55 protein-coding genes, 1 pseudogene and 1 riboswitch (2 of these 57 running past the window's edge) are annotated in these 55,698 nt (G+C 59.3%); of the genes and pseudogenes, 34 read left to right on the top strand and 22 right to left on the bottom strand.

The genetic code is table 11. The annotated features are described in order from the left end of the window. The 5 genes and pseudogenes from AC6I6H_RS07975 to AC6I6H_RS07955 form a co-directional block, all read left to right on the top strand. Nucleotides 1-734: the 3' portion of a tail fiber protein gene (locus AC6I6H_RS07975; RefSeq protein WP_497953211.1), read on the top strand. The gene continues 724 nt to the left of window position 1, outside the view; 734 of the gene's 1,458 nt are visible here — the last part of the coding sequence; the start codon falls outside the window, past its left edge; the stop codon is at nt 732-734. Beyond that, nucleotides 734-1,132 carry a hypothetical protein gene (locus AC6I6H_RS07970; protein WP_497953210.1) on the top strand — a complete coding sequence of 133 codons (399 nt, stop codon included), beginning with the start codon at nt 734-736 and terminating at the stop codon, nt 1,130-1,132. Before AC6I6H_RS07975 ends, AC6I6H_RS07970 begins: the two co-directional genes overlap by 1 nt. A 297-nt stretch (nt 1,133-1,429) precedes the next feature. Next, nucleotides 1,430-1,819, top strand: a complete 390-nt coding sequence (locus AC6I6H_RS07965) for a hypothetical protein (protein ID WP_497953209.1) — start codon at nt 1,430-1,432, stop codon at nt 1,817-1,819. Nucleotides 1,820-1,823: 4 nt separating this feature from the next. Continuing rightward, nucleotides 1,824-2,300: pseudogene (locus AC6I6H_RS07960) on the top strand (N-acetylmuramoyl-L-alanine amidase family protein); the annotation flags it as partial. Between the two features lie 392 nt (nt 2,301-2,692). After that, a complete protein-coding gene (locus tag AC6I6H_RS07955) occupies nt 2,693-3,061 on the top strand; it encodes a phage holin (protein ID WP_497953208.1) in 369 nt (122 codons plus the stop codon). Nucleotides 3,062-3,341: 280 nt separating this feature from the next. On the opposite strand, the gene AC6I6H_RS07950 is transcribed toward AC6I6H_RS07955, so the two are convergent. Further along, the gene (locus AC6I6H_RS07950) at nt 3,342-4,802 is read right to left on the bottom strand and encodes an aminotransferase-like domain-containing protein (protein WP_497953207.1); all 1,461 of its coding nucleotides are present in this window, start codon (nt 4,800-4,802) and stop codon (nt 3,342-3,344) included. 419 nt (nt 4,803-5,221) lie between these two features. On the opposite strand from AC6I6H_RS07950, the gene AC6I6H_RS07945 reads away from it, so the two are divergent. Then, nucleotides 5,222-5,848, top strand: a complete 627-nt coding sequence (locus AC6I6H_RS07945) for a LysE/ArgO family amino acid transporter (RefSeq protein WP_497953206.1) — start codon at nt 5,222-5,224, stop codon at nt 5,846-5,848. A gap of 887 nt (nt 5,849-6,735) precedes the next feature. On the opposite strand, the gene AC6I6H_RS07940 is transcribed toward AC6I6H_RS07945, so the two are convergent. Then, nucleotides 6,736-6,825, bottom strand: a complete 90-nt coding sequence (locus tag AC6I6H_RS07940) for a putative holin-like toxin (RefSeq protein WP_497953205.1) — start codon at nt 6,823-6,825, stop codon at nt 6,736-6,738. Between the two features lie 257 nt (nt 6,826-7,082). Between AC6I6H_RS07940 and AC6I6H_RS07935 the strand changes: the two genes are divergently transcribed. The 3 genes from AC6I6H_RS07935 to AC6I6H_RS07925 all read left to right on the top strand — a co-directional run bounded on the left by AC6I6H_RS07935 (nt 7,083) and on the right by AC6I6H_RS07925 (nt 10,625). Then, nucleotides 7,083-8,105: a LacI family DNA-binding transcriptional regulator gene (locus AC6I6H_RS07935; protein WP_497953204.1), complete on the top strand. Its 1,023-nt coding sequence runs from the start codon at nt 7,083-7,085 to the stop codon at nt 8,103-8,105. Nucleotides 8,106-8,356: 251 nt separating this feature from the next. Beyond that, on the top strand, nt 8,357-9,265 hold the full coding sequence (locus AC6I6H_RS07930) for a polysaccharide deacetylase family protein (protein ID WP_497953203.1): 909 nt from the start codon (nt 8,357-8,359) through the stop codon (nt 9,263-9,265). Between the two features lie 31 nt (nt 9,266-9,296). After that, on the top strand, nt 9,297-10,625 hold the full coding sequence (locus tag AC6I6H_RS07925) for an MFS transporter (protein WP_497953202.1): 1,329 nt from the start codon (nt 9,297-9,299) through the stop codon (nt 10,623-10,625). A gap of 259 nt (nt 10,626-10,884) precedes the next feature. On the opposite strand, the gene kduD is transcribed toward AC6I6H_RS07925, so the two are convergent. From kduD to kduI, 3 genes are all read right to left on the bottom strand, one after another. Beyond that, nucleotides 10,885-11,637 (bottom strand): 2-dehydro-3-deoxy-D-gluconate 5-dehydrogenase KduD, encoded by a 753-nt coding sequence (kduD, locus tag AC6I6H_RS07920; protein ID WP_497953201.1) that lies wholly within the window; start codon nt 11,635-11,637, stop codon nt 10,885-10,887. Beyond that, on the bottom strand, nt 11,634-12,407 hold the full coding sequence (locus AC6I6H_RS07915; RefSeq protein ID WP_497953200.1) for a DeoR/GlpR family DNA-binding transcription regulator: 774 nt from the start codon (nt 12,405-12,407) through the stop codon (nt 11,634-11,636). Before AC6I6H_RS07915 ends, kduD begins: the two co-directional genes overlap by 4 nt. A 61-nt stretch (nt 12,408-12,468) precedes the next feature. Next, nucleotides 12,469-13,299, bottom strand: coding sequence for a 5-dehydro-4-deoxy-D-glucuronate isomerase (gene kduI / locus AC6I6H_RS07910; RefSeq protein ID WP_497953199.1), 831 nt, complete (start codon nt 13,297-13,299; stop codon nt 12,469-12,471). A gap of 630 nt (nt 13,300-13,929) precedes the next feature. Between kduI and AC6I6H_RS07905 the strand changes: the two genes are divergently transcribed. From AC6I6H_RS07905 to AC6I6H_RS07895, 3 genes are all read left to right on the top strand, one after another. After that, nucleotides 13,930-15,018, top strand: a complete 1,089-nt coding sequence (locus tag AC6I6H_RS07905; RefSeq protein ID WP_497953198.1) for a GntR family transcriptional regulator — start codon at nt 13,930-13,932, stop codon at nt 15,016-15,018. Nucleotides 15,019-15,087: 69 nt separating this feature from the next. Beyond that, nucleotides 15,088-15,795 carry an L-ribulose-5-phosphate 4-epimerase gene (araD, locus tag AC6I6H_RS07900; protein WP_497953197.1) on the top strand — a complete coding sequence of 236 codons (708 nt, stop codon included), beginning with the start codon at nt 15,088-15,090 and terminating at the stop codon, nt 15,793-15,795. A 25-nt stretch (nt 15,796-15,820) separates the two neighbouring features. Beyond that, nucleotides 15,821-17,494: a ribulokinase gene (locus tag AC6I6H_RS07895; protein ID WP_497953196.1), complete on the top strand. Its 1,674-nt coding sequence runs from the start codon at nt 15,821-15,823 to the stop codon at nt 17,492-17,494. 91 nt (nt 17,495-17,585) lie between these two features. Here the strand turns inward: AC6I6H_RS07895 and AC6I6H_RS07890 are convergent, their stop codons facing one another. The 3 genes from AC6I6H_RS07890 to AC6I6H_RS07880 all read right to left on the bottom strand — a co-directional run bounded on the left by AC6I6H_RS07890 (nt 17,586) and on the right by AC6I6H_RS07880 (nt 20,333). Further along, the gene (locus tag AC6I6H_RS07890; protein WP_497953195.1) at nt 17,586-18,854 is read right to left on the bottom strand and encodes an MFS transporter; all 1,269 of its coding nucleotides are present in this window, start codon (nt 18,852-18,854) and stop codon (nt 17,586-17,588) included. A 401-nt stretch (nt 18,855-19,255) separates the two neighbouring features. Continuing rightward, nucleotides 19,256-19,870, bottom strand: coding sequence for a LysE family translocator (locus AC6I6H_RS07885; RefSeq protein ID WP_497953194.1), 615 nt, complete (start codon nt 19,868-19,870; stop codon nt 19,256-19,258). A 1-nt stretch (nt 19,871) separates the two neighbouring features. Beyond that, nucleotides 19,872-20,333: an Lrp/AsnC family transcriptional regulator gene (locus AC6I6H_RS07880; RefSeq protein ID WP_497953193.1), complete on the bottom strand. Its 462-nt coding sequence runs from the start codon at nt 20,331-20,333 to the stop codon at nt 19,872-19,874. Nucleotides 20,334-20,583: 250 nt separating this feature from the next. Between AC6I6H_RS07880 and AC6I6H_RS07875 the strand changes: the two genes are divergently transcribed. From AC6I6H_RS07875 to AC6I6H_RS07850, 6 genes are all read left to right on the top strand, one after another. Continuing rightward, nucleotides 20,584-20,775: a hypothetical protein gene (locus AC6I6H_RS07875; protein WP_497953192.1), complete on the top strand. Its 192-nt coding sequence runs from the start codon at nt 20,584-20,586 to the stop codon at nt 20,773-20,775. A gap of 96 nt (nt 20,776-20,871) precedes the next feature. Further along, nucleotides 20,872-21,075 (top strand): CsbD family protein, encoded by a 204-nt coding sequence (locus AC6I6H_RS07870; RefSeq protein ID WP_497953191.1) that lies wholly within the window; start codon nt 20,872-20,874, stop codon nt 21,073-21,075. Between the two features lie 120 nt (nt 21,076-21,195). After that, entirely contained in the window at nt 21,196-21,534 is a 339-nt protein-coding gene (locus tag AC6I6H_RS07865; protein ID WP_497953190.1) for a hypothetical protein, read from the top strand. 131 nt (nt 21,535-21,665) lie between these two features. Continuing rightward, nucleotides 21,666-22,331 carry a tetratricopeptide repeat protein gene (locus AC6I6H_RS07860; RefSeq protein WP_497953189.1) on the top strand — a complete coding sequence of 222 codons (666 nt, stop codon included), beginning with the start codon at nt 21,666-21,668 and terminating at the stop codon, nt 22,329-22,331. Between the two features lie 15 nt (nt 22,332-22,346). Beyond that, nucleotides 22,347-22,793: a DUF86 domain-containing protein gene (locus AC6I6H_RS07855; protein ID WP_497953188.1), complete on the top strand. Its 447-nt coding sequence runs from the start codon at nt 22,347-22,349 to the stop codon at nt 22,791-22,793. A 129-nt stretch (nt 22,794-22,922) separates the two neighbouring features. Beyond that, complete coding sequence (locus AC6I6H_RS07850; protein ID WP_497953187.1) at nt 22,923-23,276, top strand: YtxH domain-containing protein; 354 nt, start codon at nt 22,923-22,925, stop codon at nt 23,274-23,276. A 118-nt stretch (nt 23,277-23,394) separates the two neighbouring features. Here AC6I6H_RS07850 and AC6I6H_RS07845 read toward each other — a convergent pair whose 3' ends face one another. Both AC6I6H_RS07845 and AC6I6H_RS07840 read right to left on the bottom strand, forming a co-directional pair. After that, nucleotides 23,395-24,708 carry a putative bifunctional diguanylate cyclase/phosphodiesterase gene (locus AC6I6H_RS07845; RefSeq protein WP_497953186.1) on the bottom strand — a complete coding sequence of 438 codons (1,314 nt, stop codon included), beginning with the start codon at nt 24,706-24,708 and terminating at the stop codon, nt 23,395-23,397. A 205-nt stretch (nt 24,709-24,913) separates the two neighbouring features. Next, nucleotides 24,914-25,948 carry a Gfo/Idh/MocA family protein gene (locus AC6I6H_RS07840; protein WP_497953185.1) on the bottom strand — a complete coding sequence of 345 codons (1,035 nt, stop codon included), beginning with the start codon at nt 25,946-25,948 and terminating at the stop codon, nt 24,914-24,916. A gap of 182 nt (nt 25,949-26,130) precedes the next feature. Here AC6I6H_RS07840 and AC6I6H_RS07835 point away from each other — a divergent pair, with 182 nt between their 5' ends. From AC6I6H_RS07835 to AC6I6H_RS07825, 3 genes are all read left to right on the top strand, one after another. After that, nucleotides 26,131-27,156: a polysaccharide deacetylase family protein gene (locus AC6I6H_RS07835; protein WP_497953184.1), complete on the top strand. Its 1,026-nt coding sequence runs from the start codon at nt 26,131-26,133 to the stop codon at nt 27,154-27,156. Nucleotides 27,157-27,284: 128 nt separating this feature from the next. Next, a complete protein-coding gene (racE, locus tag AC6I6H_RS07830) occupies nt 27,285-28,097 on the top strand; it encodes a glutamate racemase (RefSeq protein WP_497953183.1) in 813 nt (270 codons plus the stop codon). A 321-nt stretch (nt 28,098-28,418) separates the two neighbouring features. Beyond that, nucleotides 28,419-29,657 carry a M14 family metallopeptidase gene (locus AC6I6H_RS07825; protein ID WP_497953182.1) on the top strand — a complete coding sequence of 413 codons (1,239 nt, stop codon included), beginning with the start codon at nt 28,419-28,421 and terminating at the stop codon, nt 29,655-29,657. A 44-nt stretch (nt 29,658-29,701) separates the two neighbouring features. Here the strand turns inward: AC6I6H_RS07825 and AC6I6H_RS07820 are convergent, their stop codons facing one another. Next, nucleotides 29,702-30,805, bottom strand: a complete 1,104-nt coding sequence (locus AC6I6H_RS07820; RefSeq protein WP_497953181.1) for an AI-2E family transporter — start codon at nt 30,803-30,805, stop codon at nt 29,702-29,704. A gap of 148 nt (nt 30,806-30,953) precedes the next feature. On the opposite strand from AC6I6H_RS07820, the gene nfsA reads away from it, so the two are divergent. The 5 genes from nfsA (at nt 30,954) to AC6I6H_RS07795 (ending at nt 34,608) form a co-directional block, all read left to right on the top strand. Continuing rightward, a complete protein-coding gene (nfsA, locus tag AC6I6H_RS07815) occupies nt 30,954-31,697 on the top strand; it encodes an oxygen-insensitive NADPH nitroreductase (protein ID WP_497953180.1) in 744 nt (247 codons plus the stop codon). 146 nt (nt 31,698-31,843) lie between these two features. Beyond that, entirely contained in the window at nt 31,844-32,146 is a 303-nt protein-coding gene (locus tag AC6I6H_RS07810) for a HesB/IscA family protein (RefSeq protein ID WP_497953179.1), read from the top strand. Between the two features lies 1 nt (nt 32,147). Continuing rightward, nucleotides 32,148-32,375, top strand: coding sequence for a YuzB family protein (locus AC6I6H_RS07805; protein ID WP_497953178.1), 228 nt, complete (start codon nt 32,148-32,150; stop codon nt 32,373-32,375). Between the two features lie 97 nt (nt 32,376-32,472). Further along, nucleotides 32,473-33,321 carry a hypothetical protein gene (locus tag AC6I6H_RS07800; protein WP_497953177.1) on the top strand — a complete coding sequence of 283 codons (849 nt, stop codon included), beginning with the start codon at nt 32,473-32,475 and terminating at the stop codon, nt 33,319-33,321. A gap of 18 nt (nt 33,322-33,339) precedes the next feature. Further along, the gene (locus AC6I6H_RS07795; protein ID WP_497953176.1) at nt 33,340-34,608 is read left to right on the top strand and encodes an MDR family MFS transporter; all 1,269 of its coding nucleotides are present in this window, start codon (nt 33,340-33,342) and stop codon (nt 34,606-34,608) included. Between the two features lie 175 nt (nt 34,609-34,783). Here the strand turns inward: AC6I6H_RS07795 and AC6I6H_RS07790 are convergent, their stop codons facing one another. The 3 genes from AC6I6H_RS07790 to AC6I6H_RS07780 all read right to left on the bottom strand — a co-directional run bounded on the left by AC6I6H_RS07790 (nt 34,784) and on the right by AC6I6H_RS07780 (nt 39,687). Further along, nucleotides 34,784-36,943 carry a DNA topoisomerase III gene (locus tag AC6I6H_RS07790; RefSeq protein WP_497953175.1) on the bottom strand — a complete coding sequence of 720 codons (2,160 nt, stop codon included), beginning with the start codon at nt 36,941-36,943 and terminating at the stop codon, nt 34,784-34,786. A 220-nt stretch (nt 36,944-37,163) separates the two neighbouring features. Further along, nucleotides 37,164-38,126: a DMT family transporter gene (locus AC6I6H_RS07785; protein WP_497953230.1), complete on the bottom strand. Its 963-nt coding sequence runs from the start codon at nt 38,124-38,126 to the stop codon at nt 37,164-37,166. 150 nt (nt 38,127-38,276) lie between these two features. Then, nucleotides 38,277-38,427, bottom strand: a riboswitch (FMN riboswitch). A gap of 90 nt (nt 38,428-38,517) precedes the next feature. Then, entirely contained in the window at nt 38,518-39,687 is a 1,170-nt protein-coding gene (locus AC6I6H_RS07780) for a THUMP domain-containing class I SAM-dependent RNA methyltransferase (RefSeq protein ID WP_497953174.1), read from the bottom strand. A gap of 54 nt (nt 39,688-39,741) precedes the next feature. On the opposite strand from AC6I6H_RS07780, the gene AC6I6H_RS07775 reads away from it, so the two are divergent. After that, entirely contained in the window at nt 39,742-40,488 is a 747-nt protein-coding gene (locus AC6I6H_RS07775; protein ID WP_497953229.1) for an O-methyltransferase, read from the top strand. A 184-nt stretch (nt 40,489-40,672) separates the two neighbouring features. On the opposite strand, the gene AC6I6H_RS07770 is transcribed toward AC6I6H_RS07775, so the two are convergent. Together AC6I6H_RS07770 and AC6I6H_RS07765 are read right to left on the bottom strand one after the other, a co-directional pair. Beyond that, complete coding sequence (locus AC6I6H_RS07770) at nt 40,673-41,881, bottom strand: MFS transporter (protein ID WP_497953173.1); 1,209 nt, start codon at nt 41,879-41,881, stop codon at nt 40,673-40,675. Between the two features lie 23 nt (nt 41,882-41,904). Next, nucleotides 41,905-43,089: an MFS transporter gene (locus AC6I6H_RS07765; RefSeq protein WP_497953172.1), complete on the bottom strand. Its 1,185-nt coding sequence runs from the start codon at nt 43,087-43,089 to the stop codon at nt 41,905-41,907. Between the two features lie 182 nt (nt 43,090-43,271). Between AC6I6H_RS07765 and AC6I6H_RS07760 the strand changes: the two genes are divergently transcribed. From AC6I6H_RS07760 to AC6I6H_RS07745, 4 genes are all read left to right on the top strand, one after another. Next, nucleotides 43,272-44,657, top strand: a complete 1,386-nt coding sequence (locus AC6I6H_RS07760; protein WP_497953171.1) for a CapA family protein — start codon at nt 43,272-43,274, stop codon at nt 44,655-44,657. 65 nt (nt 44,658-44,722) lie between these two features. After that, nucleotides 44,723-45,388: a fumarylacetoacetate hydrolase family protein gene (locus AC6I6H_RS07755; protein ID WP_497953170.1), complete on the top strand. Its 666-nt coding sequence runs from the start codon at nt 44,723-44,725 to the stop codon at nt 45,386-45,388. Nucleotides 45,389-45,564: 176 nt separating this feature from the next. Beyond that, nucleotides 45,565-46,314, top strand: coding sequence for a DUF92 domain-containing protein (locus AC6I6H_RS07750; RefSeq protein ID WP_497953228.1), 750 nt, complete (start codon nt 45,565-45,567; stop codon nt 46,312-46,314). A 14-nt stretch (nt 46,315-46,328) separates the two neighbouring features. Next, nucleotides 46,329-46,913 carry a GNAT family N-acetyltransferase gene (locus AC6I6H_RS07745; protein WP_497953169.1) on the top strand — a complete coding sequence of 195 codons (585 nt, stop codon included), beginning with the start codon at nt 46,329-46,331 and terminating at the stop codon, nt 46,911-46,913. 79 nt (nt 46,914-46,992) lie between these two features. On the opposite strand, the gene AC6I6H_RS07740 is transcribed toward AC6I6H_RS07745, so the two are convergent. From AC6I6H_RS07740 to AC6I6H_RS07730, 3 genes are all read right to left on the bottom strand, one after another. Beyond that, nucleotides 46,993-49,056: a beta-propeller domain-containing protein gene (locus AC6I6H_RS07740; RefSeq protein ID WP_497953168.1), complete on the bottom strand. Its 2,064-nt coding sequence runs from the start codon at nt 49,054-49,056 to the stop codon at nt 46,993-46,995. 167 nt (nt 49,057-49,223) lie between these two features. Next, entirely contained in the window at nt 49,224-51,020 is a 1,797-nt protein-coding gene (gene pepF, locus AC6I6H_RS07735; RefSeq protein WP_497953167.1) for an oligoendopeptidase F, read from the bottom strand. A gap of 216 nt (nt 51,021-51,236) precedes the next feature. Then, on the bottom strand, nt 51,237-51,422 hold the full coding sequence (locus tag AC6I6H_RS07730; protein ID WP_497953166.1) for a hypothetical protein: 186 nt from the start codon (nt 51,420-51,422) through the stop codon (nt 51,237-51,239). A 214-nt stretch (nt 51,423-51,636) separates the two neighbouring features. Here AC6I6H_RS07730 and AC6I6H_RS07725 point away from each other — a divergent pair, with 214 nt between their 5' ends. After that, nucleotides 51,637-52,140 (top strand): hypothetical protein, encoded by a 504-nt coding sequence (locus AC6I6H_RS07725; RefSeq protein ID WP_497953165.1) that lies wholly within the window; start codon nt 51,637-51,639, stop codon nt 52,138-52,140. A 68-nt stretch (nt 52,141-52,208) separates the two neighbouring features. Here the strand turns inward: AC6I6H_RS07725 and AC6I6H_RS07720 are convergent, their stop codons facing one another. Beyond that, entirely contained in the window at nt 52,209-52,973 is a 765-nt protein-coding gene (locus AC6I6H_RS07720) for a DUF4367 domain-containing protein (protein WP_497953164.1), read from the bottom strand. A 144-nt stretch (nt 52,974-53,117) separates the two neighbouring features. Further along, nucleotides 53,118-53,309, bottom strand: coding sequence for a hypothetical protein (locus AC6I6H_RS07715; RefSeq protein WP_497953227.1), 192 nt, complete (start codon nt 53,307-53,309; stop codon nt 53,118-53,120). A gap of 216 nt (nt 53,310-53,525) precedes the next feature. Between AC6I6H_RS07715 and AC6I6H_RS07710 the strand changes: the two genes are divergently transcribed. Further along, nucleotides 53,526-53,723, top strand: coding sequence for a cold shock domain-containing protein (locus tag AC6I6H_RS07710; RefSeq protein WP_347766645.1), 198 nt, complete (start codon nt 53,526-53,528; stop codon nt 53,721-53,723). 160 nt (nt 53,724-53,883) lie between these two features. On the opposite strand, the gene AC6I6H_RS07705 is transcribed toward AC6I6H_RS07710, so the two are convergent. After that, nucleotides 53,884-55,065 carry an MFS transporter gene (locus AC6I6H_RS07705; RefSeq protein ID WP_497953163.1) on the bottom strand — a complete coding sequence of 394 codons (1,182 nt, stop codon included), beginning with the start codon at nt 55,063-55,065 and terminating at the stop codon, nt 53,884-53,886. A gap of 237 nt (nt 55,066-55,302) precedes the next feature. On the opposite strand from AC6I6H_RS07705, the gene AC6I6H_RS07700 reads away from it, so the two are divergent. Further along, nucleotides 55,303-55,698, top strand: partial view of a tetraprenyl-beta-curcumene synthase family protein gene (locus AC6I6H_RS07700; RefSeq protein ID WP_497953162.1) — the beginning only. 678 nt of this gene lie beyond the right edge of the window; only the first 396 of its 1,074 coding nucleotides appear in the window; it begins with the start codon at nt 55,303-55,305; its stop codon lies beyond the right edge, outside the window.

Here is a 55,698-nt window from a genome sequence, read left to right as displayed (position 1 = left end):
ATTGGACAGGCCCAGTAGGAGGACCTTTGTATGTAAGAATTCCACAAGGTGCTTACGTGCATAATACGGCAGCCGGTTATCCTGAAATTATGATTGAAGAGCCTGAATGGCGTCCTGAGAATATACGGAGTGACAAAAATCTTTTTGGCTTGCAGGGTTCGATTCCGATAAAAAACGGAGCAAACGGAAATTTAGCACCTAATCACCACGCCCCGTCTGAAATCGCTTCGTGGCCGGATGGTAATCTTTTCGTCCGCCCGAATGGAACTGGAGGCGCAGGGCAGCAGCTTTATGAGGGAGATTGCTGGATTAGGCTGGTTGATCCTGATTTTGTTGCGTCAAACATCCGCAGTGGAGTGGACATCTTTGGTGTAATAGGATCGCTGGCGCCCGGCGTTAGGAGTGCAAAAGGTAGTGGCATGACAGACTTCACCGGAAGGGTGACTGTTACAGGACTGGGATTCACGCCAGCCTATATCATTGTAGAAACGTACAATTCAGATTATGCGTCACTCTGGAGGGCGTCATACGTACCTCCAAATACAACGGATAGCTTCAGTGGATCGTTAAGTACGTCCAATGTTGCAGTCACCGGAGGCGGAGGGGGCGGAAGCTCCAACATGAACAGCAATCCGGCGAAACAATGGGTGATTACCAGCGACGGGTTTGCTGTTGGCGGCATGGGATGGATATTACAGATCCCATTCAAATATCATTGCTGGGAGGCGTTTTAATGCTGATAGGCCGCAGGATTTATTACGACCAGGAAACCGGGAACATCATCCAGGACACCGGAGAGCGCTCCGGCGATGTCATCGAGACGACCATCGAGCAGGACTTCGCCGCTTACACAGCGTTGGCGGAACGAGTACGAGAGACGGTCGGCTATGTCCAATTAGAATATGGTCAGTACGCTCAGGACTTCGCCGAGGGCAAGCTTGATCGAATTGACCCAGAGACGGGCGAATTGCTCTTCTCCTATCCGGATCTGGAGCAGCCGGGCGGATTGACTCCGCCGCAAGTACCGCTTACGGAGCAAGTGGCAGTTTTAAAAGCCGAATTGGACGAAAAGGACCGTGAGAACAAGAACGCATTGTTTGAAATCTACAACTTAATCATGGGCGGCAAATGACGGAGAAAGTCAATAGCTGCCTTGTGTTTTCTCTTACAACCGCATGTAGAGGGAGATGAATTACAAATGGTTATCGTAATGGCGTCATTGATCCTTTGGGGCGACATAACATTTTCTCAGGTACCGGACTCATCTAAATCCACTGTTAAGGCACGACTGTTAACGTTAGGATACGACGAGAACGGTCAACCGCTTCAATCGGCCGAACCGACCGCTTAATAGCACGCTCACAAACGTTTTTTCACGCCCCCGCACCCTTGCGGGGGCTCTTTTGGTTCCCGCAAAAGGGGGGATAGAATGCCGGAATTAATTAGCGACGATACGCTGAACCGACTGGACGAGGTGGAGACGCAGCTGCAGGGGCTGAGCGGAGAATTTGCGCGGCTGGCCGCCACGTCTCTATCGGACCAGCATAAACTGAAACTACTGGAAGAAACCGCAAAACGCCACGAGGACGAAATGCGGCAGATCAAAGATTCCTCGCGCCTTATGCAGATTCAATTTGAACAAGTCATGGGCAAAATCGACAACCTGGAGATGAAGCTGTTTTCCTGGCTCCAGCAGTCCGTTAACGAAAGCGGAAAAGAACGCCAGGTCAGCCAGAAGCAATGGATGCAGTTTTTGCAGTTTGTTCTCGGCGGCACAATTGTCGCCATTGTCACTTATTTGTTTGCCAAAGGAGGCTAACGTAATGAAACGAATTGTGATCGACCCTGGGCACGGGATGAACGACCCCGGCGCAACGGGGAGTGGAATGCAGGAGAAAAACCTTACGCTCGATATCGCCAAAAAGATAGCCGGTTACCTGGCAGGCCGAGCCGACGTTCGCCTGACGCGCACCAACGACACCACCTTCAGCGCCGACAAGTCGACAGATCTGAGCGCCCGGGCGAATTTTGCCAATCGGCTCGGGGCGGATTATTTTCTGTCTGTTCATATTAATGCAGGCGGCGGCAGTGGATTTGAATCATTTGTTTACAGCGGCCCCGTCAGCTCGGAAACGACACGGATTCGCTCCATTGTGCATCGTCGGGTGGCGGCCGTGTTCACGCGGCATGGCTTGAAGGACCGCGGGCAAAAAAGCGCCAATCACGCCGTCACCCGCGAAACGAACATGCCCGCTTCGCTCTTCGAATATGGTTTTATCGATTATTCGGCGGATGCCGCATTGCTTGCATCGGAAGCCTTCCGCAGCGAAGTCGCAAAAGCGACCGCCGACGGACTGGCGGAAGCCTTGTCGCTCCCCGCTTCCGGTGCATCAGGCGTCGGAGCTTCGCCGTCTTCGCCATCTGCGCCTGGCGCCGGTTCGCCCGCACCATCCAAACCGGTTCCCAATGCACCCGTTCCCGGAGCTCCTAAACCAGGCAGCCCGGCGAATCCCGGCAATCCTGCCGCACCGGACGCTCCGGCAGCCGAATGGAAGCTGGAGTTGCACCGTCAGGCGCTTGCGAAAGGCTTGATTACCTCCGACTGGTCCGACAAGCTGGACGAACCGGCCCCGGTTTGGATGGTGCTGGCGGTAGCACTCAATCTGGCAAAGGCAAAAGGAGGAAAATCCGAATGATGGAACACATCGAGCCTTACCTGGGGGCGCTGCTGCAATGCCTGGCTGCTCTGTTCATGACGCTGCTGCTCGCCGGACTTGCCGCCATCCGGGAAAAAGTCTCCGCTTGGCTGGAAACCAAAACAACGGCCCAGCAGAGAGAAATGCTGCACAAGATCGCCAAAGAGGCGTTTGCGCTGATCGAATCCGCTTTTCGCGATGCCGGCGGGGAAGCGAAACTCCAGCAAGCCGAGCAGTATCTGAATGACCGGCTCGCTTCGCTTGGGCTTTCCTTTACCGCTGCCGAAATCCGGGCGGCCATCGAGAAAGCGGTGCTGGAATACAACCAGCAAACAAAACCCGTTTCTCCCCCTGCGGCGAGTTAACCATAGATTCCAGCTTACCAGAAGGTTATTCAATGAACGCCCTCTCCCAAAGACCATAGCGGTAAGCGGGGAGGCGTTCTTTTACATATCAGGATGCTTCCCTTGGGTACGGCTCGTTGCGCCGGGTTATAGTGACCTTCAACTGCTGCACCGTTGTTTTTCTTCTCGCCACCTCGTACTTCACAACCCCGGCCCACCCGGACACTCCCTGAACATCCCGAACACCTCGTCCGGCAGCCGCAACCAAACCTTTTACCGCTTCGCCCCGGGGCCCCCTTTTTTACCGTTTCGCTTCCAGGCTCCCTTTTTTCACGATCTCCGCCAAACGTCCGATCCCTCTATCCAGCTCATCCTCTTCGGCAAAAGCGTACGAAAGCCGCAAGCAATCCGACGCTTCCCGGTCGTACAGATGCCCCGGATTCAACAAAATCCCTTGCCGCAGCGCCTCTTCAAAAAGCCAGCGGACCGGCGGAGCATCCTTCAGCCGGACCCACAAATAAAAGCCGCCTCCCGGCACGGTCCACTCCGCAATCTCCCCAAAATGCCGCTCAAGCGCAGAGACCGCAGCGGCCCGCTTTTCCTTTAGCGCTCGGCGCACGTTTTCCAGATGCGCTTCGTGATGCCCTTCGCTCAGCCAGCGGACGGCCAAGCTTTGGGAGATGGAGCTGGCGCCGTAATCGGTCTGCATTTTGACATCCGCCAGCCGCTCAATAACCGGCTGCGGTCCGGCCAGCCAACCGATGCGCAGACCGGGGCTGACTGTTTTGGACAGGCTGCCCAGGTACAGCACATTTCCTTGCTGATCCATCGCTTTTAACGGGCGAGGGGCGGGCTCGTCCAAAGCCAGCTCCCGATAGACATCGTCCTCCAGAACCGGCAGGCCGATTTCCGAGCAGGCTTTCACAACATCCAACCGGCGTTCCTCGCTCATCGTGATTCCGGTCGGATTGTGAAACGTCGGGTTGGTGTAAAACAAAGCCGTCCCGCTTTGCCGGGCCGATACCCGAAGCAGGGAAGACCGGACGCCTTCCTGGTCCATGGGGACGCCGCGCATTTTCATGCCGGCTGATTGAAACACGGCCAGTGAGTTCAAGTAAGACGGCTGCTCATGTAAAATGGTTGCTCCGGGCGGAAGCAGCCCGACTGCCAGCAGCTGCAAGGCTTGAAGCGCACCGGAGACGATCAAAATGGAGGCGGGGGATACGGTAATGCCGAAGCGCCCGAGCCTTCGCGCAAGCTCTTCTCTCAGCGCTGGACTGCCGCCGGGTTCCTCATAGCCGAGCGAGAGCGCTTCGTCCGGCAGCCGGCGCAGCAGCCGCCCGATTTCCCGGCTGGGGAGCAGCGATGGCGACAGCTCGCCGGTGCCCAGCCGCAGGATATCCTTGCGCGCTTCGGCCCGGTTGATCTCGCGGATGGCGGGTAGGTTGGGCCGATGGATTCCTCCGCTCACATAAGCGCTCCAATCCGGCCGGGGACCCGTAGTCATCGCTCCCCATGTCGCATTGACTACGCGCGTGCCTCCCCGCGTGTTCCCTTCAATCATGCCTGCTGCCGCAAGCTCGTCCAAAGCGGCCACGACGGTGCTCCGGTTCACGCCGAACGCTTCCGCCATCCGCCGCTGCGAAGGGAGCCGGGTACCGACGGGCCATTCTCCTTCGGCGATTTTCTGCTTCAGGTACGCTTCAATTTGCTTGGGAAGGGAAACGATGGAGTTTCGGCTTGGCTGCCATTGATCGGTCATGAGCCTCTCTCCTTTTTTGGATTGCGGATCGCTGCTCTTATTGTACCAGAAACCGTCTGTTTGGTTGGTTGCGAAACCGTCCAATTGGCTGGTGGCAAATGCCGGGTCCTGCTTTACAATAAAAAAGCCGATGCAAAAAGGCGGGCCATTAAAGTGGAATAGGCTGCGTGAGTTGTTCGTTCGCGGGTAGCCATTGCCGGCGAAACAAACAGGAGCCGGATCTAGGAAGCATGCCAGAGCGTGCAGCAGGAAACGAAAAAATTGCTCATGAATGCCGTTTCACATAGCGGAGTCAATTTCGTAACAAATTTCTATTAGAACGTTGAAAGCCGCCATGTGAAAGCCACGCAGAAAGATATGCTATACCGAACCGCATGACAACTGAGGATAGAAAAAGAGAGCCAAAAGGAGAGACAAACATGATAGCCGCCGCGTTTCACGGATTTTTGCTGGCATTCGGCTTAATTCTTCCATTAGGGGTGCAAAATGTTTTTATTTTCAATCAAGGAGCCGCCGCGCCGCGTTGGATTCGCTGCCTGCCGGTGGTGCTGACCGCTTCCGTCTGCGATACCCTGCTGATTTTGTTTGCCGTTTACGGGATGTCCTTTGCCGTTTTATCGTTGGAGGGCGTCAAGACTTGGCTGTTTGCGGCGGGAACCGTTTTTCTCGTTTACATGGGGTACTCCATTTGGAAAACCGAGCCATCCACGCAAACCGGGCCGGCAGCGGACGGAGAGTCTGTAAAAAGCTTTTCGGCCCGGAGGCAGGTGCTCTTTGCGCTTTCCGTCTCCCTGTTGAATCCGCACGCCATTCTAGATACGGTCGGGGTAATCGGAACGAGCTCGCTGCGTTACGGGGGAGGAGAAAAGCTGGCTTTCGCGGTCGCTACGGTTGCAGTTTCCTGGCTTTGGTTTACAGGCTTGTCCCTGGCAGGTCGCGCCGTGGGAGGCTTGAAGAGCGCTCTCGCAATCCGGCGTCTGATCAACAAACTGTCCGCGCTGATCATCTGGGGGCTGGCAGGTTACATGCTTTATTCACTTTTGTAGGCAGGCAATGTTTTACCCTTCACGAAAATAGCTCCGTCTCAAGACCGGCGCTTGACGAGCAGGAGAGCCAAATAGAGATAAATGTAAATATTATTGTAGATTTCATACAGCTGGGCCCCGTGACGTTAAAGTGCTTGTGCGGCATTGAGGCTATCTGGAATTTTTCATTAGAAACCTTAGGCAAATGGAGCCGCTGTCTCTCTCATCATCCGATGAACTACGCGGCCAATGCTGGACACTGGGACGAATGATGCAAAAATGCATTATTCTAGGAGACAAATAGAGGGATGAGCCAGATAATGCTGCGATTATGCAGCATTATCTGGCATTTAGGGGGATTCTGGCTGTGAACCAACAATATATCCTGCATAATCGCAGCATTTCCGGAAAAAAGGGCTCCGGGTCGGGATAATCCTGCATTATTGCAGGATTATGCGGATCAGAAGTAACGCAGCCCGACTTGAGCTGGCTTTTAACAGCCGGAGCCGACCGGTGACCAGCCGGAAAACCAGCGGACGAACCTGTATCGCTCCAGCCAAGCGACCAGCCAACGAACCAGTCGAAAACCCGCCGACGCCCCCAAACAAACCGGCCAGAGAAGCAGGCGGAAAATCGCCGACGCCCCGTCAGCGAACCAGACAACGTACCAAGCGACGCCCCCGCCCACAAACTGGGCAGTGAAACCGACTCGAACCAGCCAACGAGCCCCCCGACGAATCAACTTACGTGCAAGCCAAGGAAACTATCCTGCGAATCAACTAACGCGCTGGCCAACGAAAACCGGCCCCGCGCAAAAAGAGCCGGCATCTGCCGGCTCCCGCAATAGCCGCTCTGGGGCGTTGACCGGTGACAGCAGCATGCCCTGAATTCTGAAAATTCGCGTCACGTTATTTTTTCTTATTGAAGGAAAGTATGAGGAGGATAAGTGTGGCGAATGAGATCATAAGGGCGAGGGCGTCCTTTACCTCCACGGGCATCACCCCCTCCCGGAAGGGATGTCCGCCCCGGAAGCTTATCTACTGCTGCTAGTATTATATGAACCGCGTTTCCTTTGATAGAGCAGCGGCTGTCTCTGCGGGCTGTCCCATTTTTTAAAGCGCCCGAAAAGCGGCTTCCTCCCACAACCGGCCATCCGAAAAAAGGAAGCTTGTGCCGCCCCGGAAGGTCAGACTATAATATAGTAAAAAGTTAAAGCGCTTTAACTTTCGTTATGCGCCTGCGGGAGGAGGAGAACGTGCGTCCGGAAGACAATGAAGGAACAAAAGCCAGCATATATGATGTGGCGAGGCAGGCGGGGCTTTCGGTGGTGACGGTATCCCGCGTGCTGAACGGAGCCGGCTCCGTTCGGGAAAAAAACCGGGAAAAAGTTCTTCGCGCGATCAAGCAGCTCGGGTACCGGCCCAATTCGGCCGCGCGCACGCTGGCGAAGGGGAGGACAGGCATTATCGGGCTTTTGCTGATTACCCTGCAGGATTCTTTTTTTGATTCGGTTGTGATGGAGATACATACCGCTCTGGAACGGCGAGGTTACTATACGGCGGTTTCCGTTTCCAGGGGGCTTGCAGAAGGCGAGGGCCATTATCTGCTGGACGAAGACCGGGTTGACGGCATCGTCCTGCTGTCTCCGCTGGGGGAAGAGCGCTACGTGGCCGAGCTGCGCCGCCGGGGCATTCCTTACGTTCTGGTCGACAACCAGAAGCCGGAGCTGGACAAGCATTCCGTGGTTGCGGACAACCGGACAGGCGGCTATTTGGCGGCTCGCCATCTGCTGGAGCTCGGGCATCGGAGCATTGCCTATCTCGGAGGAGAAGAAATGTTCCGCAGCACGGGCGAACGGCGCATCGGTTTTCTGCAAGCAATGCAGGAGGCGGATGCAAAGCCGTTCGAATTGGCTCAAGGCGAATATGACGCCGGCTTTGGCGTCCGCACCGTACAGCGCTGGCTGAAGGAAGGGATGCTGCCGACCGCCGTTTTTGCCGGGGACGATTACATCGCCGTCGGGGTCATCAACGCCTTGCTGGCGGCGGGGGTGCGCGTACCGGAGGACGTGTCGGTCGTCGGGTTCGACGACCAGCCGATCGCTTCGCAGCTCGTCCCCGCGCTCACGACCTTTCGGCAGCCGGTCCGCCGCCTGGGGGAAAAGACGGTCGAGCTGCTGATGGCCCGCATCGAAGGCGCGGAGGAGCCGCCCCCTGGTGGGCCGCTCCTGCCGGAGCTTGTCGTACGGGCTTCGACAGCCCCGCCGCCCGGCCGCTGACCGGGCTGGCAGCTCGCAATAGCCAGCTAAGGGTCGGAAATGGAGCAGCAGAGAGAAGGCGCATGCTCCGGAGGGCCTTCGCGCTGACGACGCACGGCCGTGCTGTAAACAGAAGACGGAGCAGCGGGGAGAAGGCGCAAGACTCTCGGAGGGCCGCCGTATTGGCGGGTATCCTTCTTCATATAAAGCCGCTGCACCGCAACGCATATCTGCAAAAGGAAGCAGCTATCAACAGAAAGGGAGATGGACGAATGAACACGGCGGAAGCATTGGGGTACGGAAGCACCGATCGGCTATTGCTTGTCAACGCGGATGATTTTGGGATGTGCCATTCCACCAACCTTGGCATCATGCAGCTGCTCGAAGAAGGGGCGATCTCTTCCGCAACCGTCATGATGCCCTGTCCCTGGGCGAAGGAAGCGGTCGAATGGGCGGCCGGGCATCCCGGGGTCAATGTGGGCGTGCACCTGACTTTAACCAGCGAATGGGAGCGTTACAAGTGGGGGCCGGTCACGCGGAATGCGGATATGAGCAGTCTGGTGACGGAGTTCGGGCATTTTCCCGACAATTGCCTGGAAGTGGAGCAGAAAGCCGATGCGGAGCAGGTTCGGCTGGAGCTAGTCAATCAGCTGAAGCTGGCGCGGCGGTTCGGCCTTGACCCCACCCACCTGGACAACCACATGGGCAGCGTGTACGGCCTCCAGACCGGACGGAACTTTCTGGATCTTGTTTTGGAAATCTGCCGGGAGAACGGCCTTCCGTTCCGGATGCCCCGCACCACGCGCGGGGAAGAAATCGCGCCCGATTCGGATGATATGGCCCAGGCGCTGGCACGTTTTGCCGACGAGAAAGGCGTTTTTATCCTCGACTACTTGACGGGGCTGCCGTTTTCGACGGAAAAACCGGAGAGCTATGAAGAAATGAGAGGGAACATGGCCCAGCTGCTCCGCAGTCTGAAGCCCGGCGTCACCGAAATCATCATTCATCCATCCCTCGTCACGGACGAGCTGAAAGCGATCAACCCCCACTGGGAACGCAGGGGGATGGAATTCGAGCTGTTCCGCGATCCCGAAATCCGCGGTCTGCTGCAAGAGGAGAACATCCGCCTGATCCGCTGGTCGGAGCTCCGGGACGCGCAGCGGAAGCCGGCACGCGGATAACGTTACGTACGACTTGAAGGGGGAATAAGGCATGGGGGCGAACGCAAGGGAGTTACAGGCGCTGGACAGCCGGAAAAAGGTCGCCTACAGCGCGGGCAATTTGTCGGTCAATTTGTTTTCCCAGGCGTTTGCGACGTACATCGTGTTTTATTACGTGGACGTGCTTGGCGTGGAACCGTCTTTGATCAGCCTGGCGATGGTCATTCACGGCATCGTGAACGCCGTGCTGAATCCGTTGATCGGGTATGTTTCAGATCGCACGGAGAGCCGCTGGGGCCGGCGCATTCCGTATATGCTGTTCGGCATCGGCCCGCTCGCCGGGGTGTTTGCGCTTCTCTGGTTTCCACTCGCCTCCGGGCCCGCGCTGTTCTGGTATTTTTTGATCGCGGTGCTGCTCTATGATGTTCTTTTTGTCGTCGTGGTGCTGAATTACAGCGCCCTTTTCCCGGAAATGTTTCTGACGATCCGCGACCGCACCACCGTTTCGTCCTGGCGGCAAATGTTCGGCATTATCGGCATGATCGCCGGCGTCGCTATCCCGCCTCTGCTGTACGATCAGCTGGGCTGGGGGTCGATGGGATTGATTTTCGCGGTGCTCGGGGTGGCGGTTTTCCTTGTCATGCTGCGCGGCTGCGAGGAGCGGGTGCGCAAGCCGGCGGCAGGCATCGCGTTTTTCCCTGCGCTTCGGTACACCTTCCGCAACAAGGCGTTTGTGACGTTTGTGCTCGGCAGCTTTTTTGTCCAGTTCACCTTTGCGCTGCTGACGGCCGGGATTCCGTTCTTCACGAAATACGTGCTGAAGGAAGCGGATACGGCCAACACCCTTTTGCTCGGATCAATCTTTGTGACGGCGATCCCGATGGTATACGTGTGGGGGAAGCTTACCCGTCGGGTCGGCCCCCGAAAAGCGGTGATGCTGGCGACGATCCTGTACGCGGCGGCCTTGTCCTCCTTCGCGGTCGGTTCAACCGTTGCGTTTGCGATTGCCGGAGCCGCGGCCATCGGCCTCAGCCTGGCGGGCCTTCTGGTGCTGCTCGATGTTTTGCTGTCGGAGGTTATTGACGAAGACGAAAGGGTCACCGGGGAGCGAAGGGAAGGCATGTACTTCGGCATGAACGGCTTTGTGGTGCGCTGGGGCGTTTCGCTCCAGGCGATCATCCTCGGCTTTGTACTGGAGCAAAGCGGGTATAACGCCGATGCGGCGTCCCAACCGGACACGGTGGCCGCCGGCATCCGGCTGATGCTGAGCGGGATTCCGATCGCGGCGCTTGTGCTGGCGCTCGTCTGCTTCTGGCTGTTTCCGATCCGGCAAAGCCGGGGCGAGGCGTCCGTTTCCGCGGGTGTTCCGGGGAAAGGGTAAAGAAAAGCAGCAATTCCTTGCAGAGCGGTCGGAAAATGAAAAGTGACTGCTCGTTTGTAAAGTTTAAAAACAGACTATTGTCGAGAGTGAATGGAAACCGGACCGGCAGGAGGCAATCCCTGCGCGTCCGGTTTTTTGTTGGTTTTTCTAAACGAGCTGTCTGCAACAGGCAGGCGCACCCGGAACTCGGGAACACAAAAGAGGTTGTCCCGGCCGCATTTGACCTGGGGACAACCTCCTTATAATGCCTGCCTCCGCCTCAGCGGGCCATCCAGCCGCCGTCGACACACATCACGTGGCCGTTCAGATAATCGGACGCAGCGGACGCAAGGAAAACCACGGGGCCTTTCAGGTCCTCGGGCAAGCCCCAGCGAGCGGCCGGAATCCGGTCGGTGATCGCCTGCGTACGGGCTTCGTCCTCCAGAATCGGCGCCGTGTTGTTGGTTTTCATGTAGCCCGGCGCGATGGCGTTCACCTGGATGCCCTGCGAAGCCCATTCGTTGGCGAGCGCCTTGGTGATGCCCGCGACGCCGTGCTTGCTCGCCGTATAGCCCGGCACGTTAATGCCGCCCTGATACGAAAGCATGGAGGCGACGCTGATGATTTTGCCGCTGCCCCTTTCCAGCATATGCCGTCCGACGAGCTGGCTCAGGAAGAAAACCGATTTCAGGTTCAGGTCGACCACGTCGTGGAAATCCTGCCAGCTGTGCCGGGCGGCGGGCGTCCGCCGGATGATCCCCGCGTTGTTCACCAAAATGTCGATCCGCCCGAACGCTTCAAGCGCGGCGGAGACCACGCCTTCCAGCTCCTCTTCGCGGCTCAGGTCGGCAGTAATTTGCATCGCTTTGCGTCCCAGGGCTTCCGCCGCAGCTACCGTCTCGTCGCTTCCCGTATAGGAGACGCTCACGATGTCGGCGCCCGCTTCTGCGAGGCCAAGCGCCATTCCTTGGCCAAGCCCGCCGGAAGCGCCGGTTACAAGCGCCGTTTTACCTGTCAAATCGAATACGTTCATCGGTCATCCTTCTTTCCTGCAATTTCAATGACGGCGCCTGCCTTGCGGAACCGTTCGGCTGTTTCATCCGGCAATCCGCTGTCCGTCAGGATAGCCGCGACATCGGAGAGACCGGCGAAGGTCCGCAGGGCGCATTGCCCGAATTTGTGATGGTCCGCCGCCAGATAGGCGGTTTGGGAGGCTTCCAGCAGTGCACGCTTGAAATCGAGCAAGTCCCCGGTATAGAGGGAAAATCCGAATTCCTCGTGCACCCCGGTGGCGGACAGAAACGCTTTTTGAATATTCAGCATGCGCACCGCCGAAACGGCTTCCGGCCCGGTCAGCATATTCCGCACCCGGCAGCCTCCGGGGACGACCAGCCGGATTTCGTGTTTGGCCGCCAGTTCGCCGATGATAAACACATCGTTTGTCACAACCGTCAGCGGCGCATTGTCCAGCCGCCGGGCGATCTCCAGCGTGGTGGTGCCTCCGTCGAGAGCGATGATGTCGCCTTCCGCGATGTGCCGGAGGGCGAGCTCGGCGAGCTCATGCTTCTCCTCGCGATGCTTCAAAGGAGGCACTTTGGCGGATAAAATACCGAGCTGGTCGCCCTGGGCCAGCATGGCGCCACCGTGGATGCGGAGCAGCAATCCTTTTTCCTCCAGCTTGGCCAGGTCCTCGCGGATGGTTTTGCCGGTTACCTCAAGGGCGCTGCTGATCTCCGCCACACTCAATTCTTTTCGCTCCAGCAGCATTTCCATGATGGCTTCGTGTCTGCGCAAAGGGTTCATTTGGCTTCATCCATTCCTGACCGGTTCAAGTCATGTTCGTTGTCTTGCGTCGCGGCTGTTTTTACCGCATGTCCGTGATGGCTACGCCGTCCATATCGTCAAACGCCTGGTTTTCCCCTGCCATGCCCCAGATAAAGGTGTAGTTGGATGTCCCGACGCCGCTGTGGATCGACCAGCTCGGGGAAATGACGGCCTGTTCGTTTTGCACGACGAGATGCCGGGTTTCGGCCGGGTCGCCCATGAAGTGAAAAACGGCGCTGGACTTCATATCAAAGTAGAAGTACATTTCGGACCGGCGGTTATGCGTATGAGCGGGCATGGTATTCCACATGTTGCCGGGCTTCAGCATCGTAAGGCCCATCACCAGCTGGCAGCTTTTGATCCCGTTCTCATGGATATACTGGTAGATGGTCCGTTCGTTGGACGTTTCCAGGCTGCCGAGATGGCGCGGATTGGCATCGCTGATCGCGGCTTTTACGGTAGGGTAGGTTTTGTGCGCCGGAACGCTGTTGAAATAGAACTTGGCCGGCTGGTCCGCCTGCTCGCTTGCAAACAAGACTTCCTTGGCGCCAAGCCCGACATACAGGCAGTCCTTGGCGCCCATCTCGTAGCTTTCCCCGTCCACGGTTACCGTGCCTTTTCCGCCGATGTTGATAATCCCGAGCTCGCGCCGCTCCAGGAAAAAGTCGGCGCCCATTTCCTTTTTATCCGCGTCCAGCTTGAGCGTCTCCTTGACCGGCTGCGCTCCGCCGATGATAAAGCGGTCGACATGCGTGTAAACGAGCGTAACCCGATCGGGAACAAAAACGGTCTCTACCAAAAAGCTGCCGCGAAGCTCCGCCGTGTCCATCTTCTTCACTTGATCGGGGTGATTGGCATAACGGATTTCCATTGTGTACACTCCTTTGTTTAAATGTGTTCATATAAGTTCATTTAGGTTTAATTTACCTCAAAAAGCGGCCGAGCGCAATGGACCGCCTTGTTTTTTGCCTAAGCGGAGCGCAATATGAGAAAATGAAAGTTAGCTTGACGTTATGGCAAAGCACGGTTTGGTTACTATTGTCTGTTCTCCATATCTGTTTTCCAAACGTAAACAGCGAAAGATGTACGTACATCAAAGATTTTGTTACTATGAAAATAAAATAAACGGGTGAAACCGGCGGGCAGGCAGAGTACTTGTAGTTACTTATGGAAGCGCACCAAATAAAAATACAATCCAGGTGCACGGTTTGGATTGCAGAAAACTCTATTAACCGAGTGGGCGGAGGGCCCGGATCGTTCTGCAGAAGCATCAGCGTTCGCCTTTGTTTTCGGGGGCTTTCTTCTGCTTATATTCAATCGGGAGCCTCCAAAAACAACAGCGATCGAAAGAACGATCCGTAGGCCCGCAGTCTGCCGGTTTTTGAATAGTTTGTTTAATCCGAAAAGTGAAAATCCGAATTGTTTTTTTAATTTGTTTGCTTCCAAAAGAACGATCCGCAAGCCCGATGGTTTTCACCGCACCCGCGAAAGGAAGCGCCTCATGCCCAAATCCGAACCGAAGCACATCCGGCTCAAAAAAGAAATCGCCGCCCGCATCGGCTCCGGCGAGCTGAAGCCCGGCGACATGCTGCCTCCCGAATTCGACCTCGCCGGACAATACGGCATCAGCCGCCAGACGGTGCGCCAGGCGATCGGTGCGCTGGTCCAGGAGGGCCGCCTGCGCCGCGTGCAGGGCAAAGGCACGTTTGTCAACGAAGCGGCGGCGGAGCCGAAGGACCTGCAAACCATCGGAGTCGTCACGACGTATATCTCCGATTATATTTTTCCGCTGATCGTACGGGGGGCCGAAGCGGCACTGCGCGAAAAAGGCTACCGGCTGCTCCTGGCCAGCACGGACAACGACAAAACCAAAGAACGGGAATGCCTGGAGAGCATGATGAGCCACCCGCTGCGCGGCCTCCTGATCGAGCCGACCAAAAGCGCCTTGGGCAACCCGAACCTGCCCTACTTCCTCGAACTGGACAACCGGGGCATTCCGTATCTGATGCTGCATGAGCGGTACGGCGAGCTGACTTGCCCGGCCATCAAAACCGATGATGAGCAGGGCGGCTTTCTGGCGGCGGACCATTTGCTGAAGCTGGGCCACAGGCGAATCGCCGGCTTTTTCAAAACGGACGACATGCAGGGCGTGAACCGGCTGAAAGGCTTTATTCGCGCCCACCGGGAGCACGGGACGGAGCTGAATCCCCGCTTTGTCGTGCAGTACGACACCGAAGCCAAAGGGGAAAAACCGTTTGAAACGGCTTATGCCATGCTGGAGCAAGAGCACGACCGGCCGACGGCCATTGTGTGCTACAACGACGAGCTGGCCGTCCGGCTCCTGGAGGCGGTCCGGCTTCTCGGCTTGTCCGTGCCGGAACAGCTTTCGCTGGTGAGCTTTGACGACTCGTTTCTGGCCACCGCCACCGAAGTCAAGCTGACCTCGCTCACGCATCCGAAGCTGGACATGGGCGTACAAGCGGCCGACCTGCTGTTAGCCATGATCGAAGAACCGGGAGCCCCCCGGGAAGACCGCGTATACAGCCCGGAGCTTGTTTTGCGCACGTCCACTTGTCCGCCTTTTGCCTGAGGAAAGAATAGTTATTGTTGAAATGTACGTACAAGTGTAAAATGAATGAGAAGGGAAGGAGGCAAGCAAATGCTGGAGCTGTTGAAAGAAACCGTATGGGCGGCCAACCTGGAGCTGCCCCGGCACGGACTGGTGACGTTTACGTGGGGAAATGTAAGCGGTATCGACCGGGAGAGCGGGCTCGTCGTCATCAAGCCGAGCGGAGTGGAATACGAAGCGATGAAAAGCGGAGACATGGTCGTGGTGGATTTGGACGGGCAAGTGGTCGAAGGGCATTACAAGCCGTCCTCGGATACGCCGACCCATCTGGCGCTGTACAAGGCGTTTCCGCAGATCGGCGGAATCGTCCATACCCATTCCTCCTGGGCGACCTCCTGGTCGCAGGCCGGCCGCGGCATTCCCGCGCTTGGAACGACGCATGCGGATTATTTTTACGGGGAAATTCCGTGCACCCGGCCGATGACGGAAGCGGAAATTCAGGGCGCTTACGAGCTGAAAACCGGACATGTGATCATCGAGACGGTAGAAGCGCGGCAAGCCGGTCCCGAGACCGATGCCATGCGGATTCCGGCGGTGCTGGTCCACGGCCATGCTCCGTTTTGCTGGGGAACCGACCCGCATAACGCCGTGCACAACGCGGTCGTGCTGGAAGAGGTGGCCAAAATGGCGTACCGCTCCTATGCGCTTAACCCCTCGCTGAATCCGATAGACCCGTCGCTTTTGGACCGTCATTTTTTGCGCAAGCACGGAGCAAACGCGTATTACGGACAAACCTGAGTGGATGGAGAAAGGGGAACCGGAAATGAGCAAAAAGTATGCGATCGGAATCGATTACGGGACGGAATCGGGCCGTGCGGTGCTGGTCGATCTGGCGGACGGTACGGAAGTAGCCGAGCATGTGACGCCTTATGCCCATGGCGTTATCGACGAGGAATTGCCCGGCTCGGGCGTCAAGCTGGAGCATGACTGGGCGCTCCAGCATCCGGGCGACTACCTGGAGGTGCTGGCGCGTTCCGTTCCGGAAGCGCTCCGGCTGTCGGGCGTCGACCCGTCGGACGTAGTGGGCGTCGGCATCGATTTTACGGCCTGCACCATGCTGCCGGTGGACGGGAAGGGCGAGCCGCTCTGCTTCGATCCGGCGCTGGCGGACAACCCGCACAGCTGGGTGAAGCTGTGGAAGCACCACGCCGCGCAAAGCGAAGCCAACCGGATCAACGAGACGGCGGAGCGGAGAGGGGAAGCGTTTCTGCCTCGATACGGCGGAAAAATATCGTCCGAATGGATGATCGCCAAGGCGTGGCAGATCCTTGACGAAGCGCCCGAGCTGTACGAGCGGGCGGACCGGTTTGTCGAGGCGACGGATTGGGTGATCGGCCAGATGACCGGGAACCTGCTGCGGAACAGCTGCACGGCGGGCTACAAATCGATCTGGCACAAGCAGGAAGGTTATCCGAGCCCGGCGTTCTTCGCCGCGCTGGACCCGCGGCTCGAAGAGCTTGCCGCAACGAAGCTTCGCGGAGACGTGGTGCCGCTTGGCACGAAAGCGGGCGGCCTTACCGAGGCCATGGCGGCACGGATGGGACTCAGGCCCGGCACCGCCGTGGCCGTCGGCAACGTGGACGCGCACGCGGCCGTTCCGGCCGTCGGCGTGACCGGCCCCGGCAAGCTCGTGATGGCCATGGGCACCTCCATCTGCCATATGCTGCTCGGCACGGAGGAAAAGCCGGTCGAAGGCATGTGCGGCGTGGTGGAGGACGGCATCATCCCGGGGTATCTCGGCTATGAAGCGGGGCAGTCGGCGGTCGGCGATATTTTCGCCTGGTTTGTCGAGCAGGCTGTTCCTGCTTCCGTAAAGGAAGCGGCCGAGCGGGAAGGCACGGACGTTCACACCTGGCTGGAGAAGCGCGCGGCCGCATACCGGCCGGGCGAAACCGGGCTGCTCGCGCTCGATTGGTGGAACGGAAACCGTTCGGTGCTGGTTGATACGGATTTGACGGGGGTCATTCTCGGGCTGACGCTGCTCACGAAGCCCGAAGAGATTTACCGGGCGCTGCTGGAGGCGACCGCCTTCGGCACCCGCAAGATCGTCGACGCCTTCCATATGAACGGGGTCGAGGTCAACGAGCTTTACGCCTGCGGCGGCCTTCCGCAAAAAAACCGGCTGCTGATGCAGATTTACGCGGATGTGACCGGCCGGGAGATCAAGGTCGCGGCCTCCAAGCAAACGCCCGCCCTCGGAGCGGCGATGTTCGGCGCCGTGGCGGCGGGAGCCGGAAACGGGGGATACGACACCATCGTGGAAGCGGCCGAAAAAATGGCGCGGGTCCGCGAGGAATCCTTCAAACCGATCCCGGAGAATGTTGCCGTATACGAAAAGCTGTATCAGGAGTATACGCTGCTGCACGATTACTTTGGCCGCGGCGCGAACGACGCCATGAAGCGGCTCAAAAAAATCAAGGCCGACGCCCAGAAATAAAGGGAGCCGGCCGGAAGTCATACGGAGAGCCCGGCCGATTCCGCCGGGCTGCAGGCAGGCGTTCCGCACTCGCGCGGGCGCCTGTTTTCGTTCAGAGCCGCCGGATCGGCGTCAGCAGCGCAAGGGCGATTTCCGCCAGCTTGGCGGCGCCGGCCAAGGCAAATACCCAGACGGGGGAATACGCCTCGCTGATGAGACCGCCCAACAAAGCTCCGGCCGGCATGGCGGTCCGGGTAATGACGCGGGAGAAGCCCAGCACCCGGCCGAGCAGATGCGACGGCACGGTCTCCTGCCGCACCGAGGCTGCGATCACCGACCAGGCTACGTTACAGGCCGCGACGAGCGCAAAGCCGATCGCAGGGGCGTACCAGACCGGCCAAGCCGCCGCCAGAAAAAAACCGAACGCGCCGACCGCGAGCAGCACGGGAATCAGGCGGCCCCTCTGGAACCGTTTGTCCAGCAGCACGATGCCCAGGCTGCCGATGACGCCTCCCGCCGCAAGCAGAGAGGAGCTGAACCCGACATAGCCTGAATCAAGCCGGAACACATCGAGCAGATAATACGTCAGCACCGAAAAAGCGGCGCTGTAGCCGAAGTTTCCGATTGCGGCCTGCACGGAAAGGCTGGCATTGACCGGATTCCGGATCAGCCAGCCGAATCCTTCGCGCATCTCGCTCAGCACCGGCCTCCGCGCGCCGGGATTCGCCCGGCCGGTGGGAAGGCGGAGCAGCACCAGAAGCACGAGACCGAACGAGAAGACGTCGAGCCACAGAATGTTGACCACTCCGAGCAGCACCGTCAAAGAACCGGCTACGGACGGACCGATCAGATCGGCCAGCTGATTGACGGTCTGAATGGCCGAATTGGCGGCCGTCAGGCGGTCTCCCGCCAGATCCGGGGTGACGGCGGTGATGGCGACTTCATAAGTCATCGTCAGAATGGACATCAGGAACCCCGCCGCATACAGAAAACCGAGCTGAAGCCAGCCGGCGGCTTGCAGCAAAGGAATCAGCGCAATGATCGCCATGCGGATCAGGTCGATGGCCAGCATCAGCTTTTTCCGGTTCCAGCGGTCCACGAAAACGGCGGCGAAAGGGCCGAACAGAACGATGGGCAGGACGCTCACCGCATATAGCGAGCTCATCACAAGCGCCGAGCCGGTCCACTGATAGGAAAGCCAGGGAATGGCGAAAGCATAGAGGGCATCGCCCAGACGGGAAACGAAATGGCCCGCGATGAACAGGCGGAGCGGGGTGAACATACGGTTGCCCCGCAAGCCGGCGGATTTCCGCGGCCGGTTTGACCTTCCCCAAGACGAGCGGTTTACCGGCGGATAAGGCCGGTGAGACAATTTGAACAAGTTGGACCTCCTCCGTTAGCCACCCATGCCCTTGGTGGACACCACAGAAAATGAAACTAAAGTTGCGTTGTTTCAGGATGGATTTTTTGGCTATGCCGTGGTCCAATGTCCATCACGCACCGAGAGGTTTTGGTCATGGGGCGCCGGAAGGGGCCGGACAAATTCTAACGGTTGCCAGCGAGCTTATTTGGCTTAAAACGAGACGTTTCAAAATCTAACGGTTGCCACGGAGCTTATTTGGCTCGGAGAGGGGGCATTTTGGTCTTTTTGGGGCAAATAAGCTCTCCCACAACCGTTAGAAATGGAAACAGGGTTTTTTGGGGCGAATAAGCGCTGTGGCAACCGTTAGCCGCCCATGCCCTGGCGGGCACCACAGACTATGACGTTGCGTTATTTTCAGGTTAGTTAAGAATGGCCTTTAAGAGCAATACGGCCCCCATTCCGACAATCAGCCAGGCCGAGCCGGCGTTCAAACGGGCCCGCCATATTTCCGAAACGGACTTGCGGACGGCTTTTATCAGGAGGGCAAGCACGAGCCACCAAACCGCCGATCCGAAAAAAATACCGGCGACGAGCGGAGCGCCCGCTGCCGGGCCGGCCGTTCCGAGTGCGGCGGCGAAGGCCAGAAAGGAGAGGATGGTGAAGGGGTTGGACAAGGCGAATGCAAAAGCGGAAGCAAAGCTGCCGGCGGCCGCCTCCGGTTTGGCGGATTTCTTTGGGCCGCTTCCCCGGGCAGGCAGCAGCCCCTTGACGCCGAGGCCGATAAGAAGCAGTGCCCCCGCCAGCTGAAGCCCGGTGGCGTACTCCAGAAGCCACGCCGAAAGAAGGCGATGGCCTCCGAGGGCCAGGGCGGCGTAGCAGGCATCGGCCGACGCTACGCCAAGCCCGCTTGCGAAACCGCGAAGGAAGCCGTGCTTCAGCGTACGGTTGATGCACAAAAGCGAGACGGGGCCGGGCGGAGCTGCGATGGAAAGGCCGAATCCGAAGCCGGCTGCAACCAGGGAAAGGGCAGCCATGTCAGCGCCTCCGCTCCGGAAGGGGAAGACGCGAGGTTTCCTTAACCGTGCTCAGGATAATGGTTGTTTTTGTTTTCAGCAGACCGGGGAGCTCCTTCAATTCCTGGCTGATGATGCGCTCCAGATCCCGTGTGCCCCGGCAGCGGATTTTCAGCAAATAATCCTCTTCGCCCGCCGTGTGATGGCATTCCTGAATCTCGTCCATCTCCTCCACCTTGCGCAAAAAGGCGGCGCGGTGCTCGGGCTTGTCCAGAGTGACCGCAATAAGGGCGGACAAGGGACAGCCGATGGACTCCGCGTCGATACGCGCGGTGTAGCCTTGAATCACGCCCTGCTCCTCCAGCCGCCGGACCCGGTCGGCGGCGGCAGGCGAGGATAAACCCAGCAGGCCGGCGAGCTCGGCCCAGGTCATACGGCCGTTCGTCATTAATGCATCAATAACTTTGTAATCCAAATCATCCATCAACTATCACCTTTTATTATTAAGATTAAATCAACTATAAGTTAAATATAGTAATTTGGCAAGGAAAAATGAACAGCCTCGTCCTTCCCGGCTACAGGAGAGCGAGGCTGTGTAAAGTTTGGCGCTTCAGGTTCGGGTCTCCTTGTCCGGTTTCCCGTAGTATGCCGTGCGTTCCAAAAACCATGCAGATTTTCAACCGTTTCCGCATATGCTAAGGAATCCAATTTCAGCACAACAAGGAGGATGGCAGATGACAGAAGAACGGCCCTGCATGCCCGTCTATTGCAACAACCCCTCGGCGTATATCCGGCAGATGTGCGAATGGCACGAGAAAATGGCGCTGGCTTCGGCACCCGACGGAGAGTTCCATACGGAACGGGCGGAAAGCTACCGCTTGATGCTGGGCGAAGACGGCGCCGTGCTTGACGCGCTCTACTACTAAGCTCCCCCCCGGGGAGCTTTTTCGTTTCATAAAACCGCCGGGGGGGTAATGATAAATGCGCGCATCGAAACCAGTATAGAGAAGGAGATGCTCAACATGAACGAAGATGTGTTCAAAGGAAAATGGAACCAGCTCAAAGGCGAAGCCAAAAAGCAATGGGGAAAACTGACCGACGATGACATGGATGTTATTGCCGGCGAAAAAGATAAATTGATCGGCAAAATCCAGGAGCGCCACGGCCACACGAAGGACGAGGCGGAGCGCCAGTACAAAGACTGGTCCGCTTCCTGGCGCGACTAAACGCAACCGGAAAGCCGGCATTTCCCGTACAGGGGGATGCCGGCTTTTTTTGGTTGGATTTCGGCTTAATGGGCGACCCTAACGGAAAGACGCGCGAAGCAACGAAAGGAGCGTTTACGGATGGGGCAGATTCAATCGCTGCAGTGGGTGCGGACGCTCGAAAAGGACGGCCGGACCATGGCCGAAATTAAAGCGGTGCTGACGGACGGAACCGCACTGTCGGCGATCGTGGCCGCGGACGGTCCGGGAAGGTTCCGGCTGGATACGCTGCTTTACAATGACGCGGATTACGAGCTGGACTGGTACGATAACCCCCTTCACCAGGCATACCGCGACGCGGGCAATGAGCTATCGGACGAGTCGGCTCTTCCGCAGCGCGGCGGCTTTACCCGGGAAGGGCTGCTGGCCGCCATAGCAAACGACCCGGCGATTGCCGGCGGTTTGGCCGGCTTGCAGTAGACGGTTGCGAACAGAGAGAAGCTTGCCCGGGCGAGCTTCTCTTTGTGCTGTCCGTGTTTTCCGAAGGGCGGGTGCAAACGGCCGATGTATGGTAAACTGGAGCAAAGAAACCTGTTGCTGGAGGGAATTCCGTGAGCAAGTTTTTTCTTTTCGGCCTGCTGGCATGGCTGACCAGAAGTCCGCTTCTCGCCCTGCTTATTCTGCTGGCGGTCTATTATTTCATTGACCGGAAATTCATCGGCCTTTTTCCGAGCATCAGCGCTCCGTTCAAACGGAGCGCCAGGCTGCGCGAGCTAAGGCGCCACCTTCGCACTCACCTGCACGACACCGGCTCCAAGCTTGAAGCGGCGCGCCTGCTGATTGCAAAGAAGAAATATTCCGAGGCCGAGACGTATCTCCGAGAGATTCTGCCAATCATGGAGGATTCGGCCGAAATCTATTACGAGCTGGGGATCTGCCGGCTCGCCCAAAGAGACACGGCCGAAGGAGAACGTCTGCTGCTGCGCAGTCTGGAGCTCAATCCGCGGGTTGCGTACGGAGACCCGTACCTTCGGCTCGGAGAAGCCTATGCGGAGCAGGACGCCAACAAGGCGGCCGGTTACCTGAACCGGTTCCGCGAGCTGAACACGTCGTCCTGCGAGGCATACTACCGGCTCGGACAAATCTACGGCCGGTTGGGCCGCAATGGGGAAGCGAAGGACGCTTACCGGGAAGCGGTGGAGGTTTACCGTTCGCTTCCGAAATACAAACGCCGGTCCGAACGCCGGTGGGCGCTGCTCGCGGCGCTGCGGAAATAGAGAGGGGGAATCGGCATGTACGGCATCGACCGCGCGCGGTTAACGGACTGTCTGCAATTTTTGGGCCGGCTCGGCGAAGTTTCCGCCGAAGTGCGGGGCAACTGGAAGAACGCGGAAACCGTCAGCGCTTATGCGCAGGAACGGGTGCTTCATTTGGCCGTGGAGGCCATAACGGACATTGGCAGTTTGCTGATCGACGGCCTGGTTCTGCGGGATGCGGGGAGCTACGAGGATATCATCGACATACTGGCTGACGAAAAGGCGGTGGAGCATTCGCTTGTTCCCTGTCTGAAGGAGCTGGTACGGCTGCGCAAGCCGCTGGTGCAAGGATATACGGAGCTGGACCGGACCAAGCCGCATCCGCTGCTGGACGAGCTTCCGCCGCTGCTGGAGCTTTTTTGCGAACAGATTCGCCGCTTTGTCGTCGTGGAGACGGGAGAGGCATTGCCGGTTTTGATTTAATCGCCCATTTTATTGTGTCAAACCGGCGCCAAGGCCACTATACTGTTAGAAAGACTGGGCATTCGTCCCGGTTTCGGGGCTAACGGCAGCCGGATCGGCGAAGGCCTGTAACCAAAGGAGCGTGTTCGCATGGCAGAAGGGAATGGCAAATCGTTTTTAATCGGAGCGGCGGTTGGAGCGGCTCTCGGGGCGGCGGCGGCACTCTTGTTTGCGCCTAAACCCGGCAAAGAGCTTCGGGCGGATATTGCGGAGCAGGCCGGCAAGGTGACGGAGAAAACCCGTGAGCTGGCGCAAGCCGTGGGGACGCATACCGCAGAGTGGACCGGAAAAGCGAAGGACGCGGGCGCTGCGGTGGTGGAGGAATTCCGCAACTGGAAAGCACGGCACGCGGACGAGGAAACCGCCGCGGCTGTATCGGCTGTCGAAGACGGCAAAACCGAGCCGTTTGACAAGGAGTTTTTAGGCCAAGCGGAAAACATTTAGGGAAACGAAGCGTCGGCGGGCGGATACGGGGATGCTTCAAACTAAGGGCGGGGACCGGAGCGGTCTTCGCCCTTTGCCATGTTGTGGGGTGGTATAACACGGACCGGCCTGCCGGGAGTTACCCGTTCCGGCGGAGAAGCGCCGTCATATCCTCTGGAGGAAGCGGACCGCCGAACAGATACCCTTGCATTTCCGAACAGCCGTAGACCTGCAAAAGCTCCTTTTGCCTGTTCGTTTCAACGCCTTTGGCCCGACAGCTTATCGCCAGCTCCCGGCAGGTTTGAATAAACGATTGGGCAATGACCTCTTCCGCGCTTCCCTCTCTTAACGATTCGATCAGCGGTCTGCCGAGCTTGACCGCGGAGAGTCCTCCGTATCCCAACGCCAGCAGAGGAAGCGGTCCGGAGCCGAAATCGTCCAGCGTGATGCGGAGTCCCTTGGCTGCAAGGCGCGACAAGGCGGAGAAGGCGGCGGGGTGCATCGGCGTATCCTGCCCGGCGTATTCCAGACCAAGGAGAGCAGGCGAAAGGCCGAACTCCGCAAGCGCCGATTCAACGGTCGCCACGAAGCCCGGGTTCATCAGCTGGCGGGTGGACACGTTGACCGAAACGGACGGAATGGCGTATCCGTGCTGCCGCCATTCGGCCAGCTGCCGGCACGCTTCGCGTATCGCCCAGTTGCCGATGGGGACGATCAGCCCCGTGTCTTCGGCCGTTTTCAGAAAATGCGCCGGCTCACAAACCTCGCCGTCCGGTCGGCGCCAGCGAAGCAGCGCTTCGGCCTCGAGAATACGCCCGGCCGAAGTCTCGAAGACGGGCTGGTAATAGAGGGAAAAGTCTTGGTTCAGCAGACCGGCGGCCAGCTCGGACTCGAGGCGAATCCGCTTTTCCTCGCTTTCCTCGATTTCGGGCTGGTACACCTTGACCAGACCGCCGCCCTCGCGGCAGGCGGCGTTCAGAGCGCTTTGCGCCTTCCGGATCAGAGCGTCGCCGTTCGCGCCGTCATTGGGGTATAAGCTGATGCCGATGGAGGTTGTCACGAACAGCTTTTCCTGCAAAGCCCGGGTCGTATCCAGCCGGGACAACCGGTTGCCGAGATGCCAGGCCAGCTGCAGGACATTTCCCAGGCTGTACCGGCCGCCGACCGCGATGCCGTAATGGCTGCCGGGCGAGCGTCCGAGTATGGAGCCTTCCGGCAAAAGCCGGTTCAGTTCGTCCGCTACCAGCCGCAGCAGACGGTCTCCTCCTTCATAGCCGTATGCCGCGTTGATCCGCTCCATATGATGTATTTTGAGCAGGAGGACATACACCGGGTCGCCAACGGCGACAAATTTCACCAGAAACCGGTTTAAAACGCTCGTAAAAAGGTCCCCGGAAGCGGCCAGCTCGGGGAAGCATTCGTTTTGGTTGCGGGAAACCGCTTGTTTGCTCATGAGTCAGCTCCATATGGCAGGGTGTTTTCCAAAAGGCGGATGAAAAAAACATCGAAACGGCGTGGTCAGATCATGTCGAAAAGGGGCTTCAAGAAGGTAGACAGCGCCAATCGGAAAATGGTTCCAGCCCGCTGTGAAAAAAATGAAAAAGGACCGCCGCCGGGCAAAAGTCCGGGAGCGATCCTTGGAGGAAAGGGAACGGGAATCAGCCGTTCAGAAAAATCCGTTTGGTTTCTTTGCCCGAGCGGTAGATGGACGCGATCATTTCCTGGGTTTTGAGCGCTTCTCTTCCGTCGATGTAGGGGGTCGTACCGGCCTCAATGGCCCGGTAATAATCGCGGATTTGCTTCGAATGGCTGACGCCCCAATAGAATTTCACGCCTTCGCCGTAATCGACCACTTCGCCCGGGTTCTTGTCCCGGGTGATCGTGGTGCCGTCGTTGTAATGGATCGTGGCTTGGTCGGCGACCATTTTGGCGGTGCCCTTTACACAGTGCACTTCAATTTCCACCGGCGCGTCGTAGCTGTAATAATTGATCGCATAAAAACCGGCAAACACGCCGTTCCGGAACTTGACGACGCCTTCGACGCTGTCCTCGACCTCGATTTTCTCGTGCGCCCGGTTTCCGATTTGCGCGTCCACGTATTCCACTTCGTCCCCGACAAACCAGCGCATCAAATCCATCGTGTGAATGGCCTGGTCGATCAGTACGCCGCCGCCTTCCTTGTCCCAGGTGCCTTTCCAGTCGCTTTTGCCGTAGTAGTCGTCCGAGCGGTTCCAGGTTACCAGGCATTTCGCGCCCAGCACCTGGCCGAGACTTCCATCCTCGATCGCATTTTTGATGAGCTGAGACCCCGGGTTGTACCGGTTCTGAAAAATAACGCCAAGGGTTACGTTGTTCTTCTCGCATGCTTCGACCATGGCCCGGCCGTCCTCCGTGCTGATGCTCATCGGCTTCTCGGTCAGGACGTGAACGCCTCGTTCGGCGGCGTACAAGGTCATGGGCGCGTGCAGGTAATGGGGCGTGCAGATGTGAACGACGTCCAGCTCTTCCTTCTCGAACATTTCTTCGTAGCTGGTATAATAGTTGCAGTTGTACTTTTCCGCCGCCTGTCTCGCGCGGTCTTCCTTGCTGTCGCAAACCGCCGCGATTTCGGCAATATCCGTCAAAAGAATGGAGGCCGCGTGCATCGGAAAAATATTTCCGCAGCCGATAATGCCGGCTTTATACTTGGGCATGGGCAATATCTCCTTCTTGCTGGGATGGGAACCTCTTCACCCCGATTTTACCCCACGGCCCGGCGAAAATCCAATCGCTCACACGGCAGAGGAAACGGGGCGCCTGTTCCTGCGTCATACAGGAAATATGACTGTTTCTGTCGAAGTAAACAGCATGACGACCGTTTAGGAGGACTGACCGCGTGACCATTCAGAAAAAGCCGGCTTTGGCCGCCGTCCTGCTTGCCGCCGCTTTGGCAGGCTGCACTGTTGAAACCGCCTGGGATGCCCAGCCGTCCCCGTCCGCATCCGCCGCGCCGGTATCTCCTTCGGCTTCGGCCTCGCCTGCTCCAACGGAGCAGCCGCAGGCAACCGCAGGGGAAACGGCCGCATCCGCCGCGCCTGCGGAGAGCGCTTCGCCGGCCCCCACTCCGGCAAAAGCCGAGGACGAAGCGTCTGTAGCGCCGGCCGCACCGACCGAACCGGCGAAAACGGCGGCGCCCACCCCAAAGCCCGCGCCCTCCGCAACCGCGAAACCCGCGGCGTCGGCCGATGCAAAGCCGCTGTCCTGGTATTATATGAAAAAGGGAAAAGGCATCGTGCCCGGGTTTCCGCCGGAGACGGCGCAATACGGGACGGACCGGAAGGCCGTCTATGCCGGAACCGGTCATAAGGTTTATTTGACCTTTGACAACGGCGGGCCAATGGGGGATACGAAAAAGCTGCTGGACACTCTGAAAGCAAACGGGGTAAAGGCCAATTTTTTTCTCGCGGGCTACAATTTGCGGGAGCACAAGGATTTTGTCCGGCAGCTGATCGCGGACGGCCATCTGGTGGCCAACCATACGATGACCCATACGGACATGACCACGCAGACCGAAGAGGAAGTGCGGAGCGAGGTCCGGGAATACGAGGCGATGTACAAGGAAATTACCGGTCAGGCCATTCCGAAGTATTTTCGTTTTCCTTACGGCAAGTACAGCATGGAGCTGCTGGAGACGTTAACCGGCATGGGGTATACGTCCGTTTTCTGGTCGACGGCCATGCGGGACTGGGAGCCGCGCAAGAACGGCCCCGACGACGCCTATAACGATGTGATGAACGGGCTGCACGACGGAAACATTATCCTGCTGCATCAAGGCTCGGAGGACAACATCAACGCCCTGGACCGCATTTTGAAAGGCATTCAGGCGGAAGGATACGAGTTTGGCCTGCTGACCGACTTTTAACGGAGCCGCGTCCTCCGGGCTCCGCCCTTTTTGTCCGGCGCCGCCGAAGCTTCGTACATTTTTTTCGCAGCGCTCATATTGTACTGTGTTCCCTAAACCACATCTTGAGGCAAAGGAAGCGTAGCTTAGTGAATCAGGCCATAGCCCTTCTGGATTCCGGAGTCGGCGGATTGACCGTGGTAAGAGAAGTGCTCCGGCAGCTTCCGCAAGAGCAGATCGTCTATTTCGGCGATACCTCCAGGGCTCCCTACGGGTCCCGGCCTGCGGAGGAAGTTATTCGTTTTACCGTGCAGATTGTCGATTACCTGATGAAATTCGACCCGAAAATGATCGTCGTGGCCTGCAATACCGCGACGGCGCTCAGTCTGGATATCATTCGCGAGCGGGTTAAGGTTCCCGTGGTGGGCGTCATTAAACCGGGGGCCCGCTCCGCTATCAAAGCGACACGCAGCGGCGTCATCGGCATAATCGGCACCGAAGGCACCGTGAACAGCAAGGCGTACGAAAACGCGTTGAAGGAGCTCTCTCCGGAAACGGAGGTGGTGAGTCTGGCCTGCCCGGAATTCGTCCCGCTGGTCGAAGCCGGCCGGTTCGATGCGCCGGAAGCGATGGACATCGCAAGGCGGTCCCTGGCTCCGCTCAAGAAAACCGGGATCGATACGCTGATTCTCGGCTGTACCCATTATCCGTTTCTTGCGCCGCTCATTTCCGAGGTGGTCGGCCCGGACGTCGTTCTGATCAGCTCGGCGGAGGAGACGGCGCGGGAGATCAGCGCGCTTTTGTCCTACGGGGACATGCTGGCCCAATCCGGCGGGCAGACGGCGATCCACCGCTTTTTTTGCAGCGGCGACCGGCAGCTGTTCCGGCGGATCGCTTCCGCCTGGCTGGGCCGGCACATCGAAGCGTCTCCGGTCGTCTGGCAGGTGCCGTCGATTCTCTGAGCCGGCCTGTTTCCGACCTGTCACGCATGACGTTTTTCTAACCGGCATAGAGATTAGAAAAGCGGAGCGTTCCGGAAAACGTCCGGAGCGTCACTGCGGGGAGATTTGGCCTTCCGGCCGCTGTNTTTGGCCTTCCGGCCGCTGTTGGTTTCGGATTTCCCGAACAAGCCGCTAGGCGCGGAAGAAATCCGAAACCAAAGGCGGACGTGCTGAAGCGCTCCTTCAGGCTCAAACTCCCCTTCGTTCCGTACCGGACGATCCGGCTCCGCTTTTCGGCCAAAGCCGGTTTATTACCCCGTCATGCAGGACAAGGAGGGAAATATGGCGTTTGCTTATACCGCAGTGCCGGGAGACGCGCTTCAGCGGCTGGCCCGGCGCTTTGGCGTCGGCGTGCGCGAAATTGCGCACGCCAATCCGTGGCTGGACCCGAACGGCGCGCTGGCGCCGGGAACCGTGCTGCGGATTCCCGATCCGGTTATCCGGCGGCATGTGGTTCAGGCGGGAGAGCGGACCGCGGATCTTGCGCTGCGCTTCGGCTTCGGGCCGGAGGAGCTGGCGGCGCTGAATCCGCAGCTTGCGGCGGCGGAGCCGGCGCCGGGCAGCGCGCTTTCGCTGCCGCCGCGCAGGCTGCCCTCGCCCGAGGAGCCCGGCTACGTGTTTGGTCCGCCCGAGCTGGAGGAAGCGGTAAGCCGCATCGCCGCGCGGCAAGCCATCGCGGAAGCGGAGCGCATCGGCGCAAGCGTTCTCGGCAAGCCGCTTTGGGCGCTGCGCATCGGCTCGGGTGCCGCCCGCGTCCATTTGAATGCGGCCGTTCACGCCAACGAATGGATCGCCGCCGCTGTGCTGACCGCCATCCTGGAAGACCTCTGCCGGGCGGCCGCCGAAAAACGCCCGTTCCGGGGACGAACGGTCGGGCCTTTGCTGCAAAAGGTTTCGCTTTGGGCGGTCCCGATGGTCAACCCGGACGGCGTAGAGCTTGTGCAGGAGGGCGTTTCGCCTGCTCACCCCCTTTATCGGGAGCTGCTGGAATGGAACTTTGGCAGTCCCGATTTCAGCCGGTGGAAAGCGAATGCGCGCGGAGTCGATCTGAACGATCAGTTCCCCGCCGGATGGGAGGAGGAAAAGGTGCGCCGCGGCCTGTCCGGCCCCGGTCCGCGCGACTGGTCGGGGGAGGCGCCGCTTTCGGAGCCGGAGGCGGCTGCACTTGCCGCATACACCCGTCAAAACGGGTTTTGGACGGTGCTTTCGTTTCATACCCAAGGACAGGAAATCTACTATACCTACCGGGGCCTGGAGCCTTCCGGCTCGGAGGAGCTGGCCCGCCGGCTGGCGCGGCGCAGCTTTTACACGCCGGTCGTGCTGACGGGAAGCGATGCGGGATACAAGGACTGGTTTATCCAGGCGTTCGGGCGTCCCGGGTTCACGGTTGAAGCAGGCAGGGGAACCCATCCGCTGCCGTCCGGCCAGTTTCCCGATTTGTACCGGGAAATGGCCGAAATCATCCTGGAAGCGGCGGAAGCCGCCGCCGAAAAAGCCGGAGCGGGGAAAAACGGATCGTAATCCGTTTTCCCGCTCCGGCTTTGGCATTTCGGCCGAATGGCCGGTTAAGCCCAGGGAGGCGTTTCGTCGTATTCGCCTTCCGGACGGCGAATCCACCGTTTCAAGTATCCTTGCTCGTACAAGGCTTTCAGCGTAATGATAAGCACGGGCGACAGAATCAGGCCGGCAACCCCGAAAATGGACAGCGAAATCATCATAAACGAGAGCATGGTAAACGCGGATACGCCCAGGGTGTCCCCGGTAATTTTCGGCTCCAGCACCTGCCGGACCAGCAGCACCACCGCGAGCAGCAAGCCGAGCCAGAGGGCCAGGGTCGTCTGTCCGACGATAAGCAAATAGGCGATCCAGGGCAGGAATACCGCGCTGACACCGAGCAGTGGCAGAAGATCGAAAAAAGCCGCCAGCAGCGAGATGGCAAATGCGTTGTTCACGCCAAGAATCAGGAGCGCGGCGAAAATCACGACAAACGTGATCGTAATCAGCTTGACCTGCGATTTGAGGTAGCCGGCGATTCCGGCCAGCACGTTCACCCGGAGAAACTGGAACGCGCCTTTGAACGTCTTGGGCGTCTTGTCGGTAGCCAGCCGCTTCCACCAGTCGATTTCAATGCTCAGAAAATAGGCCAGAATAATGCCGACGCCAAAGTTGACCAGGAACGAAGAGAACGAAGTGAGCCAGGAAAACAAGCCCATCAGAAAGCCGCTCACCCAGCCGGATACCTTGCTGACAATCGTGCCGCCGTACTCCTGGATCTTGAGGGCGACGTCGGGCGGGATGGCGTTCCAGCGTTCGACCCATTCCCCGGAGTAATTGTCGATCAGCGACTGGACGGTATCCGGGAAGTTGGCAATGCGGCTCGACAGGCTGAGAAGCTGTGTCGTCAGAATCGCGCCGAGTCCCACGATGATCCCGAGAATGATCACCACAAACAGCAAGGTGGAAATGGCGGAGGCGAGCGATTTCTTCATACCCAGCTTGTGCAGACGTTTGGCCAGCGGTTCGATAGCCGCAAAAATGACCAGGGCGTACAAGATCGGAGCGGCGATTTTAAACAGGAAACTGAAAAGCAGCATAAACAGATAAACCGTCAAAACAATCAAAGCAATGTCAAACACGGTGCGGGCATACTTTCGGTAAAACGGCATCATCGGGGCGGCACTCTCCTGTGTCGTCAGGTTTTGAAAGCTTAATACGGGAACGAAAAACATCCGGTTTCACGGTTGGAATCGTCCGGGGCGCTTTGTTATAATCCGATTATACTCCAACGGAAAGAGCTTCGGGAAAGGACTTGCGAAAATGAACGAAACGATCGATCTGCTCCGGAGGCACCGCTCCATCCGCAGCTTTACGGACGAGCCGGTCACGGACCGGCAGGTGGAAGCCATCGTCGGCGCGGCCCAGATGGCGTCTACCTCCAGCGGGATTCAGGCGTACAGCGTCATTGCCGTCCGCGATCCCGCGATGAAAAAGCAGCTGGCGGCCCTGTGCGGAAACCAAAGCTATGTGGAGAGCTGCCCGGTTTTCCTCGTCTGGTGCGCGGACCTGTACCGGCTTCAGGTTGCGGTCAGGCTGGCGGCGGGCGAAGAAACGGACGTGGCGCGGAATGCGGAAAACGTCATCGTGTCGACCGTCGACGCGGCCCTCGCCTCGCAAAACGCCGCTGTGGCAGCGGAATCCCTTGGCCTCGGCATCGTTTACATCGGGGGAATCCGGAACGAAAGCGCGGAGGTCACCCGGCTGCTCGAGCTGCCGGAGCTTGTTTACCCCGTGTTCGGCATGTGCGTCGGTAAACCGGCGCAGGACCCCGAACCGCGTCCGCGGCTGCCGATGAGCGCCGTGCTGCACAACGAGCGGTACCGGCGGGAAGGTATCGGAGAAGCGCTGCGGGAGTATGACGCGGTGTACCGCGATTACATGCGCGCCCGTTCGAACGGGAGGCTGGATACCTCCTGGTCGGAAGCGATGGCGCGCAAAATGCCGGTTCCCGCCCGCGAGCATCTGAAAGACTACCTGGACAAGCAGGGCTTTCGCTGGGAGTAGACGCGAACGGCCCGGCGCCGCTTGAAGACGGCGGCCATGATTTCGACCCCGGCTCCGGCCGGAAGAGCTTTCCGACGCGAACCGGTTGCGCGGGACCCGGCTTTCTTTTACAATGAGAAAAAAGATACCGAGGTGCAAAAAGACCGATGAAATGCAAAATTACCCGCAATGCGGCCAAAGTGATACAAAAGGAACTGGAAAAGGAAGAAAACCAGGGCCTGAAGCTTCGCGTCCTCGTGACGCACAAGCACGGCGACCATGCGCATTATGCCATGGATCTGGACAACCCTACCGAACAGGACGAAACCGTCGCGACCGACAAGGGCATCGAGGTTCTTCTCGACCGCAACGAGCCGCTTCTGGACGGGATCATCATTGATTACCTGTATCTTCCGCAGGAGGGGTTCGTGGTGACGAACCCGAGCAAAGGAAACCACGGGGATCACTAAGGTGGCAGCCAACGACATCCGCGTTTGCGACAAATGCAAGCACATGAAGATGAAGACGGTTCTTCCGAAGCTCCGCAAGCTGGCGCCGGACGCCACGATCACCGTCGGGTGCAAATCGTATTGCGGGCCCTGCGCCCGCAAAGCGTTTATTTTTATCAACGGGCGCTATATCACGGCTCCGACGGAAGACGAAGCCGTGGAGAAGGCGGCTCCGTTCGTCAAGCACTAACGGGTTCGCGTACAAGCGGACCGGGAGAAGAAAGGCGCCTGCGAAGGCGCTTTTTTTGTAATCCGGCTGCGGGCCTGAGGGAGACGGGGGATCGGCAATGGCACGTTACGGTTACTGGACGGCGGCGGTGCTCGCGGCCGCCGTGCTTCCCGCGGCGGCGGGCTGGCCTGCCTTCGATGCGGCGGCGCTGCTCGTCCGCAGTCTGCTGGACGGAGGATTGACCCTGCTGGCCTTATCCGGCTGGCTGGGTACGCAGCAGCCGGATCGGGGAAAACGGCTTGCGCTGGGCGGGGCGCTGGGCGGCCTGGCTGCCGGCGCAGTGTTATGGGCCGCGGCTTGTATCGCCGGCGTGCGCCTGCTGTCCGGCGCGGAAAGCGGCTGGCTGCCGATCGGGACCGCTTTGCTGCTGCTCACCGTCGGCGTCCGCCTTCATACCGGCCAGCCCGCCGCCGCCTGGCGGCAGAAGGTCAGCTTGCGGGCCGCCAATGCGCTGGAGGCGGGCCGCCCCGGCCGGCTGGCTTGGGTGGCGGCGCTCACCGTTCTCCGCGGAGCGGCCGAAGGGGCGCTCTATCTGCCCGCCGTAGCCGGGCAAACCGGGCCTGCGGGCTGGTTTGCCGGTCTTCCCCTCGGCGCGCTTATGCTGTTCGTTGCCGGATGGGCGCTGCCCCGGCTGCCCGACAAGCGGGACATCCGCTGGTTCGCGCTGTCGGGACCGGCGTTATCCGCGGCGCTGGCGCTTCGCCTGGTCGGCGTCGGCGTCGGCCGGCTCCAGGCGGAGGGGGCGATGGGGGCGACGCCGGCGGTTTTTTTGGACGGGGTTCTTGTTTATTCGTCCACCTGGGAGACCTTGTCGGCGCAAGCCCTGCTGCTCGCGGCCCTGCTCGCTTCCTTTGCGTACAGCCGCAAGAGAAGCCGGGACTTTTACCGTCAGATCAATATGCAATAATGCCGGATTGGAGCAGCCATGAGCCGATTTTATCGTTCCTTTATGCAGGCCCCGGGGAAGTATTGGGGCCAATTGAAAGAGCTTCACCCCGTCGTCCATATTCTTCTGATCGGAACGGTTATGGCGCGCGGCGCCTCGAGTATGAGCCTGCCGTTCCTCGCCATTTACCTGAGCCGGTCCGGCGACACCGGCATTTTTGGCACAAGCCTGATCATCGCCGTCTCGTCGCTTGCCGGTACCATCGGCGGTTTTTTCGGCGGCGCGATCTCGGACCGGATCGGGCGGCGCACCGTCATGCTGGCGGCGCTGTTTGGCTGGGGCGGCGTTTTTATCGGGTTTGGCGTGGCCCGGGAACCGCTTGTTTTTGTTTTCCTGAATATCGTCAACGGCCTGTGCCGTTCCTTTTTTGAACCGGTCTCGCAAGCGCTGATGGCCGATTTAACCGCGAAGGAAAAACGGATGAAGGTGTTTTCGCTGCGATATTTTGCCATTAACGTGGGCGTCGCGGTCGGGCCGCTGGCCGGAGCCTATTTCAGCACCCGCAACGCCTCGCTCGCCTTTATTTTGACCGGCGTCGTCTATCTGTTGTATGCCTTTACGCTGCATATCCTGCTGATTGTCTTCGGCATCCGCAAGATCGAAAGCGAGCAGAAAAAAGACACGACCCTGGCCCAGGCCTGGAGCGTAATTCGCCAGGACGTCCGGTTCCGCTATTTTCTGCTCGGAGCGACCATCAGCTCCATCGGCTATTCGCAGATGAGCGTGACGTTGGCGCAATACCTGGAAAGAGATTTTGTCGGCGGCGTAGAGCTGTTCGCGGCCATGCTGAGCCTGAACGCGATCGCCGTGCTTTTGTTCCAGCTGCCCCTGTCCGCCTGGTCGGCAAAGCGATCGCCGATTGTGGCGATTACCGTCGGCATGATCATGTATGCGTTCGGCAATCTGGGCTACGCCTTTTCCTTTAATTCCGTCACGTTCCTGGCGTCGATGTTCGTCTTTACCCTGGGTGAAATCCTTTCCTTCCCGGCGGGCAGCGTTCTGATCGACCGCATCGCCCCGGACGGCATGCGGGGCACCTATTTTGGCGCCCAGTCGTTTCAAAACATCGGCGCGTTTATCGGCCCGCTGCTAGGCGGTTTCCTGCTGGACGGTCCCGGCGGCGGCACGCTGTTCTCGGTCATGGCCGCGCTGTCCCTCAGCGCCATCTGGTTTTACCGGCGAGGGGATGCGCTCACCGAGCGGCAGGCCGCCCGGAACACTTCGGCGGCGGCACGGGCGGCGGACTGACCGGAATTACACGCGGTGGGCGCTGTCGCCGGAAGAAACCATACAAAAAAACTCCCCTTAATGCCTGTCGGGATCGGGCAAAGGGGAGTTTTTGCATGCATGGCGTTTTGACTGACACTCGCTAGCGAGCAGGAGAGTCCGGCCGCAGACAAAGGGAACGACTTCCCGGCCGGCTTTAGCCCTTCTTCTTCTCCATGGCCGCTTTCAACGCGTCGGCGAGGCTGTTTGCTGGCGGCGCGGCATCCTGGTAGCGTTCCACCAGGGCCCGGTTTTCCTTCGCAGCTTTCCGGCCGCCGCCGCTTCCGTCCAGCATTTCCACGAGGTTGCAGGGACGGCATTGGGCGAATTTGCCCGCCTTGCCGGTCCGGATTTCCATCCGCTTGCCGCATTGGGGACAGCGCTTGCTCGAGGTCGCCGGCTCGGCCGCGCGCCGGTAGGAGCATTCGCGGGAGGAGCAAACCAGCGTCTTGCCGCGCTTGCTTTTGATCTCCTGAAGGCGCTCGCCGCATTCCGGGCAGCGGCTTTGCGTCAGGTTATGCGGCTTGTAGGCGGCTCCGCTTTTTTTGACGTCCTCCACCATGCGGACCGTTTTCTCGCGGATGGACCGCATGAACCGGCCGGGGTCGCCGCTGCCCCGGGCGATTTGCTCCAGCTCGCGCTCCCACTCGGCGGTCAGCTCGGGCGTCCGCAGCTCCTCGGCGGCCAGCTCGATCAGCTGGAGGCCTTTGCTTGTCGGAGTGAGCGACGCGCCCTGCCGCTCGATCGTATCCGTGCCGAGCAGCTTCTCGATGATGTCGGCGCGGGTTGCCGGCGTGCCCAGGCCATGCTTCTCCATGGCCCCGAGCAGCGCCGCTTCCGTGAAGCGGGCGGGCGGCTCGGTGAAGCGGCGGTTCAGCACGCCGCGCTTGACCGGCAGCTTGTCGCCGCGCTTCACATCGGGAAGCCGCTGCTGCCGGCCGCCGGAATCGGAGCGCGGCTCGCCGTCCGGCCGCTTGCCGTCTTCCTCGTCGGCGTCGGTTAGCTCGCGTTCGCCGTACACGTCCTTCCAGCCGGCCTCGCGGATGATCCGGCCGGATGCGTACAGCCGCTCGCCGCCGGCTTCCAGCGTCAGCGTGGTTTCTTCATACCGGCAGGGCGGATAGAACAGCGCGATAAACCGGCGGACGATCAGGTCGTACAGCTTCCGTTCCTCAGCCGTCAGCGCGTTCAGATTGACGAACTGCTCGGTGGGGATGATGGCGTGATGATCGCTTACCTTGCTGTAGTCCACTATGCGCTTCGTCACCTGGAGCGGTTTGACCAGAAGCGGCCGGGCCAGCGCGGAATAAGGGCCGACGGCGACGCTTTCCAGCCGTCCCTTCAGCGTCGGCGCCATATCCTGCGTCAAATACCGGGAATCGGTGCGCGGATAGGTGACAAGCTTGTGCTGCTCGTACAGCTTTTGCAGCACATTGGACGTCTGCTTGGCGGAAAAGCCGTACCGGTTGCTGGCGTCCCGCTGCAGCTCGGTCAGATCGTAAGCGAGCGGCTGGGGAATCGTTTTTTCGGCTGTCTTGACGGCAATCACCTCCGCCGTTTTGCCGCCGAGGCCGCCCGCAATCCGCTCGGCCTTGGGAATGTCGAAGAGGCGGGCTTCTCCGTTCTCGGGGCATCTCCACTGCGCCTTGAACGAGCCGAGATCCGCCTCCACGGTGCGGTACTCCACCGGCTGAAAGCTCTTAATCTGCTTTTCCCGCTGCACCAGCATGCCGAGCGTCGGCGTCTGCACCCGTCCGGCAGCCAGCTGCGCCCCGTGCTTGGCGGTCAGCGCCCGGGTGATGTTGAGGCCGATCAGCCAGTCCGCTTCCGCCCGGCAGACGGCGGAGCGGAACAGCCGGTCATAATCCTTGCCCGGCTTGAGCGCGGCGAAGCCGTCCCGGATCGCCTTGTCCGTCTGCGAGGAAATCCAGAGCCGTTTGAACGGCTTTTTCCACTGAATCTGGTCCATGATCCAGCGGGCCACCAGCTCGCCTTCGCGTCCGGCGTCGGTGGCGATGACCAGGTCCGTCAGATCGGACCGGCGGCTCAGCTCGCGGATGCCGCGAAGCTGATGGCTTGTTTCCCGGATCGTTTTCAATTTCATCGGCTCGGGCAGCATCGGAAGGCTTTCCAGCTCCCACGTTTTCCATTTGGGGTCGTAATCCTCGGGCTCGGCAAGGGTAACCAGATGGCCGAGCGCCCAGGTGACCACATAGCGCGGGCCTTCAAAATGATGCTTTTGCTTGTTCGTGCAGCCGAGCACCCGGGCGATCTCCTTGGCGACGCTCGGTTTTTCGGCCAAAACAAAGGTTTTCATCGGCGATTCCTTTCCGAACGCATAAAAGAGGCCCGCGGATGGATCGTGGCGGGCCGCTTCGTTCCGGTCATTCGCAGTCTTGACAGACTCGTTAAACTTCTTGGTTCAATCGCTATAAGAATACCACGAAACGGGAGGCCGGGAAAAGCCCGCCCGCCGTCCCGGTCACGGACAGGGAGGCGGTCGGCATGCAGCGCTTTATAGGAGGGGCCTCGCAGCCTCAGGCTGCATTTGCCAGCGGGGCGGCAGCGTCCTTCTGGCGGGAAATGATAAACAGGGCGGTCCAGATCAGCAGAAACCCGGCGATTTCGTGGATTTTGACCCATTGCCCGACAATGATCCAGTTCATGACGACCCCGACCATCGGAAAGCTGAGCTCGGCCAGAGTGGCGACCGAAGCTTTGATGGTGGAGAGTCCTTTGTAATACACAAGAATGCCCAGCAGCCCCGGCAGGAGCGCCTGCCCGATCAAATTAATGAAAACGGCGGCGTTGGCGCCGAAGCCTTCCGGCAGGTTCCAGGCTGCGCCCTGGCTCCACGTAATGGCAAACAGGAAGGGGAGCGCCAGGATGAACCGGAGGGACGTGACGGTTTCGTACTGCAGCTTGCCGAGCGACAGCCGGCCCATGACGGTTGATCCGCCCCATAGCGCCGCTGCGCCAAGCGACATCAGGCTGCCGATCTGCGCAAAATCGTTCCAGTGGCCGAACGGAAGGGTAAAGCCAAAGGTCAGCAGGTACGTGCCCGCCAAAGCGAGGACAAGCAAAAGACCGAACCGGCGGGGCAGCGTTTCCTTCAGCAGCATCCGCGCCATGAGGATCGCGAACAGGGGCTGAAGCTTTTGCAGGAGAAGCACGGCGTTGGGATTGCCCGATTGCAGGCCCATTGTAAACAGCAGCGTCGCCAGCGCCGAGCCGCCCCAGGAAAGGAAGAGCAGCGCGGCGATGTGCTTGGCGCGCAGTCCCCGCAGCTCACCCCGCCGTTTCCAGATCATCGGTATCACGAACAGCACGATCAGCACATGCTCCAGCAAAACGATCTGCGCCGGCGTCATCGCCTTCAGCAGAATGATCCGGAACAGCGGGTCTACGCCCCAAAGCGCCGCTCCCAGCACGACCAGCCAAAACCCGCTGCCGGCTCCGAATTTAAACCTTGGTTTTCCGACCGCCATCTCCGTACCCATGTTGACATTTGCGCTCACTTCGTTTGTCTCCTTCTTGCGAACAAGGAACCCGTCAAACCAAGAAACCCCCGCAGTCGAAAAATTCGACGTACGGGGGCCGGATTAAAGAAACGTGCGGCGAGTGTTTCAAAAAACGCGCGCATGTCTGTCTCCGATCTTCTTCCATCCGGACTTTACCGTCGGCCCCGGAATTTCACCAGGTCAGCCGCATTCCTGCAGAGGAATACGGGTCGCGGGCTTTGCGCGCTTCGATCGCACGCTCACCGCCGGTCAGGAATTTCACCTTGCCCCGAAGATCCTTATTCGTTTTCTTTTGATTCTACTCCAAATCCCCGCGCAGTCAAGGACAAAATTGTGAACATTGTCACAAGCGGCGAATCAGGCAGCGAAATCAGCTTTCCGCCGGGTTTTTGGAGCCCTCGGAACCGGGTGTGCGGGGAGGGCGGCTGCCGAAAAACTGGTAATAGGCGCATTCGATCCGGCCGTTAAACAGCTTGCGCTTTTTGTTGGCGGGTTTTCCGAAGTAATGCTCCAGCTGCTTGCTCGGCGTCAGCACAAAAACCGACCAGCTGTCCAGCCGCTGAATCATCGAGCCAAGCCCGCGCAGGGCGACGGTCGCTTCGTCTTTGTCGCCTAGGCGCTCGCCGTAGGGCGGGTTTGTGATCAGGCAGCCGCTTTCTCCCTGCGGCTTTGCGGACGAAACCGGCTCCACGGAAAAGCGCAGCTCCTTCGACAGCCCCGCCGCGCGGGCGGACGCCTGGGCGACCTCGATGGCGGCCGGGTCGATGTCGGAGCCGCGAATGTCGAGCGGCACATCATCCCGGACGGAATCGTAGGCCTCGTCGCGGGCTTCTTCCCAGGCGCTGTCGCCGATAATCGGCCAATGCTCGGAGGGGAAGGAGCGCCGCAGGCCGGGCGCGAGGTTCCAGCCGATCATCGCCGCCTCGACGGGAAGAGTGCCCGAGCCGCAAAACGGGTCGTAAAACGGCCGGTCCGGCGTCCAGCGGCTGAGCAGAATCATCGCGGCGGCGAGCGTTTCCTTAAGCGGGGCTTCCGTGACCAGCTTGCGGTAGCCGCGCTTATGCAGGCTCGGGCCGGTCGTGTCGATGGTCAGCGTGGCAATGTCGTTCAGGAGAGCGACCTCGATCACGTACCGCGCGCCCGTTTCCGGGAACCAGTCGGAACGGTAGCGGGATTTCATTTTTTCGACGACGGCTTTTTTGACAATGCCTTGGCAGGCGGGAACGCTGGACAGCTGGGATTTATGCGAGCGGCCTTCGACAGGAAACTCCGCGTCACCGGGAATCCAGTCCGGCCAGTCCAGCGCTTTGGTGCCTTCAAACAGCTCGTCAAAGGTCCGCGCCGGGAATTCGCCCATTTTCACGAGAATCCGGTCCGCGGACCGCAGCCACAAATTGGCCCGGCAGACGGCGTCCGCGTCTCCCTTGAAGGTGACCCGTCCGTTTTCGGTGAACGAATCCGTATAGCCCAGTTCCTTGATTTCCCGGGCGACCACGGCTTCCAGCCCCATGGGGCAGGTGGCGATCAATTGCATGTTCATCGGTTAGCTCCGTTTCATTTTCTGTTTTGGGTGGCAATCTTGTATAGTTAGAGTATAGGCAAAGCCTGCACGGATGACAAACATCGGCGGAAGCGGGCGGATCAGACAAGGGAGTGGCACAGGAAAATGGACAGCAAGGAAGCGGAACGATACGCGGATTCCCTATATGCGCGCGATGAACAGCTGGAGGAAGCGCTTGAAGCCGTCAGGCAAAACGGCATGCCGGAGATTTCGGTTTCGCCGGGCTATGGACGGCTGCTCACGCTGCTGGTGAAAATAGCGGGCGCCCGGTCGGTGCTGGAAATCGGAGCGCTCGGCGGCTACAGCGGCATCTGCCTGGCGCGCGGTCTTCCGTCCGGCGGACGGCTTGTTTCGCTGGAGCTGAAGGAGGAATTCGCCCGGGTCGCGCTGGAGCAGCTGACACGGGCCGGTTTTGCCGGAAATGTCGAATACCGCACCGGCGACGCGCTGGAAAGCCTGAAACGGCTGGCGGACGAGGGCCGCAGGTTTGAATTGGTTTTTATCGACGCGGACAAAATCCAGGCGCCGGACTACCTCGAATGGTCGATCCGGCTGACCGGTCCGGGCGGAGTCATCGTCGGAGACAACTGCTTTTTGCACGGGAAGACGCTGGACCCGGCAAGCGACGGACCGGGCGTGCGCGGCATCCGGCTGTTCAACGAGCGGGTCGCCTCGGACCCGCGGCTGGAGAGCACGCTGCTGCCCGGTTATGACGGGCTTGCGATCGCCCGGGTGAAGGGGGAACGGCGAACGGTCGCAACTTCCATTCTGCCGCATTAGCAAAAACAGGAGCGTCGGCGTCATCGAAGGATGACGTTCGGATGCTCCTGTTTTTTTGCCGCTTACTGCGGATGACGATGCGAGGGACGGGCAGCAAGGAAATGGCCTGCAACATATGGCCGGCCCGAAACGTTATTTCAGGAAGGACGCCGCGTATGACGGCCTTTCGTTTACGGAAGCCGGATCAAGCCGGACGCTGCGCGCGATTCGGCCGGTTCAGGGACCGGCGCACCCAAAGCGCGTTGAGCAGCAGGAGGCCGGCGGATACGAGAAACACGCCTTGAATTCCATAGAGCGGGGAAATTAACCCGCCTGTGATCGGGCCCAGCACATTGCCCAGGGCGAGCGTGCTCGTGTTCAGGCTGTAGGACCGGCTTTCCATGCCCTCCGGGGTATATTTGCGGATGAGGGTATACACCGAGGGCAGCAGCCCGCCCATAAACATGCCCTGGACGAAGCGCATGGCAAACAGCTGCCAGACGGAGGTTACAAACGCTTGCGGGATAAAAGAGCAGGCGACGCCGATCAGGCAGAGGTTCAGCACCCGCTGCGAGCCGAACCGGTCCCCGAGCTTGCCGAGGAACGGAGAGACAATCATGTTCGAAATCCCGTTTGCGGAGCTGACCAGGCCGGCGAAGAACGCCAGGTTTTCGGCTTGTCCGTGCAGGTCCTGCACAAACAGCGGCAGAAGCTGCGAGGGGCCGAGCAGCGCGAACTGGAACAGAAACGTCACCGAGAACAGCGCGGGCAGCTCGCGGACATGGGAAAGCTCGCGGAAGCTTTGGAAAAGCGACATTTTCGGCTGCTTCAAAGCGGCCTTCCGGTCAAAATTGTCGTGCAGCAGGAACGTAATGAGCAGGGATGCGACAACAAGCAGCCCGCCGGTCAGGAAGAAAATGTGCCGGTAGCCGATCACGTCGGCCAGCAGGCCGCCGATGAGCGGGCCGAGAATCGTGCCCGCCACGCCGCCTGACTGGAGCATGCCCATGGCGAAGCCGATCTTTTCCTTCGGCGTGTTGGCCGACAAAACGGTCACCGACGCGGGGACAAAGCCCGAGATGGTGCCGTTCAGCAGCCGCAGCAGCAGAAGCCACCAGGCGTTGGTGGCAAAGCCCATGCAGGCGATGACAATCGCCATGCCGTAGCCGGAGCGAAGCAGCATCAGCTTCCGCCCGTACCGGTCGGCGACCCCTCCCCAGATCGGCTGAAAGATAAACGAAGTGACAAAGTTGGCGGAAAAAATCAGCCCGGACCAGATGGCCACCTCATGCGGATCGCTCATGCCGAGTTCCTGAAGGTAAAGCGGCAGAAACGGCGTGACCATCGTTGTGCCGGCCAGCGCAATAAACTGCCCCAGCCAGAGGACGGACAGATTGACTTTCCATTTTTCCATTGAGAAGGACTCCCTTTGTTTCCTTATTCGGTCAAGACGGACTTGCGGTACAGGATCAGGCAAAAAGCGGCGGCGGCCAAGCCGATTCCGCCCCCAAGGTAAAAGCCGCTCGCGAGGCCGAACGAATCGTTCATCCAGCCGGCGAGAAACGGGCCTCCAAACATGCCGAGCGAATAAACCGCCTGGTAGAAGCCCATGGAGGTTGCCCGTTTCTCGTGTTCCACGCCGTGGATGGAAAGGCTGAGGAACAGCGGGAAATAGAGGCCCTGGCTGAAGCCGTTGACCGCCTGCGTCAGAGCGAGTACCCCGTAAGCCGGGACGGCGGGAATGAGCAGCGTGCAGACCGCGCTGGCGAGAAATCCGGCCAGCAGCGTATTCCGGGCCCCAAACCGGGGGGCGATCCAGCGGCCGCTGGCGAAATTGGCGAACGCGTGCGGAATCATAAAAGCACATACCAGCCAGATCAGATCGGATTTGCTGGCGCCGAGGGCCTGGGCCTGCAGCGGGGTAAACCCGAACATGGTGATAAAAAGAATGCTGTGCGCCAGGATCGACAGCACCGAAACGGAGATCAGGGACGGCGTCAGGACACGCTTCAGCCCGGCAAGCCGGATCGGCTCCCGGACGACGCCGCCCGCGGGCTCTTTTACAAACGCAAGGCCGGCGAGTCCCGCCAAGCCGAGTCCCGCGCCAAGCATGAACAGAAACGGATACCCCCGGGTATCGGCGAGCCAGCCGCTGCCGGTCATCCCGGCCAACTGGCCTACGGCGGTGATGACGGAGATGCTGCCCATCGCCTTGGCCGTTTCATGAGCGGTAAAATAGGCCGAATAAAGCACGGTAAACGCCACCCAGGCCGAAGCGGAGACGCCGGCCAGCGCGCGTGCGGCAAGCGGCCATGCCGCCCCTTCCAGGGTGAAAATCAGGCAGCTTGCGACCGAGGAGGCCAGCCCGAGCAGCATGAACGGTTTGCGCTTCATCAGGCGGTCGGAGGCGATGCCCAGCGGCAAACGCAAAAAAAGCTGAACGAGCCCGTAGCTGCCCAGCACAATTCCGGTATAGGAGAGGGACAGCCCGCGCGATTGCAGATAATCCGGCAGTACCGGAACATAGCTGTACATGGAGGCCCAATAGCACAGTGTGACAAGCACAAAAACAAGATGGTCCCGGCCGGTCGGAGAAAAGGCGGCGGGTGCGGCGGCTTTCATGATCAGGGTACCCCGTTTCGGACAAGATTCTTTAACTGTAACGCAAACGGCCTGCAATTGCCACCCGGTATCCCGGCGCGAAGGGCGCGGCCTGCGTGGTTGGGAGGTGATTTGTTTGCTATAATGGTTCCGTTGCGGAATCATTCCGACTGACTCATACATAGATAAAGGGGTTCTGAACCATGCCATCTTCGAACATGTCGCGCGTGAACCGCAAGCGCAAGAAACAGCGCCGGTTCCGCTTGCTGCTTTTGACCGCCGCGGCCGCCACCGTGTTGATCGTTTGGGCGGTGCGCGGGCTTTGGAACGATTCCCGGCAGGCGGAGGCGCCGCAGCCTTCGCCGACGGCGGCGGCCGGACAGTCCGCCGCTCCGCCGGCGCCTGCCGCCACCCTGCCGCCGGCGACCGCCGCCCCGTCCGCTACGCTGCCGCCCAGCGCGGAACCGTCCGTGGAGCCGACGCCCGCGGCCAGCCCGACGGAGGCGCCATCGGCCGGTTCGCCGTCGGAAAGTCCGGGAAGCGCCGGCAGCACGGCTTCCCCGGACACCGCCGGTACCGCGGGAGACGGCGGGACGTCCGCTGCGCCTGCGGTTCCTTACGACCCGGGCGTTTTTACCGATCCCGACCGGATTCAGATGTCGTTTGTCGGAGATGTTCTCCTGGGGAGCACCGTGGAAAAGCTGCTGGCGCAAAACGGGTACGACTACCCGTATAAACAGGTGCTGTCCTACTTGCAGCGGCCCGACCTGACCATCGCCAATCTGGAAACGCCGATTACGGAACGCGGCACCAAGCAGCAAAAAGAATACGTCTACCGCTCCTCGCCGGAGGTGCTGCCGGCTTTCCAAAAGGCGGGCTTTGACCTGGTCAATCTGGCCAACAACCACATTCTCGATTACGGCCAGCAGGGGCTGCTTGATACCTTCGATCATTTGAGCGGGGCAGGCATCCCGTATGTAGGCGCCGGACATAACGCCGCCGAGGCGTTCCAGCCGGTGATCCTGGAGAAAAAAGGGATGACCATCGCATTCCTTGGCTTCAGCCGCGTCGTTCCCGAGCAATCCTGGAAAGCGGGGCCTTCCTCTCCGGGCGTGGCGGATACCTATAACCACACGCTGCCTGTGGAGGCCATCCAAAAAGCGGCGAAGCAAGCCGATCTCGTGGTCGTGATTCCGCACTGGGGCGTGGAGCGCAACGATCTTCCGGAGCCTTACCAGAAGGAATTGGCCCGCCGGTATATCGACGCCGGGGCGGATCTTGTGGTCGCGAGCCATCCGCATGTGCTCCAGGGGTTCGAAAATTACAAAGGCAAATGGATCGCGTACAGCCTGGGCAATTTTATTTTCACCACCAACAACACGCCGAAAACCTGGGACAGCTTAATTCTGGAGGCGTCCTGCACGAGGGAAGGAGAGTGCGCCGTGAATGCGGTGCCGGTTCTCACCAAAGCCGCTCAGCCGAAGGTGATGACCGAAGCGGAAGCGGAGGCTCTGTTTAAAAGGCTGACCGAAATGTCGTTCGGGGCCAGCGTGCTGAAGGACGGCCAGATTGTGACCGGACGGCGTTAAGGCAGCTGTAGGACAGCAACACAAACCGTGCGCGGCGAAACGGCCCGCAAAAGGAGACACAAACGATGCAAACGTCGAATCCGGAAATCCGAACTGTTTATTGTGTAGGCCGAAACTACCGGCTCCACGCCGAGGAGCTGGGCAATGCCGTTCCGGACAGCCCGATGCTGTTCATGAAGCCGGGGCATGCCGTTGTTCCGGCGGACGGCGGCATCCTTGCACTGCCCGGAAACCGGGGGGACGTGCACTATGAGGCCGAGGTGGTGCTTCGCGTCGGCCGTCCTTACGAGGCCGGCATTAAAACGGATGACCTGGTGGATGCGTTGGCCCTCGGGATTGATTTCACGCTTCGCTCGGTGCAGGACGTGCTGAAGGCGAAGGGCCATCCGTGGCTGGCGGCCAAAGGCTTCCGGAATTCGGCTCCGATCGGGCCGTTCCGTCCTTATCCCGGCGCTTCCGCGTTCGATACTCCGTTTTCTCTCCGGAAGAACGGGGAGCAGGTTCAACTAGGCCGGATGAGCGACATGATCTTTTCGCCGCAAACGCTGGTCGACTTTATCGCGGAGCATTACGGCCTGGGGCCGGGCGACCTGATCTTTACCGGTACGCCGGCGGGAGTCGGACCGGTAGGGAACGGCGACCGCTTCGAGCTGTTCTGGGACCGGAAGCCGGCGGGAGCGTTTACGGCTCTTCTGGCGGACGGCGGCACACCGGAAGGGACCGGCCGTTGATTCCCGTCCGCGCGGATTCGGCCGGATGGACGGGCTTGCTTGACGCGGCGGACGCCGTCAACCGGATGTTTGGCCCCGTGCTGCCGGGAGGGAGCTGGGCCTGGGCGATCGGCCTGCTGGGCAGCATGGGCATCGGGGCTTATGCGTACCGGAAACGCGCTTTGACCTTGTCCGGCGTGCTCGCCTCCATTCTGATCGGAACGCTGCTTTATGCCTTCGGCCGCACGGTCTGGTTCGGCACGCTGATCGCCTTCTTTGCTTCCTCGACAGCGTTGTCCCTCTGGAAAAGGCAACGGAAAGCGAAGGCCGAGGAAGGGTACGAGAAAACCGGAACCCGGGACGCCGGCCAGGTGTTCGCCAACGGCCTGCCGGGTGCGCTTCTGTGCCTGGTATGGGCGTGGCGGCCCGATCCGGTCTGGCTCTTCGCGTTTGTCGGCGTGATGGCCGCCGTAACCAGCGATACCTGGGCAACCGAGGTCGGCGGTCTCAGCAGGAAGCCGCCCCGGTCGATTCTGACCGGCAAGCCGGTTCCGGCCGGGACCTCCGGCGGCGTATCGGCGCTCGGCTCCGCGGCTGCCGCGGCAGGCGGTTTATTTATCGGCCTGGCGGCGGTTGTGTTGACCGCGGCGGATGCGGCGCTGGCCGGTTCGTTTGCCGGCTGGCTGCGCACGGGCGCGCTTTTGCTGGCGGCCGCATTCATCGCCGGCGCGGCCGGGGCTTTTGCCGATTCGCTGCTCGGGGCCACCGTTCAGCGCATGTACCGCTGCCGGTCCTGCGGCCGCCTGGTGGAGCGCCGCGTTCACTGCGGCAAGCCGGCCGACTTTGTCCGCGGCATCCGCTGGATGAACAATGACGCCGTGAATGTCGTCAGCTCGCTTGCAGCGGGCGTGATCGCCGCCGGAATCGGGTTTCTGGGGTTAGGCTGAAAGGGGAGAGCAGCATGAGCAAGTGGACCAGTCGGAGAGCGGACGGCCTGATTATGCCGGAGGAGGGAAGCGTCTTTTTGCGGCCGCTGCTGCCGGAAGACGCCGAAGCGCTGCTGGCGATGCGGCAGGAAAGCCGGATGCATTACGAAACGTATCAGCCTGCCCGGCCGGAAGAATTCTACACCCTCGAGGCCCAGCAGGAGGAAATCGAGCGCGGCGCCGCCTTGATGGAGGAGGATACCCAATACACATTCGGCATTTTCCGCCTGGACACCGGCGAGCTGGCGGGCCGGATCAGCCTGTCCGCCGTGCATCGCGGCGTCTGGCAAAACGCCAACGTCGGCTATTCCGTCGGCGTCCGCCATCAGGGCAAGGGCTTCGCCGCGCAGGCCGTCCGGCTTGCCGCGTCGTTCGCTTTCCGCGAGGCGGGGCTGCACCGTCTTCAGGCTGCGGTTATGCCCTGGAACACGGCATCGCTGCGCGTCATGGAAAAAGCCGCCTTCCGCCGGGAAGGACTTGCCGAACGGTACTTATACATCAACGGCAAGTGGGAGGACCACTACCTGTTTGCCCGCACGGCGGAGGAAGACGACTTGTAGCGTTATGCGGGAAGCCGCACCAAAGAGCCCCTTTCCCCTTTTGCGGGAGAAACGGGGCTCTTTGGTTTTGATTGACTGATTATTCTCCGGGAATCATCAGCTTTCCTTGCTCCCGCAAATCACCGAGCGCGCTGGCGCGGATTTCGGAAGAAGACAGCGTATACAGGGTGTCTCCGATGTAGAGGAGCCGCTCGACGGTTTTCCTTTCGTCTTCGGAATAGCCGACCCTCCGGGCCTCCGCCTGCTCCTTTTCCGATTGATGCGTAATGGCCCCTCTCCGTTGAAAGCCGTTCTGCAAATCGAGCGTATAAACGTAAGCCCCCTGAAAGGAAAACGCCCCGTATTGCGAAACCTCCTCCCGGGATTCCGAACCTGTTTTCTCCGCACTCCCGGTTTGGCCGGCTTTCCCGGCCGTGTTTTCCGTTTTGTGCTTCATTACGGTGACGGGAAACGCCAGCAGGTTCTTTTCCCGGCTGAACAAAAGTGCTTTGTGATCGCGCAGCAGCGGAGAGTCCGTCCCCCGGTCGCCGATGGTTTCCTTGAACAGTTCCTTCGGGTTGTTGACGTCGCTGACATCGAACAGGGCGATTTTCATCCCCTGATAGTAGGCGGTGGTGCCGCCGGTAAAGCCGCCGCTCTCCGCTTCCACCGTGTCCTTGCCGAAGCCGATCAGATGCGTTTCGTCATAGGGATGCAGGTAGTCGCTGTAGCCGGAAATTTTCAGCTCGCCCAATACGCCCGGTTTTTCCGGGACGGACAGGTCCAGCACAAAGAGCGGGTCGACCGTTTTAAACGTAACCAGGTAGGCGCGGTTCCCCATAAAGCGGGCGGAATAGATTCGTTCGCCAGGGGCAAGGTTTTCCAGCTTGCCCGCCGTTTTCAGGCTGCTGTCCAGCACATAGACGTTGTTTTGGGACCGGTAGCCGTCTGCGGCCCAGCCTTCTCCGCTCGTTGTCGCAATGCGGAAGTAGCCGCCGTGTTCATCCATGGAGAACTGATTCAGCACGGTGCCCGGAACCGTCCCTTTTCCGCTGAAGCGAAGCGCCCCTTGCTCAAGCCGAAACTTGTAAAGCTCCGTTTGTGCTTCGGTTCTGTGCCCCGAAAACAGTCCGCCGTCCAGCCAGGATTTCCGGTCGTATGCGGTCAAGGCGACGTAAAGGTTTTCCGTGGAGCAGTAGATGGTCTCCCCGGCCCCCAAATAACCGTCCACTTGAGCTTCCTCGTCAGGCTCCGCCAGGTTAAGGCTGGCGACCGTCAAATAAGAGTCCATCTCCGACCCTGGAAAATAGCGAATCTGATCGTAATCCAGCTTGCGGAAATCCGGCGAAACCGCCGTGTCGCGGTAGACCAGGGCGGCGTCTTCTTCCCGGTCGCCCTCCGTAATGGCGTAGCGGTCGAGCCAGCGGTTGGCCAGCAGGTAAAGCGTGCCGCCGATTTTGCGGCTGGACAGATAATGGCCCTGCAGCTCCAACTCGCGTACTTTTTTCGGAGCGGATTTGTCCGTCAGGTCGTATACGATGGCAAGAGTGGTGGTGGAGGTGCCCCAGCCGGGGACGAGGTCGCTTGTGACTGCTGCTCCGACCGGCTCCGGCCCGTTCGGATGGGAAGCGGCGGCGAGAACGATCAAACGGCTTCCATCCAGGTACAGCTCAAGCGGAACAACGCCCGATTCAAAAGGAATCAGGCTTGCAAGCGTCATACCTCCTGCGGGTACTGCCCGTACCACCGCAATCCGGCTGCGGTTGACCTGATACAGGTATTCGCCGTCCGTCTTGACCAGGTCGGCTTCGTCTACGCCCTGCACCTGCACGTTTGTCTGAGAATAACCGCCGGCCGATTGGGCGGGGGCGGAGGAGCTTTCTCCGCCTTTGGCGGACGAGGCGACGACGGCCTCTTGGGCGCCTGTCGCCGCCCCGTCCAGGGTCTCATACCCGATACCCGGGGCGGAAGAGGCTTTTCGAAGCAGCTTGCGGAGCTGGCTGAACGAGCCGACAGCCGGAAGCGCCTGCTCTTCCGCGTCTCGCGGATTCATTTTGTATGCCGCCGCAGGGGACGCTTTGAGCGGTTCGTCCGCTCCGACGGCCAAAAAGGCGGAGAAGAACAGAACGCAGGCGAGCAGGGAAGCCGTACCGATTTTTTTCAAAGGGATCTTCCTTTCCGAAGACTTGGCTGCCCCTTAGACGTCCGATCCGGCAAAAAGGTTTCAATTGCCAGTTATGGATTTTTTCTTTTTGCGGCGGATGTGAAAAAGCCCGCCCGGCCGGCAAATCGGCGGGGCAGGCTGCGCTTTTGTCTGTTTCCTTGTGAAGCTTATGCGTCCTTCGTCAATTCTTCCATTTGCTCGATCAGGCTTTTGAACACGGCCATGGCCTGCTTGATCGGCTCGGGAGAGGACATGTCGACGCCGGCTTTTTGCAGGATATTGATCGAATAGTCGCTTCCTCCGCTCTTCAGGAAGCCGAGGTAGCGGTCGACGGCGGGTTTGCCTTCGTCCAGAATCTGCTTGGAGAAGCTGGTCGCGGCCGAGAAGCCGGTGGCGTATTTGTACACGTAAAAGCTGTTGTAGAAATGGGGAATGCGGGCCCATTCCATCTCGATGTCCTGGTCGACCTCCATGTCCTTGCCGTGATAGAGAACGTTCAGGTCGTAGTAAATCTTGCTGAATGCCTGCGGCGTCATCGACTCGCCGGCTTCCATCTTCTCGTGTGTAATTTTCTCGAATTCCGCAAACATCGTTTGGCGGAACACGGTCGTCCGGAATTGGTCGGCGTAGTAGGTGAGCAGGTACATTTTGGCTTTCGGGTCGTCCGTCTTTTTGAGCAGGTAATCCATCAGCAGCGCTTCGTTGAGCGTGGATGCGACCTCGGCCAGGAATATGGTGTACTGTGCGTCGCGGTAGCTTTGGTTCGTGTCGGACAGATAAGAGTGCATGGCGTGGCCCATCTCATGCGCCAGCGTAAACATGCTGTTCAGATTGTCCTTGTGGTTCAGCAGCACGTACGGATGGGTGCCGTAGGCTCCCCAGCTGTAAGCTCCGCTGCGTTTTCCCTCGTTTTCGTAAATGTCGATCCAGCGGTTTTGGAACCCTTCGTCCAGCACCTTCAGGTAGTCGCCGCCAAGCGGCTTCAGCGCCTCGGCCACCATTTGCTTCGCTTCGTCGTACGTGATGTCCCACTTGAACTCCTCGACAAGCGGGGCAAACAGATCGTACATGTGCAGCTTGTCGACCTTGAGCAGCTTTTCCCGCAGCTTCAGGTAACGCTGGAGCAGGGGGAGGGATTCGTGGATCGTCTCGATCAGGTTGGTGTATACCTCGGTCGGGATTTTGTCGCCATAGAGGGACATTTCCAGAACGGACGGGTATTTGCGGGCGCGGGCATAAAAGATATTCTTGTTGATGTTCGACGCCAGCGTCGCCCCGATGGTGTTTTTCAGTTTGCCGTACGTGTCGTACATGGCCTTGAATGCGGCTTCGCGCACCTCGCGGTCTTTGCTTTCCAGGAACTGGATGTACCGGCCGTGCGTCAGCTCCACCTCATTGCCTTCCTCGTCCTTCACTTTGGGGAACTTGAGGTCGGCGTTGTTCAGCATGTTGAAAATGGTGCCGGGTGCGCCTGCGATGTTGCCGGCCTGCGCGAGCAGCGCTTCCTGGTCTTTGCTCAGGACGTGCGGCTTCTGGCGGATCATCTCGTCGAGCGTCCGTTTGTACGGGGCGAGCTGGGGAGCTTTCACCAGCGTTTGCAGCTGTTCGTCCGAAAGCGCCAAAATTTCCGGCGTGATGAAGGACAGCGCCTCGTTGACTTCGACGCTCAGCTTGCGGGCCTTCTCGGAGAGGGCCTGCGGGTCCGGCTCGGCCGTGTCGCCGTGGTGCAGCATGCTGGCATAGACGTACAAGCGCTCGGTATGTAAAGAGATTTCGTCCTCCAGCGCAAAGCAATCCTTCACGGCGTCGGCATCCGCCAATTTGCCGTGGTACTGGCTGAACTTGCCCAGGGAGCCCTTGACTTCCTGATATTCCTTGTCCCAGGCGGCCTGGTCGGCAAACAGGTCCTCCAGCTTCCATTGATGCTCCACGGGAACGTCTTTGCGTTTCATGACTTCATTCATCGGAATCCTCCTCGCGTGCGGTTGGGATGCAGCGCGCTGCTTGCCTGCCGGAACCGCTTGCGCCTGCAGGGGCAGGACGGTTTCGGCAGCCAAACAAACGGCCAGTAACAAGCTTACGGTACGCTTCATAACGGGGCACCTCGGATTTTTCCGGATAGGGTGCCCGGTTTCGCTTCTTCTTATGATAGCAGAAAATACTTCCGCAAGCGAAAAGCGCTACATGAACTTGCCGGTAAACACCATGTACAGAAGCAGCGCGAACGCCAGGACCACCATAACAAGAGCGGCGGTCGCCAAATAGCGGCTCAGCGGCGGCTTGATGCTGCGGCGGGAAAGAATCACAACCCCCGCGAAACAAAAGCAGGAAATAATGAAGGCTATCGATGTATCGGTGCTGTCCAACGTTTATTCACCTCGTTTGGCTCGGGAAATGTCTGCCTTCATCTTATCATAGAGAGGGGGAGGAAGGATATTGGGGGGGGAGAGGCGGGCGAAGCGAAAAAAAGGAAACAGACGGGAAATATGGACATTTTTTGTCGGTTGATACTTTTTCACGCCTGCCGCTGTCTATCGATTCGTACTGCCTAATTTCTTCTAAGAAGGGTGATGGACACGTATGAAAAAGGTATTGGCATTCTTGGCGGTTTTGGCGCTTACGGTGGGATTGGCCGCTCCCGCCATGGCCGAGCCGGCGCAGGCGGCGCTATCCGGGGAGCAGGCTTTGGCGCCTCAGGAGTTTGCTTCCGCGCTGCCGAAAGACAGCGGCGTGGTGACGCCGAATTTTGTGCTGGATCCGGCGGTTTACCAGGTGCTGGAGGATACGAACCAGATGATCGGGCTTCCCTCCAGCGGAAAAATCGGCATGAACTGCTACGCCCGGGCCCGGATGGTCGTCGACGTCCTCGGCTGCAGCATGGACCTGCAGCAGTGGGACGGCTATTCCTGGACCACGTATAAATTCTCGACCGGCAGTCTTTCGCAGGTGCGGAATTTCTCTGGCTTCCTGGAGGTCGCCGTTACGAAGGGGAAATACTATCGCCTGGTGACCACGTACTATGCCAGCGAAGGCCCCCGGTACGAATCGACGAATGACACCAGCTATCCGCTTTACGTTCCCTGACCGTCCGTCGGACCAAAAGAGGCCCCGTTCGGGCATCGGCATTGCCGTGCCCGTGCGGGGCCTCTTTCTTATTTCATGCTTTCCGCGACACGCACCAGCTCCTCCTGCGGAAACACCCCGTACAGCTGAACAATGACGTCGTCCTTGCGGAATACCAGGTTGTTCACCTGGCTGCCGACCGCAATAAAATACGCTTCCCGGCCCGATACCTGCACGGACCGGATCTCGGCGCCCGCAAAGCTCTGCACCGAGCTTTGCAGCGTGTAATCGGCGGACAGCTTTCGTTCGGCCACCGTCAAGGTTTCGTCAAACCCCGGCTTGCTCGAGTAGAGCAGCATCACCTGGTTGGTATCCGGCGTCAGCCCGATAATGTCGATGCCGGACAAGGCGTATCCCTCCGGGACGTAAGCCGGCTCCATAACCTGAAAGCCGGCCCGCTGCGAAGCGACGGAGAAGTCCTTCAGCGCCTGACCGTCCCCTGTGATCATCTTTTCCTCACGGTCGGCCGGGGCGTCGCTTTTTCGCTCGCCGTCCGAGTAAACGTCGTTGTCAAATACGAGCGCGAACGCGTCCTGTCCCACCTGCTTGATCCCCGCCCAAAACGGGTTGAAGGCTTTTATCGCAGCGGGCGAGCCGAACAGGGCGCCTCCCAAAACAAACGCCGCCACAGCGGCCGCGGCGAGCCGCAGGGTTCTCCTTCTCCGGAGCCGGGTTCGCTCTTTATCCAATGCTATCTTAACCTTGATCCACGACGGCTTGGGATCGGGCACTTCAATACCGCACTCTTCCGGGGTCAGGAAGACGTCGTCGTAATTCGGATCGTCCTTCATCATTCTCTCCTGTCCTCCAATCGGATGTCTCTCTAAAGGTATAGACAGCGGGAGAAGCCGTTTTGTTTCGTCGTTTGGACGAAAAAAAGCAGCGCAAGAAGAGCCTTTTGCGCCGCAAAAGGCCCTGCACGGTTTATTGAGGTCGCCTTATACTTCTTTAAAGGCCTTGATCATGGCTTCGTATTCTTCTTCCGTTCCCTCGAACGACTCTTTGGGGAACCGCTGATCCACCCAATTCATCATGGCGGGCCGGCTCAGGAAGGTGTGGCAGTCTTCTCCCCATTGGTCGGAGATCTCCCGCAGAATCAGATTTTTTCCGTTCACTTCCACCGTCAGCATGTTCCACTTGTCCTTCTTATAAATGACGTGCTTCTTGATCCCCTGGTTTTTCAACGTTCATTCCTCATTTGCATTCATTATTTTTCCGGTTTCCCTTACATTAGCATGGAATAAAAGAGAAATCAAAAAGCAGACCCCGGACTTGAAACTGGTTCGGGCTGATGGTATAATGTGTGTATTCGCCAAGAATGGCGATATTTTTGGGAGGTAGTTAGTTTGAAGGGTATCGTAAAATGGTTCAACGCAGAAAAAGGTTACGGCTTCTTGCAAGTTGAAGGTGGCGAAGACGTATTCGTACACTTCTCCGCTATTCAAGGCGACGGTTTCAAAACGCTTGACGAAGGCCAAGAGGTTGAATTCGAAATCACGCAAGGCAACCGTGGTCCTCAAGCAGCTAACGTCATCAAATTATAAGATCAGCAACGCTTATAAATTTGTGTGCTAGCGTATTTAGCGGTATCCCCCGGGATACCGCTTTTTATGTGCACGAAAACCCAAAAATCCGCCCCGGAAAAGAGCGGATTTTGACCCCGTTTTGCCGGGCGTGGTAAACTGGAACAGGTTCCGCCGACGCCTATGGCTGCCGCTTCGCTTCCCGGATTCCGACCGCGAAGAAGCCCGCGCAAGCTACGGCGGCGAACACGGCGGCGAAGAGAAAAACCTTCCGTCCCCCTAAGGCGTCGAACAGCATTCCTCCGACCAGGCCGCTGATCAGGCTGGCGAGCGCGCCCCAGACCATGTTGAATACGGCTTGTCCGGTTGCGCGGAAGCGGTCGGGCACCAGATCGGACAGGTAACGCAGGGCGGTCACCAGGAAAATCCCGAACGTGACGCTGTGCAGGCTTTGGATCGCAATAACGCCGTAAGGCGTGACCGGCAGCGACAACAGGGCGAAGCGGAGCGTAAAGGCGCCCGCCGCGAAGCCGAGAAGGGGAAGCTCCCGGAACTTGTGCCCGTAGCGGCTGAGCAGAAGGAAAATCGGGATTTCGCTCAGTGCGGACACCATCCAGGAAAGGCCGATGATTCTTTGCGGCGCGCCAAGATCAAGCAGGTATACCGAAAGAAACAGGTCGTTGATTTTGGCCGCAATGGACAGAAGGAACACCAATACGAGAAACACGATGAACTTGCGGGACAAGAAGACGTCGCGAATGCCGGCAAAGCTCATTTTTTTCATCGCTCCGCCTCTGGCATCGGGCATGAAGAACGCCGCCGCCAAAGCGACCGCCACCGTGGATACGCAGACGACGGCAATCGTGTCGCTTCCCTGGCCGGTCAGGACAAAGCCGAACAGCAGGGCGGCCGCCGCAAAGCCGATGGACCCGAACAGGCGGAAGGACGCATAGCTCGCGCCCGTCTGTTTCACGGTCAGAAGAATCTGGCTGTCGTTCAAGCCGTTGACCGGCGTCTGGAAAAAGTAAAAAAGGATCATGAAGGCCAGAATGCCGGCAAATTCCCGGAACTGAAACATGGCGGCCAGCGTGACAAGCTGCCCGGCGAGAACGAGAAGGATGATTCGCTTGATCGTTTGAAAGCGGTCGCTTGCGACCCCCCAGATGAGATTGGAGAACAGGCCCATGGCCGGCCCGAAGGAAGAAATCAACCCGATTTGGGTTTTGTTTAGCCCAAGCAGATAAAAATAAGTGGGAAGCACCGCGATCAGCAAGGCGTTAATGCTGTACGCGGTGAACGAGAACAGCTTCAGTGCGCCGGGGCGGGCTCCGCGAGCCGGAGAAGGTCGGTCGGCAGGTTTCATGTTCGGCTTTCGCTCCTTTAAACGGGCGGGTTCGTCTTGGTGCATGGAGGCACTAGCCGATAGTATACCATGACTTTGCCCCGGGGCGGATAAAAGATGAAGAATTTATGAAGGCGGGAGCGGAACGGCGGATGCGCTTCACAAAACGTTTTTCTTTTTTGCATACCGCTTTCTGCGGCTTTGTTATATAATATGGTGAAATTGTGCTCCCGTACTCTTGCGAATAGGAAAATCGATATGACATGGACCTTGCAGTATCCGACAAATGCATTGACCCTGATGAGCCGCGTCTATCGCCACATTTTGCCGGGTGTACGCAAGGAGCTGAACCGCTGGCGCAAGGAAGCGGAAAGCATTCCGGACCCCGAATTGCAGAGCCAGGCCATCGCAAGCATGACGTCCAAGCAATTCCATTGCCAGGGAGGCTCCGTTTACGCGGCGGCCAACCTGAAGCAAAAGGAAACGCTTATCCGGCTGATCGTGGCGTTTCAGACGATTAGCGATTATTTGGACAATCTGTGCGACCGCAGCACCTCCCAGGATGCGAAGGATTTCCGGAGGCTGCACCAATCGATGCTTGACGCCATTTCTCCGGAAACGCCGAAAGCGGATTACTACGCTTTCCGCGAGGAG

It is taken from the genome of Gorillibacterium sp. sgz306347 (genome assembly GCF_059735245.1).
This window is presented reverse-complemented; position numbering and strand designations above follow the sequence as displayed.

Excerpts from the sequence above, each read along its gene's own strand:
- AC6I6H_RS07970 (WP_497953210.1), top strand. The coding sequence starts at position 734 with ATGCTGATAGGCCGCAGGATTTATTACGACCAGGAAACCGGGAACATC.
- AC6I6H_RS07965 (WP_497953209.1), top strand. The coding sequence starts at position 1,430 with ATGCCGGAATTAATTAGCGACGATACGCTGAACCGACTGGACGAGGTG.
- AC6I6H_RS07955 (WP_497953208.1), top strand. The coding sequence starts at position 2,693 with ATGATGGAACACATCGAGCCTTACCTGGGGGCGCTGCTGCAATGCCTG.
- AC6I6H_RS07950 (WP_497953207.1), bottom strand. The coding sequence starts at position 4,802 with ATGACCGATCAATGGCAGCCAAGCCGAAACTCCATCGTTTCCCTTCCC.
- AC6I6H_RS07945 (WP_497953206.1), top strand. The coding sequence starts at position 5,222 with ATGATAGCCGCCGCGTTTCACGGATTTTTGCTGGCATTCGGCTTAATT.
- AC6I6H_RS07940 (WP_497953205.1), bottom strand. The coding sequence starts at position 6,825 with ATGCCCGTGGAGGTAAAGGACGCCCTCGCCCTTATGATCTCATTCGCC.
- AC6I6H_RS07930 (WP_497953203.1), top strand. The coding sequence starts at position 8,357 with ATGAACACGGCGGAAGCATTGGGGTACGGAAGCACCGATCGGCTATTG.
- AC6I6H_RS07925 (WP_497953202.1), top strand. The coding sequence starts at position 9,297 with ATGGGGGCGAACGCAAGGGAGTTACAGGCGCTGGACAGCCGGAAAAAG.
- kduD (WP_497953201.1), bottom strand. The coding sequence starts at position 11,637 with ATGAACGTATTCGATTTGACAGGTAAAACGGCGCTTGTAACCGGCGCT.
- AC6I6H_RS07915 (WP_497953200.1), bottom strand. The coding sequence starts at position 12,407 with ATGAACCCTTTGCGCAGACACGAAGCCATCATGGAAATGCTGCTGGAG.
- kduI (WP_497953199.1), bottom strand. The coding sequence starts at position 13,299 with ATGGAAATCCGTTATGCCAATCACCCCGATCAAGTGAAGAAGATGGAC.
- AC6I6H_RS07905 (WP_497953198.1), top strand. The coding sequence starts at position 13,930 with ATGCCCAAATCCGAACCGAAGCACATCCGGCTCAAAAAAGAAATCGCC.
- araD (WP_497953197.1), top strand. The coding sequence starts at position 15,088 with ATGCTGGAGCTGTTGAAAGAAACCGTATGGGCGGCCAACCTGGAGCTG.
- AC6I6H_RS07895 (WP_497953196.1), top strand. The coding sequence starts at position 15,821 with ATGAGCAAAAAGTATGCGATCGGAATCGATTACGGGACGGAATCGGGC.
- AC6I6H_RS07885 (WP_497953194.1), bottom strand. The coding sequence starts at position 19,870 with ATGGCTGCCCTTTCCCTGGTTGCAGCCGGCTTCGGATTCGGCCTTTCC.
- AC6I6H_RS07880 (WP_497953193.1), bottom strand. The coding sequence starts at position 20,333 with ATGGATGATTTGGATTACAAAGTTATTGATGCATTAATGACGAACGGC.
- AC6I6H_RS07875 (WP_497953192.1), top strand. The coding sequence starts at position 20,584 with ATGACAGAAGAACGGCCCTGCATGCCCGTCTATTGCAACAACCCCTCG.
- AC6I6H_RS07870 (WP_497953191.1), top strand. The coding sequence starts at position 20,872 with ATGAACGAAGATGTGTTCAAAGGAAAATGGAACCAGCTCAAAGGCGAA.
- AC6I6H_RS07865 (WP_497953190.1), top strand. The coding sequence starts at position 21,196 with ATGGGGCAGATTCAATCGCTGCAGTGGGTGCGGACGCTCGAAAAGGAC.
- AC6I6H_RS07855 (WP_497953188.1), top strand. The coding sequence starts at position 22,347 with ATGTACGGCATCGACCGCGCGCGGTTAACGGACTGTCTGCAATTTTTG.
- AC6I6H_RS07850 (WP_497953187.1), top strand. The coding sequence starts at position 22,923 with ATGGCAGAAGGGAATGGCAAATCGTTTTTAATCGGAGCGGCGGTTGGA.
- AC6I6H_RS07845 (WP_497953186.1), bottom strand. The coding sequence starts at position 24,708 with ATGAGCAAACAAGCGGTTTCCCGCAACCAAAACGAATGCTTCCCCGAG.
- AC6I6H_RS07840 (WP_497953185.1), bottom strand. The coding sequence starts at position 25,948 with ATGCCCAAGTATAAAGCCGGCATTATCGGCTGCGGAAATATTTTTCCG.
- AC6I6H_RS07825 (WP_497953182.1), top strand. The coding sequence starts at position 28,419 with ATGGCGTTTGCTTATACCGCAGTGCCGGGAGACGCGCTTCAGCGGCTG.
- AC6I6H_RS07820 (WP_497953181.1), bottom strand. The coding sequence starts at position 30,805 with ATGATGCCGTTTTACCGAAAGTATGCCCGCACCGTGTTTGACATTGCT.
- nfsA (WP_497953180.1), top strand. The coding sequence starts at position 30,954 with ATGAACGAAACGATCGATCTGCTCCGGAGGCACCGCTCCATCCGCAGC.
- AC6I6H_RS07810 (WP_497953179.1), top strand. The coding sequence starts at position 31,844 with ATGAAATGCAAAATTACCCGCAATGCGGCCAAAGTGATACAAAAGGAA.
- AC6I6H_RS07800 (WP_497953177.1), top strand. The coding sequence starts at position 32,473 with ATGGCACGTTACGGTTACTGGACGGCGGCGGTGCTCGCGGCCGCCGTG.
- AC6I6H_RS07795 (WP_497953176.1), top strand. The coding sequence starts at position 33,340 with ATGAGCCGATTTTATCGTTCCTTTATGCAGGCCCCGGGGAAGTATTGG.
- AC6I6H_RS07790 (WP_497953175.1), bottom strand. The coding sequence starts at position 36,943 with ATGAAAACCTTTGTTTTGGCCGAAAAACCGAGCGTCGCCAAGGAGATC.
- AC6I6H_RS07785 (WP_497953230.1), bottom strand. The coding sequence starts at position 38,126 with ATGGGTACGGAGATGGCGGTCGGAAAACCAAGGTTTAAATTCGGAGCC.
- AC6I6H_RS07780 (WP_497953174.1), bottom strand. The coding sequence starts at position 39,687 with ATGAACATGCAATTGATCGCCACCTGCCCCATGGGGCTGGAAGCCGTG.
- AC6I6H_RS07770 (WP_497953173.1), bottom strand. The coding sequence starts at position 41,881 with ATGGAAAAATGGAAAGTCAATCTGTCCGTCCTCTGGCTGGGGCAGTTT.
- AC6I6H_RS07765 (WP_497953172.1), bottom strand. The coding sequence starts at position 43,089 with ATGAAAGCCGCCGCACCCGCCGCCTTTTCTCCGACCGGCCGGGACCAT.
- AC6I6H_RS07760 (WP_497953171.1), top strand. The coding sequence starts at position 43,272 with ATGCCATCTTCGAACATGTCGCGCGTGAACCGCAAGCGCAAGAAACAG.
- AC6I6H_RS07755 (WP_497953170.1), top strand. The coding sequence starts at position 44,723 with ATGCAAACGTCGAATCCGGAAATCCGAACTGTTTATTGTGTAGGCCGA.
- AC6I6H_RS07745 (WP_497953169.1), top strand. The coding sequence starts at position 46,329 with ATGAGCAAGTGGACCAGTCGGAGAGCGGACGGCCTGATTATGCCGGAG.
- pepF (WP_497953167.1), bottom strand. The coding sequence starts at position 51,020 with ATGAATGAAGTCATGAAACGCAAAGACGTTCCCGTGGAGCATCAATGG.
- AC6I6H_RS07725 (WP_497953165.1), top strand. The coding sequence starts at position 51,637 with ATGAAAAAGGTATTGGCATTCTTGGCGGTTTTGGCGCTTACGGTGGGA.
- AC6I6H_RS07720 (WP_497953164.1), bottom strand. The coding sequence starts at position 52,973 with ATGATGAAGGACGATCCGAATTACGACGACGTCTTCCTGACCCCGGAA.
- AC6I6H_RS07715 (WP_497953227.1), bottom strand. The coding sequence starts at position 53,309 with ATGCTGACGGTGGAAGTGAACGGAAAAAATCTGATTCTGCGGGAGATC.
- AC6I6H_RS07705 (WP_497953163.1), bottom strand. The coding sequence starts at position 55,065 with ATGAAACCTGCCGACCGACCTTCTCCGGCTCGCGGAGCCCGCCCCGGC.